Here is a 57,065-nt window from a genome sequence, read left to right as displayed (position 1 = left end):
TTTCCCAGTTCAACGGCCCTGTCTCCGGTCCACGCGGTCGGGCGTGTCGTGCCCGACGCACAGACGGATCCCGTGGGATCTTCGTCTTCCTGGTCTTCCTCATGTGAGGAGGCAGTGATCCGGCCGTGCCGTCTCAACCGCCACGCCCGCTGGCCTCACCCGAAGGAAGAGCTCCACGGACCATGGCTGCTCATACCAGGGCGGCCGGAACCCCGAAGGATTCGGCCGCCCCAGGACGAGCAACCTGAATAGTGTCGCACACGTGATTTGACGCCCCTTACCCGGGGGTGTAAGCCCCCGGGCGGGGCGTCTAAATCACTTGGTGATCTTGGTGACCTGGCCGGCGCCGACGGTCCGTCCACCCTCACGGATGGCGAAACGCAGGCCCTCGTCCATGGCGATCGGCTGGATCAGCACGACGCTGATGTCCGTGTTGTCGCCCGGCATGACCATCTCGGTGCCCTCCTTGAGGGTCACCACGCCGGTCACGTCCGTCGTGCGGAAGTAGAACTGCGGGCGGTAGTTGTTGAAGAACGGGGTGTGACGGCCACCCTCGTCCTTCGACAGGATGTAGACCGAGCCCTCGAACTCCGTGTGCGGGGTGGTGGTGCCCGGCTTCACGACGACCTGGCCGCGCTCGACGTCCTCGCGCTTGATGCCGCGGACCAGCAGACCGACGTTGTCGCCGGCCTCACCCTGGTCGAGCAGCTTGCGGAACATCTCGACACCGGTGACGGTGGTCTTGGTCGACTTTTCCTTGATGCCGACGATCTCGACCTCTTCGTTCACGTTGACGCGGCCACGCTCGATACGGCCGGTCACGACCGTGCCACGGCCGGTGATCGTGAAGACGTCTTCGATCGGCATCAGGAACGGCTTGTCGAGCTCACGCACCGGGTCCGGCACGTTCTCGTCGACGGCCGCCATGAGCTCGAGAACACTCTCGCCCCACTTGGCGTCGCCCTCGAGGGCCTTCAGGCCGGAGACCTTGACGACCGGAGCGTCGTCACCCGGGAAGTCCTGGGAGGACAGCAGCTCGCGGACCTCGAGCTCGACGAGCTCCAGGATCTCTTCGTCGTCGACCATGTCGGCCTTGTTCAGCGCGACCACGATGTAGGGCACGCCGACCTGCTTCGCGAGCAGCACGTGCTCACGGGTCTGCGGCATCGGGCCGTCGGTCGCCGCGACCACGAGGATCGCGCCGTCCATCTGCGCCGCACCGGTGATCATGTTCTTGATGTAGTCCGCGTGACCGGGGGCGTCCACGTGGGCGTAGTGACGCTTCTCGGTCTGGTACTCGACGTGCGAGATGTTGATCGTGATGCCGCGCTGCTTCTCTTCCGGCGCGTTGTCGATCTGGTCGAACGCCGACGCCGTGTTCAGCTCGGGGTACTTGTCGTGCAGAACCTTGGTGATCGCCGCGGTCAGAGTGGTCTTACCGTGGTCGACGTGACCGATGGTCCCGATGTTGACGTGCGGCTTGGTCCGCTCGAATTTCGCCTTCGCCACTGGAATGTCCTCCTGGACTGTTTTGCTTACTCACCGGCCGACGTGGCTGTCGTCGGACGGAGATTCGTTTCTCGGTGGGTGGTGCGGACGTTCAGGAGTTTTCCTTATGCCCGCGAGCGAGAGGGAACTACTCCCCTGTCGCCTTCGCGATGATTTCCTTCGCGACGTTCGCGGGAACCTCGGCGTAGGAGTCGAACACCATGGAGTAGTTGGCCCGCCCCTGGGTACGCGACCGCAGGTCACCGACGTAACCGAACATCTCCGACAGCGGGACCAGTGCCTTGACGACACGGGTACCGGCGCGCTCCTCCATGGCCTGGATCTGGCCACGGCGGGAGTTGAGGTCACCGATCACATCGCCCATGTAGTCCTCGGGCGTGGTGACCTCGACGGCCATCAACGGCTCGAGGATGACCGGGTTGGCCTTCCTCGCGGCTTCCTTCATCGCGATGGAACCGGCGATCTTGAAGGCCATTTCCGAAGAGTCGACCTCGTGGTACGCGCCGTCCAACAAGGTGAACTTCAACCCGACGAGCGGGTAGCCGGCCAGCACGCCGTACTGCATGGCGTCCTGCGCGCCCGCGTCGACCGACGGGATGTACTCCCGCGGCACGCGGCCACCGGTGACCTTGTTGGAGAACTCGTAGAGGGCACCGTCGGTGGACTCGAGCGGCTCGAGCTTGACGATGACCTTCGCGAACTGACCGGAACCACCGGTCTGCTTCTTGTGCACGTAGTCGAGCTTCTCGACCGTCTTGCGCACCGTCTCACGGTAGGCGACCTGCGGCTTACCGATGTTCGCCTCGACCTTGTAGTCGGACTTCATCCGGTTCACCAGCACCTCGAGGTGCAGCTCGCCCATACCCGCGATGATCGTCTGGCCGGTGTCCTCGTCCAGGTTGACCTGGAACGTCGGGTCCTCTTCGGCCAGCTTCTGGATCGCCAGGGAGAGCTTCTCCTGGTCGGCCTTCGTCTTCGGCTCGATCGCGACGCGGATAACCGGCGCCGGGAACGTCATCGACTCGAGGACGACCGGGTTCTGCGGGTCGGCGAGGGTGTCACCGGTGGTGGTGTCCTTCAGGCCGATGACCGCGTAGATGTGGCCGGCCTGAGCCTCTTCGACCGGGTTCTCCTTGTTGGAGTGCATCTGGAAGAGCTTCCCGATGCGCTCCTTGCGCTCCTTGGTCGCGTTGATCAGCTGCGCGCCGGAGGAGACCTTGCCCGAGTACACCCGGATGTAGGTCAGCTTGCCGAAGAACGGGTGCGCGGCGATCTTGAACGCCAGAGCGGCGAAGGGTTCGTCGACGGACGGCTTCCGCAGCACCGGGGTCTCACCGTCGGGCAGCGTGCCCTCGACGGCGGGGACGTCCAGCGGCGACGGCAGGTAGTCGATGACCGCGTCGAGCATGGGCTGAACGCCCTTGTTCTTGAAGGCGGAACCGGTGAGCACCGGGTACGCCTCGCGGTTCACGGTGAGCTTGCGGATACCGGCCTTCAGCTCGGCCTCCGTCAGCTCCTCGCCCTCGAGGAACTTCTCCATCAGGGAGTCTTCGGTCTCGGCGATGGCCTCGACCAGCTTCTCCCGGTACTCGGCCGCCTTGTCGGCGAGCTCGGCCGGGATCTCCTCGACGGCGTAGTCCTCGCCCTTCTGGACCTCGCCGCGCCAGGTCAGCGCCTTCATGCGGACCAGGTCGATGACGCCTTCGAACTCGTTCTCGGCGCCGATCGGCAGCTGGATGACCAGCGGGCGGGCGCCGAGGCGCTCCTCGATGGTGCGGACGGTGAAGTAGAAGTCCGCGCCGAGCTTGTCCATCTTGTTGACGAAGCAGATACGAGGAACCTCGTACTTGTCCGCCTGACGCCAGACCTGCTCGGACTGCGGCTCGACACCTTCCTTGCCGTCGAACACGGCGACGGCACCATCGAGCACGCGGAGCGAACGCTCCACCTCGACGGTGAAGTCGACGTGACCCGGGGTGTCGATGATGTTGATCTGGTGATCGGCCCAGAAGGTGGTGGTGGCAGCCGAGGTGATGGTGATACCCCGCTTCTGCTCCTCCTCCATCCAGTCCATGGTGGCGGCGCCATCGTGGACTTCACCGATCTTGTAGTTGACCCCGGTGTAGAACAGGATCCGCTCGGTGGTGGTGGTCTTACCGGCGTCGATGTGGGCCATGATGCCGATGTTGCGGACCTGGTTCAGGTCGGTCAGCACTTCACGTGCCACGAGAGTGTTCCCCTGTCTCAAAATTGGGGCCCGGCAAGGCTTTGATCGGCAGCCGGGCGGTCATCACCAGCGGTAGTGCGCGAAGGCCTTGTTGGACTCGGCCATCTTGTGCGTGTCCTCGCGCCGCTTCACGCTGGCGCCGAGGCCGTTGCTCGCGTCGAGGAGCTCGTTCTGCAGGCGCTCGATCATGGTCTTCTCGCGGCGGGCCGCGGAGAAGGAGACCAGCCAACGCAGGGCGAGGGTGGTCGAACGGCCCGGCTTGACCTCGATCGGCACCTGGTAGGTGGCACCACCGACGCGGCGGCTCTTCACCTCGATGGTGGGCTTCACGTTGTCGAGGGCGCGCTTCAGCGTGACGACCGGGTCGGTGCCGGTCTTCTCGCGAGCACCTTCGAGGGCGCCGTAGACGATGCGCTCGGCCAGGGACCGCTTGCCGTCCTTCAGCACCTTGTTCACCAGCTGGGTGACCAGCGGGGATGCGTAGACGGGGTCAGAGATCAGCGGCCGCTTCGGGGCCGGACCCTTGCGGGGCATTAGCTCTTCTCCTTCTTCGCGCCGTACCGGCTGCGCGCCTGCTTACGGTTCTTGACACCCTGGGTGTCGAGCGAACCGCGGATGATCTTGTAACGGACACCCGGAAGGTCCTTCACACGACCACCACGCACGAGCACCATCGAGTGCTCCTGCAGGTTGTGGCCCTCACCGGGAATGTAGGCGGTGACCTCGATGCCGCTGGTCAACTTCACACGAGCGACCTTGCGAAGCGCCGAGTTCGGCTTCTTGGGGGTTGTGGTGTACACGCGAGTGCACACGCCACGCCGCTGCGGGCTCCCCTTGAGGGCCGCGGTCTTCTGCTTGGCAGCCTTGTCCTGGCGGCCCTTACGGACCAGCTGCTGGATCGTGGGCAATGGACCAGCTTTCTGTTCGCGATCTTGCTACTACGTGTCTGTCTCCGGCCCCCGCGGTCGGGCGTGTCGGCCCGCGTCACGGTCTTTCGACCGGTAACTTCCCGTAGGGATTTTCCGTCGGATCCCGTGTTGGCGAAGCCTTGGAACCGGATGCCTGAGCATCCCGTTCATGCCGCACGGCACACGGGACGGCCCGACGCCTGCCGGGCACGGTCTCCAAAGATACCCGCCCACTGAGAGGGCGACCAAATCGGGGGGTCGATAACTATATCGTGCCGGGCGTCACGCCGCGGCCACCCTGATGGAACGGCGTTTCGGGTGCTTTCATTCCTCGTCGGGCTTGGCGTGGTCCGCCCTGCCCGGGTGCGGATCCCGGTTGAGGTCGATCAACGGATGCACGGGAGCCCCCTCCGGCGCCGCATGACTCCCCCTCCGAGGTTCCTCGGTGCTTTCCTGCTGCTCGGCGTCCACGACGCCCTCCCCTCGCTGTACTGATACCGCCTTACTCGGCGAACAACGCTACCTATTCCTCCAACGGGTGAGCCGGATGGATCCGGAAAGCACACCATCGCGTCCAAGCGGCGAATGGGTCACGATGACACCGGTCACAGTGATGGCCGGTTGACGCAGCGCAAGCACGGGAGGGTCGATGTCGGCCGAGTTCGAACAGTTGGTCGCGGAATTCGAGAAGTTCCAGTCCAAGATCAAGAAGGCCGAAACGCAGTTCGCGAAGGTCGGCGAGATGCAGGCGGAACTGGCGGAACTGGAGTCGGTCGCGGCGTCACCGGACCGTTCGGTCACCGTCGTCGCGGGACCCGGCGGGTCCGTGAAGGACATCCGCCTGTCCCCGGAAGCCCTTAGGCAGCAACCACAACAGCTCGCCGCGGCCATTCTGTCCACTTTGCACACCGCGGTGGCCGACGCGGCGCGGAAGCAGGCGGGGATCGTCGACGAGCAGTTCGGCGGGACCTTCCATCTGAACGTCGAAGAGCAGGTACTCGAAGCCCAAGCGGAAGCGTTGGGAACCACAGCCGACGATCTGCGGTCTCAGATGTCGGAGGAGCCACCACCGGAGGCCGCCCGCCCCGCCCGCCGCCCTCGGAACGAGGACGACTTCAGCGAGGAGACGGTGCTCCGGCGGTCGGACGAAGCGACTCCCGGCCAGCCGCCGGCGGGCGGGAACTCGGCGGGTGACCAGTTCCTCAAGAACCTGTTCGACGAGGAGGACCACTGATGACCGGACCAGGCGCCGGCGGGCACGCGGTCAAGACGCAGGCCTTGACCGACTACGCGAACAACCTCGGTTACTACAAGGACGAGGCGGGCAAGTTCGGCGGTCTAGTCGACCAGGCCGACGTCACGGACAAGTCGTGGGGCCTGATCGGGCTCGCGGTGAAGCAGACCTACACGGGCAAGCTCTCCGACCTGCGTGAACTGCTCGAACTGATGAAGACCGGGGTCGACGCCTTCTCCGGGAAGCTCAACCAGGCGGCGTCGATCTACAACGGCTTCGAAAACGACGCGACGATCACCCTGGGGAAGTACGAAGCCAAGATCGACGGACCGAAGTGAGCTGGGGGACGGCATGACCGACGAGAAGGCGAGCATCGCCGGCGGCGTCAAGATCACGGGTGACGACAGTTTCGGCAAGAACGCGCTCGACGCGGTGAAGAAGGTGCCGGTCGCGGGCAAGGGCGTCACCACCGTGGCCAACGCCTACGAGAAGTTCAGCACCGCGCAGGGCCCCGGCGACCTCGCGGCCGCGGGCGGGCAGCTGGTGCAGGACGGCGCCGGGTTCATCGCGGGCGCGGGCGCGGACCTCGCGAGTTTCGTGCTCGACCCGGTGGGCTGGCTCGTCAGCAACGGCCTGAACATTCTGATCGAGCTGATCCAGCCGCTGCAGGACGCGCTGCACTTCGTCACCGGGGACGGTCCGGCGCTCAAGACCGCGGCGGGCAACTTCGGCAACATCGCCAAGGGTTTCGTCACACTGGCCGACGACTTCGTCAAGACCGGCGACGAGTCGCTGAAGGACTGGGTGGGCGACGCGGGCGACGCCGCTCGCAACGCGCTCGGCGACTTCGCCGTCGGCATCAAGGGCATCGGCAACAGCGCCGGGACGGTGGCCGAGACGCTGCAGATGTGGTCGATGGTGATGACCGTCATCGAAGAGGTCGTCAAATCGATCATCTCCGAGCTGGTCACCTGGGCGATCTACATCTGGCTGCCCGCGCTGGCCGCGTCCATCGTCAGCCTCGGCTCCTCGGTGGCCGCCGCGATGACCGCGACGATCGCCAAGGCCGCGAGCGCGATGGGCAAGATCACCAAGCACCTCGGGAAGCTCGGCAAGCTGCTCGACAAGTTCATGGGCTTCATGCTCAAGTGGACCGATGACCTGGTCAAACAGGGTTCGAAGCTGACGAAGGCCGGCAAGATCGGGATGACGCCCGGTCAGGAGAAGTCGATCGTCGGCGCGATCGCCAAGGGCTCCAAGACGCAGCTGGGCACGTTCGGCGATGCCGCGGTGGACGTCCTCAAGGGCGTGCCGAACCAGGCGATCAAGCAGGTGGTCGGGGTCAATCCGGCCGACATCTCGAAGGGGTCGGCGTACGCGGGCAAGGCCGGCTTCGACTTCGTGAACAAGACCATCGACAACTCGAGGACCACCATCGCCGGGCAGGAGTACGGCCGCACCGGCGGGCATCACAGCGAAGAGGAGACCCGCGAGAACCTCGACATGGACCAGTAGGGTCGCCCGATGGACGATCAGGCCGGGCCGTGGCTCGTCGCCGGTGGGTACGCCCTGGCTCTGGCGCTGCTGTTGCTCGGCGGGCGGTTCGACGGACGGCGGCCGACCGCCGCGGCCGTCAGCTACGCGTTCTGCGGGATTCTCGTCTCCGAGACGTCGCTGTACTGGCTCTCGGCGGGGTCCGGCAGCGCGGTGCCCGGCTGGCTGTGGTTCGCGTTCCCGCTCGTCATCGCGGCTCTGGCGGCGTGGCGGGGCTACCGGCAGAAGACGTGGATCCGCAGGCTCGACGGGTCCGGCGAGCCGAGTTTCGGCGTCCTCCCCCAGCGCGGCATCGCCGTCACCCACGCGTCCTCCGAGTCCGTGGTGACGGCGGTCGAGTTCGTGCACAACGGGCATCGGCTGCTGGGCGTCGAGTACCGGCTCGGTGGGTCGGAAGGCTTTCCGGAGCTGGCCAGGACAGCTGACCTGATGGACGGGACGTACGCCCTGATCCAGCTGCGGACGCCCGTCGTGCCGTCGGTCGTCATCACTCCCGTCACCGGTGCTTTCGAGCCGGAGCGGTTCACGCCGCTGGAGGACGCCCGCATCACGCGGAACACCGTCGGGGCGCCGAAGCCGGATGCGCTGCTGCAACGGTTCGAGACCGGCACGGAGTTCGACCGCCGGTTCACCGTGACGACGTCCGATCCGGAGTTCGCGCGCACTCTGCTCACCTCGGCTGTCCGTGAACTGCTGGACGGCGATCCGTGGTTCCGGGTCCGCGAAGTGGCTTTCCACGGCGGCTCGCTGTGGGTCTCCGAAGCCGGGACGCTGACCGAAGAAATGATGTTCGCCGACTCCCGCCGTCTCGCCGTCCTGGCGTCCACAGTGGAGTGGCAGGATGCGGATTTCCGCGCTGTCGCAGCGGCTTCCGACACGAGCGATGCCGGATGGCTCGGCGGACGACGGGGTCCGCTCACCGGGCTCCGCGGTCCGCTCAACCGGCGACGGGAAGCGGCCGGCCGTCAGCCGCTGTCCTCACTGTCGCTGGTGGCGCGCTCTGTCGTCGCGCTCGCCCTGGTGCTGCCGGGGCTGGCGCTCGCGGTGAACTCGCTGACCGCGTTGACCGGGCTCGCTCCCGAGGCGCGGCTCACCGTGACCGCGACCCTGCGGGCGGAGGCGGGCACGTCGAGCTGCACCAGCTGCGGCAACAGCAACCTGGTGGACGGCACCTACGAACTCGACGGCGAGACGCACGAGGTCAAGGACCTGTGGTGGATGTCGTTCGGGACGTTCCCGGAGCGGGGTGACGTCGTCGACATCGCCGTGACGCCGCTGTGGTGGCATCCGCTGATCGAGGGCAAGGACACGGGCGTCTTCCTGCTGCTGATCGGCCTGACCCCCGTCCTCGCCGGCTCGCTCCTCGCGAAGGCGACCTATGCCCCGCGCCCGCGTCGGTCCGCGTCGCGTTTAGCGGGCTAAACGCGATCCGACAGAGCCTGGGCCAGGGGCTTCGCGAAGTAGTAGTGGGCGTAGGGGTCGTCGTTGAAGGGCTCGACCTCGTCGTAGCCGAGGCGCGCGTACAGGGCCCTCGCCTCGACGAGGTCGCTGCGGGTGTCCAGGCGGATGGTCGTGGCCCCCAGGCCACGGGCGACGTCCTCGGCGGCGGCCACGAGCAGCGCCGCGCCGCCCTTGCCGCGCTCGGACCGTCGGAGGAAGACTCGCTTGAGTTCGGTGATCTCGGGCGTCATGACCCGGAGCCCGGCACAGCCGGCGAGCACCCCGTCGCGCCACGCGAGGAGGAAGGCGCCCTCCGGCGGAACCAGGTACCTGCTGTGGTTCTTCTCGAGCAGGTCGTCGAGCTCGTCCTCGTCGACCTGGCGCTCGTAGTAGCGGGACGCGATCTCGTCCAGGTACTCGCGCAGCAGCTGGGCGGCGTCCGGGTGATCGACGGGGGTGACTTCGAAGGTCCAGCTCATGCCCCCATTCTGCCCAACCCGGCCACCGATTTTCCCCGCCCGCCGGATCGCGATTAGGGGGCTGAAGTCGCCGCGCGGGGCCGGGCCCCGGATCGCACTTTGCCCGCTAAAGTCGCCGCGCGGCGCTGGTCAGGAGGGGGCCAGGCGGCCGGCGCAGGTGGCGACCTCACCGGGGGTGGACTTCTCCGACGTGACGACGGCACCGCCCACGGCCACCCGGCATTCGACGGCCCCTTCGCCCTGCCCCATCAGCTGGACGGTCGGCGGCGTGCCGGTGTTCTTCCACGTGAGCTCCTTGCGCCACGGCAGCGTCACCTGCAACTCCTGATGCACCAGCCCCAGCCCGTTCGAGTCGTAGACCACGGTCGCGGTCCCCGTCCCGACGAGCTCGTAGGCGATCTGCCAGTCGTTCGACACCGGCTGCGGCTGCGCCTGGCTCAGCGTCCGGGTGATCGTGCGGTCCGGCTCCCGCGACGGCGCGGCCCCGGTCGGCTCCCCGACCACGGCCACACCCTCGGCCTGCGGTTCCTCACCGCCGTTGAGCAGCACCACACACGTCGCGAGCGCGGCCACCACGATGCCCGCGATGGCGATGCGCCCGATCAGTTGTCTGTCGGCCATCGGTTCTCCTCACCGAAAGCGGCGGCGCGGCCCGAGAGCCGCGCCGCCACGGAAGTCAGGACGGGAGCAGCCGGCCGGGGACGCCGTTGAGGGACTGGATGAGGCCCAGCACCGGGACGCCGAGCGGCGCGAACGTCCAGATGTTGTTGAGGTCGCTCGTGTCGGGTTCGTCGACGACCACGACATCGCTCGGGGCAGCCTGCACGGCGAGTGCCGGAGCGGCCGAGCCGAGGACGACGAGACCGGCGAGCGCCGCGCCGGTGACCGCGCGGACGAAGGTCTTCTTCATGAGATTCTCCTTTACTGGTAACGGTTTTACGAAATCGGCGTGATGATCCCGTAGATCGGGGCGAGCAGGTCGGTGGGCACGGGGACGGTCGGGCCGAGCAGGCCACCGAGGTCGAGGCCGGGGATCAGCCACACCGCGGGGTTGCCGCCACCGGTCGGCAGACCCGGCAGCGGGTCGGCCGAGGCGACCCCGCCGGCGAGTCCGGACAGCGCGCCCGCGACGGCGAGCGGCAGCAGCACACGGGCCGCGATTCGCTTCATCTCTTCTCCCTTTTTCCTTACCGCTGCTGGAATCGAGCGGAATCCTTCATCGGAGTACCGAGCTGATCGGCACGATCGTGCCGTCGGGGATCCATTGCCCCGCGTAGTTCCGGTCGGCGATCATCCCGACGGCGTGCGGTTCGCCCGGGTACATCGGCATGGCGTTGACCTGTGCCGCCGCGAAGATCTGGACGTCGCCGTTCAGCGACTTCCACTGGTCGCCCAGCCAGTTCCGGAATCCGCCGAGCGTGGGGCTTTCGCCGCCGAAGGCGTTGCCCGCGGCGACGGCGAAGCTCACGGCGACCTGCTCGCGCGGGTCGAACCTCAGCGGGAGCGAGGAACTCGCGACGGAGTTGACGATCGGCCCGTTGAGCAGCCAGGGCGCCAGGTACAGGCCGTACTGGTGGGTCGGCTTGAGCCGCTGGGACTCGGCCGCGCGCGTCATCGCCGTGTAGCCGCCCGCCCAGCCGGACACCACGACCAGCGCGGTGTTCGGGCCCGCCTCGGCCTGCACCGGGAGCCCGGAGCGCGCGGCGGTCTCACGGACCAGCTTCCCGGCCGCCACACTGCGCGGCGAAGTGTCCTCGACGAGGGTGAGCGCGGATGGCTTGCGTGCGGCGAGGAATTCGACGAGTTTGACGAGCGAACCGCTGTCCTCTCCCGAAAGCGCGTCCGCAGGACACGAGGTGAGGGCTTCGCGGCGGTCGGCGATCAGGCCGCCCAGCGCGGCCGAAGCGCACTCGGGCGCGTCGACGTCTTCGATCGCGTGGCCCTGCTCTTCACCCGCGTCGACCTCGATCGTCGTCTTCTCCCCGCCGCGGCTGATGATCAGGTCACTGCGGCCCTTCGGCAGGTCGACCTCGGCCCAGGTCCCTTCGGCCCCGGGACGCACGATGGCCTTGCCGATCAGGCCGCCTTCGATTCCGGCGGACAGCTCGTCACCCGCGCTCGCGGGGAAATGGACGAGGTTCTTGCCTGGCCGCTGCGGGCTCACCAGCACCGGGAACTGACGCTCGCCGACGGACGCCTCGGCGAGCAGGGCGACGCCGGGAATCGGCAGGGCGGCCGGTTTCGGGATGGCCGCGAGGGCGCTCCACGCGACGAAACCGATGGCCACGGCGGCCGCGCCGAAGCGGTAGGCACGCGTGGATTCCTTACCGGAGAAGGAAAATCCGGCGACAATGGTGGCGACGACCGGCAGTACGGCGATCACCAGCAGCGTGACGCCGAAGAGCGTTTCGTAGATCCGGCGGTCCAAACCGAGTCCCGAGGAGAACAGCTGGACCGCACCCGCGACGACGAGAAGTCCGCCCAGTGTCAGGGAAAGCGGGGCGAGCCGGAAGTTCGTCTGTCGCCACTGATCGGCGGGTACCCACCCGGAAAGAACGGTGACGCCGAACCACAAGGCCGCCGCGGCGACGTAAACGGTGTCGATGGCGAATTCGACGCCTGTCCGCCCCAACGAGGTTTCGAGCACCACCAGCGCGGCCAGCGCGAGGGAGGCCCAGCGGCCTGCGGACGGCCACCGGACGAGGACCGGGATGGCCAGCGCGAGCACGAGATGCACGATCAGCGCGATGACGTTGACGTCGGTCGCGAAGGCGGAAACCGCCGCGAGGACCGCGGAAACCCCGCCGAGCACGGCGATGGTGAGGTTCAGGCGCTTCGGCAGTTCGCCCACGAGCGGGCGCAGAATCCCGGTACCGGCGAGGAAAGCGGTCGCCAGCAGGAGGCCGAGCCGAAGCAGGACGAGGGCGATGTCGGCTCCGGCGGAACCCGAACTCGCCGGTATGACGTGGTGATCCATGGGGGCCTTCTCCGAACATGTCGGCGGGGTCGTGGGTGGCGGAGCGTGCCCACCACCCACGACCTTCCGCGCCGAGCAGGGTTACTTGAGATCCGCGTCAGCCACGACGAAGAGTTCCGAGTGCGGCTTGGCGTTGCCGAAGGACCCGTGCGGCCAGGTCTTCCGGTTGAAGTTGATCCCGACCTGTCCGGTGAACTCGTCCCGGAAGTTCTGGTCGACAGCGAGCTTCCCGTCCTGGGCGAGGTTCAGCAGGTTGACCTTGTGGTCACCGTCCAAACCGGACCGTGCGACGAAGTAGTTCGACACCGCGAGGTGCTGCGGCTTGTCGGTCTCGTGGTAGAAGCCGTCGTCACCGAGCACGAAGTTGTCGTACGCGCCCCAGTGCGGTCCGCCACCCGAGGTACCCGGGTTGATCGCGGCCGCGCCGACGACGGTCGGCAGATCTCCGCCACCGCCCTGCTGGGACTTTTCCTTCGTGTCGATCCGGCCGTTGATGTTCTCGACCTTGTCACCCGCGGCGAGCAGCTTCTGGATGTCGAGGATGTACACGCCACCGGTGGTGCCGGGGTCATCCGGGCCGAGCGCGCCCTTGGACCGTCCGGTGATCGCGCGGTAGAGGTACTTGTCGTCGGGGCTGGTCTGGATCCAGCCGCCGTTCGACCCGCCGCCGTTGGAATCGTTGTTCGGGTGGATCGCCTTGTTCGCGGCACCGTCGTCGAACACCTGGATCCAGTGCGGCTCCTTGGCGGTGATGTCCGGCGTGTAGAACACCGCGCCACCCTGCATGGTCTGGGCGAACGCGCCCTTGTGACCGGGCAGGTTGGTCACCGTGGTCTCCATGACCGCGCGGCTTTCGGCGTGCAGCGGGTCCGCGGGATCGGCCCGCGGACCGTCCGGCAGGTACGAGACCGCCTTGAGCTTCGGCTTGTTGCGGTCGGAGATGTCCCACGTGCGGACGGTCGGCCGCCGCAGGTAGGGCGACGGCTGCTTCACCGGGTCGAGAATGATGTTGCGCGGCTCGGCGTAGTCACTGGTGACCAGGGTGTTGAGGTCCTCGCGCGCCTGGATGCCGTGCGGGTTGGCGCAGGTCGGCTTGTCCAGCTGCGGGAGGTTGTCGCACAGCTTCTTGTTGTCGCCCTGCGGCGTGGCCGCCGGGGACTCGGAAAGCACCTGTGCGTTCTGGTCGAAGCGGACGACCTCGCCAGGGCTGCCGGCGAAACCGTTGCCCACCACGGTGGAACCGTTGGCGTAGGTGTGCGGGCCGGGCACGACCGGGCCGCCCATGTACGTGCCGTACGCGGTGCCGTCCTTGAGCACCCAGTACGCGTCCGGCACGGAACCGCCGAGGGTCTGGGTCGGGAGGCTGACGCCCTTGAGCTTCAGTTTCGGCAACGCGGAGACGTCGAAGGCGTACGTCGCGGCGGCGAACAGCGCGCCGGCGTAGATCGTGTCGCCCTTGTGCCACACGTATTGCATGTGGTGCGGCTCGTTCTCGACGAGCGGCCCGACGGTGGCGGTGTTGACGACCTTGCCGTAGGTCGGCGAGCCCTGCGTCGCGTCGATCACGGCGAGGAAGTCCGGGCCGGGCAACGCGTTCTTGATCTTATTCAGGCCGCCGCCGAGTGAACCCGGCAGGTTCTTGATGTCCTTGACCAGGGTGTCGGCGATGTTCTCGTCACCGGCCCAGACCAGCAGCCACTTCTTGCGCTGGCCGTCGGCGCTCCGGGACGCCGCGACATCCTTGGACACCAGGTGGTTCTGGACCCAGTACTCCTTGCCGTCGGCCGCCTTCTTCGCGTCCTTGACGACCTGGACGTCGGCGTACGCGCTCGTCGCGGAACCGGTATAGGTCACCGTGCCCACGGCGAGCGCCGCCGCCATGGCGCCAATCACCACTTTTCGCCACTTGGGCGAGTTGGATAGCATTCTTTCTCCCTGTTTTCGCTACCGAAGCGCCAGACAATCGGCACACCTCTCCCCTCTTTCGCGCAGGCGTCACCGGCACGGATCAGGGGAAAGCAATCAACCGCCGGTTCGAGCAGGGAACCGTTGCGGCACAGCGGAAAGCGTCAGCGCACGAAGAACGGGCGCATCCGTTTCGGATACGCGAATTCATTGACGACGCGACGAGCCGGAATAGGTCAGGAATCCATACACAGCGCGCTTGCTTGCTGCCGCAAGTCAACGTGCCGGCGCCACACCAAGGCGACTGGGGATTGCATGGGCGAAATACTCGTGTGAAGCCGCCCGAGTGTCAATCTCGTGATCAAAGAATGGGACATGCCACGGTCGAGTGAATTTCCCACGATGCGGATACGTCATTAGGCCGGATGGGTGGCGATATTCCGAGCACTGGGAATTAGGCCACCTGGCGGCACTACTACAGGTCACAACGGCCCAGTAACCTGCGTCCGGCGAACACTGGGCCGTTATGAGGTCGTTACGCAATCCGGGGAACTCTGGTGGATCCGCAGGTCCACGAGGCCCTTGGAGGCTCGCCGGTGTCGCGCCGACGATCCTGCACGAGATCCGGTACCGCGGGCAGCGCAACTTCGTCGGCCGGAAGATCGACGGGTACGTACGGCCGTTGTGTCTCCTGACCCGGCAGGCCGCGGAGGGGCTGCGCACGGCGCAACGGCGGCTGCTGCTGCAGGGCTACACGCTCAAGGTGTACGACTGCTACCGGCCGCAGCGCGCCGTCGACCATTTCGTCCGGTGGGCCAAGGACCTGTCCGACGAGAGAATGAAGGCGGAGTTCTATCCGAACGTGGCGAAGGGCCGTCTGTTCGCCGACGGGTACATCGCGGAGAAGTCCGGGCACAGCCGCGGGAGCACGGTGGACCTGACGATCGTGAGGCTGCCGCCTCTGCCGCAGCGCCCCTTTCGGCCGGGCGAGGTGCTGAAGCCCTGCTTCGCGCCGGTCCGGTTCCCCGACAACATGGTCGACATGGGGACCGGGTACGACTGCTTCGACACGCTCTCGCACACCGACGACCCGCGGATCACCGGCGAGGCCCGGACGAACCGGCGGCTGCTCAAGGGCACGCTCGCGGCGGCCGGGTTACGGAACCTCGCCGAGGAGTGGTGGCACTACACGTTCAACGGGGAGCCCTTCCCGGACACCTACTTCGACTTCCCCGCCTCCCGGCACTCCCTGACCTGCGCTTCTCCCACCCCGGATCGCGATTAGCCCGCGAAACGCAAGTCGCGCCTCCCCACCGGCCGGATCGCGATTAGGGGGCTAAACGCAAGTCGGCGGTGGGGTCAGGCGGGCCCCACAGGGCTTGCAGCTTGAGAGCGGCCAGGGCGTCGTCGATGGGGTGCGGCGTTCCCTCGGCGTCCGGCTTGGCCCACCTCACCAGGTTCATCGCGGCGGAGAACTGCCGTCCGCCGTCGGGGCGGGTCCAGGCCATCGTCAAGGCTCCCCAGACCGTGCCGTCGTGGCCCCAGAAGGTGCCGTGACCGGGGATCTCGGTCTTGTACAGGCCGAGGCCGTAGTCGAGCAGCCGCCCGTCCTGCGCGATGACCGGGACCGTGCACTGCATCTGCGCCAGCGATGACGGGCTGACGATCTCACCGCCGAGCAGCTTGCCGTAGAAGCGGTTGAGATCCTCGACGGTCGAGATCAGGCCCGCGCCGGTCATCACCCAGGACATCTCGTAGACGCTGTAGTCGCGCGGCGGATCGATCGCCCCGAACAGCGCCTCGTATATCCGCGAATGTGGCTCCTCGATCCTCGGACCGACGGGAAACCCGGTGTGCGCGAGCCCCGCCGGCTCGATGACGGAGCCAGCGATGTGCTTCTCGACCGGGGTGCCGGTCACGTGCTCCAGGAGCTCACCCAGGAGCAGGTAGTTCGTGTTGGAGTACACCCCGGGAGTGCTTCCCGGCTCGCCGGTGGCGGGTGCGCCGACACCCAGCTCGATCAGCTCGGCCGGGCGGAACTGCCGGAACCGGTTGTCGTCGAGGCTCCCGGGAGCGAGTTCCTTGAGCGACGGGAACGCGTACGGCAGGTATTCGGCGAGGCCACTGGTGTGGTTGAGCAGCATGCGGACCGTGATCCGGCGGCCGCGCTCACCGGGGACCAGCCGTGGCAGGTAGTCACCGATCGGGGCGTCGAGGCCGATCCGCCCGCTCTCGACTTCCAGCAGAACCGCGGCCGAGACGAAGGTCTTGGTGATGCTGCCGACGCGCTGCCGCATACCGGTCTCGACAGGGCGGCCGGTTTCGAGGTCGGCGACTCCGGAGGCGCCGCGCCAGACCTGCTCGCCCCCGCGTACTTCGGCGAACACACCCGGCACGCCCGCGCGGTGGACACCGTCCAAAGCGGACCGCAGCTCCGCCGGATCGAGGCCCGTGTTCTTGTCTGTCACTAGAGGTTCCATGTCGACCATCCTGTCGATCGACACTCCCGGGATCGCCCGCCATCCGTCGCGCATCCAGGCGGATACCGCACCGATCGTCGCCCCTGCCTCCGGATCGCGATTTGCCCGCGAAACGCAGGTCGCGCTCCCCCACCACCGGATCGCGATTAGGGGTCTAAACGCACGTCATGCCTCCCACGGCCGGATCGCGATTTGCCCGCGAAACGCAAGTGACGCTCCCCCGCCGCCAGATCGCGATTAGGGGGCTAAACGCAAGTCGTGCGGGAGGGAGGAGCGGAGCGTGGGGAAAGCAAAGCGCCCCCGGCCGGAGGCCAGGGGCGCTTTGGTGGAGCGTGGGTGGATCAGCGGAAGTCGCGGCCGAAGTCGTAATCGTCCAGCGGAACCGCGGCACCCGGGGTGGAGCCGAAGACATCCGGGGTGTAGTAGCCGTCGTCGTAGGACGGGATCGCGTAAGCGGCGACCCGCGCCTCCTCGGTCGGCTGCACCTGGATGTTGCGGTACTTGTTGATCCCGGTACCGGCCGGGATCAGCTTACCGATGATCACGTTCTCCTTGAGGCCCACGAGCCTGTCCGAACGGCCGTTGATGGCCGCGTCGGTCAGGACACGCGTGGTCTCCTGGAACGAGGCCGCCGACAGCCACGAGTCCGTGGTCAGCGAGGCCTTCGTGATCCCCATCAGCACCGGGCGACCCGAAGCCGGCTCGCCGCCCTCGGCGACCGACGCACGGTTCTTCGCCTCGAACTTGGTCCGCTCGGGCAGCTCGCCCGGCAGGAAGTCCGTGGCACCGGAGTCGATGATCGTCACGCGGCGCAGCATCTGCCGCACGATGACCTCGATGTGCTTGTCGTGGATCGACACACCCTGCGCCCGGTACACCTTCTGGACCTCGTCCACCAGGTGCATCTGCGCCTCGCGCGGCCCCATGACCCGCAGGACCTCGTGCGGGTCCGGCGTGCCTTCGAGCAGCTGCTGACCGACGTTGACGCGGTCACCGTCGCCCAGCGGGCCGTTCGGGGTGTTCGCGAGCCGCTGACGCTTGGACAGCTTGTCGAAGACGATCTCTTCGCTGCCGTCGTCCGGGATCAGCGTGATCTTCCAGAACCGCTCGCTCTCCTCGATGCGCACACGGCCATCGACGTCGGCGATCGGCGCCTTGCCCTTCGGGACCCGGGCCTCGAACAGCTCCTGGACACGGGGCAGACCGGTCGTGATGTCGTCACCGGCGACACCACCCTGGTGGAACGTACGCATCGTCAGCTGCGTACCCGGCTCACCGATCGACTGGGCCGCGACGATACCCACGGCCTCGCCGACGTCGACGAGCTGACCGGTCGCCATGGACCGGCCGTAGCAGGTGGCGCAGATACCGACGGCCGACTCGCAGGTCAGCACCGAACGCACCTTGACCTTGGAGATCCCGCTCGAGATGAGCTTGTCCAGGGCCGGGTCGCCGATGTCGTCACCGGCGTTGAGCACGACGTTGCCCTTGGCGTCGACCGCGTCGGTCGCCAGGTTCCGCGCGTACACGCTGGTCTCGACGTGCTGGTCACGCAGGACCTTGCCGTCGCCGATGTCCTCACCGATCGGCATGTTGATGCCGCGGGTGGTGCCACAGTCGACCTCGCGGACGATGACGTCCTGCGACACGTCCACCAGACGACGGGTCAGGTAACCCGAGTCGGCGGTACGGAGCGCCGTGTCCGCCAGACCCTTACGGGCACCGTGCGTCGCGATGAAGTACTCCGCCACCGACAGGCCTTCACGGAAGTTGGCCTTGATCGGACGCGGGATGTACTCACCCTTCGGGTTCGACACCAGACCACGCATACCGGCCAGCGACCGGACCTGCGTCATGTTGCCCGCCGCGCCCGACTTCACGATCATCGCGATCGGGTTGTCGTCCGGCAGCGCCGTCTCCATGATCTTGTGGACCTCTTCGGTGGCCTGCGTCCACACCTTGACGAGCTCGTTGTTGCGCTCGGTGTGCGACAGCTGACCACGCTGGTACCGCTTCTCGACCTGGTCGGCCTTGCCTTCGTACTCGTCCAGAATGGCTTTCTTGCCCGTCGGGACCAGCACGTCGGAGATCGCGACCGTGACACCCGAACGGGTCGCCCAGTAGAAACCGGCGTCCTTCAGGCGGTCCAGGGTCTGCGCGACCTGCGTCATCGAGTACCGCTCGGCGAGGTCGTTCACGATCAGGGCCTGACGCTTCTTCGGCATCGGCTCGTTGATGAACGGGTAGTCCGCCGGCAGCAGCTCGTTGAACAGCACACGACCCAGGGTGGTCTCGGCCAGCCAAGCCTTGCCCGGCTCCCAGCCCTTCTCCGCGAGCGCCGCTTCGTCGGCCTTGGCGGGCTGACGGTCGATGATGCGGATCTTGACCGGGGCGTGCAGGCTCAGCGCCTTGAGGTCGTACGCCATGATCGCTTCGGCGGGCGAGGAGTACGCGTTGCCGGCACCCTCGGCCTTCTCGGTGAGACGGGTCAGGTGGAACAGACCGGTCACCATGTCCAGACGCGGCATGGCGAGCGGGCGGCCCGACGCCGGCGAAAGGATGTTGTTCGCCGACAGCATCAGGATGCGGGCCTCGGCCTGCGCCTCCGCGGAAAGCGGGAGGTGCACGGCCATCTGGTCACCGTCGAAGTCCGCGTTGAACGCTTCACAGACCAGCGGGTGCAACTGGATGGCCTTGCCTTCGACCAGCTGCGGCTCGAAGGCCTGGATGCCGAGGCGGTGCAGGGTCGGCGCACGGTTCAGCATCACCGGGTGACCGGTGATGACCTCTTCGAGCACGTCCCACACCTGCGGGCGCGAACGCTCCACCATCCGCTTGGCGGACTTGATGTTCTGCGCGTGGTTCAGGTCGACCAGCCGCTTCATGACGAACGGCTTGAACAGCTCGAGCGCCATGTCCTTCGGCAGACCGCACTGGTGGAGCTTCAGCTGCGGGCCGACGATGATGACGGAACGGCCGGAGTAGTCGACACGCTTGCCGAGCAGGTTCTGACGGAACCGGCCCTGCTTGCCCTTGAGCAGATCGGACAGCGACTTCAGCGGGCGGTTACCGGGACCGGTGACCGGGCGGCCGCGGCGGCCGTTGTCGAACAGCGCGTCGACGGCCTCCTGCAGCATCCGCTTCTCGTTGTTGACGATGATCTCGGGCGCGCCGAGGTCGATCAGCCGCTTCAACCGGTTGTTCCGGTTGATGACCCGGCGGTAGAGGTCGTTCAGGTCGGAGGTGGCGAACCGGCCACCGTCGAGCTGGACCATCGGGCGCAGGTCCGGCGGGATCACCGGGACGGCGTCGAGCACCATGCCGCGCGGGTCGTTTCCGGTCATCTGGAAGGCCGCGACGACCTTGAGCCGCTTCAGCGCGCGGAGCTTCTTCTGCCCCTTGCCGTTGCGGATGGTGTCGCGCAGGTTGTCGGCCTCCGCCGAGACGTCGAACTCGGCGGCCAGCTTCTGGATGGCCTCCGCGCCCATGCCGCCGGTGAAGTACTCGCCGTAGCGGTCGATGAGCTCGCGGTAGAGCAGCTCGTCGGCGATCAGCTGACGGACGTCGAGCTTGGTGAAGGTCGTCCAGACCTCCTCGAGACGGTCCAGCTCGCGACCGGCGCGGTCACGCAGCTGACGCATCTCGCGCTCGCCGCCTTCCTTGACCTTGCGGCGGACGTCGGACTTGGCGCCCTCCGCCTCCAGCTCGGCCAGGTCGGCTTCCAGCTTCTGCGCCCGTGCCTCGATGTCCGCGTCACGCTTGGTCTCGAGGTTCTTGCGCTCGACGCCGATCTCGTTCTCGAGGGTCGGCAGGTCGTTGTGCCGCAGCTCGGTGTTCACACCGGTGATCACGTAGGCCGCGAAGTAGATGATCTTCTCGAGATCCTTCGGCGCCAGGTCCAGCAGGTAGCCGAGGCGGGAAGGAACACCCTTGAAGTACCAGATGTGGGTGACGGGGGCGGCCAGCTCGATGTGGCCCATCCGCTCACGGCGCACCTTGGCGCGGGTGACCTCGACGCCACAGCGCTCGCAGATGATGCCCTTGAAGCGGACCCGCTTGTACTTACCGCAGTAGCACTCCCAGTCCCGGGTCGGGCCGAAGATCTTCTCGCAGAAGAGGCCGTCCTTCTCGGGCTTGAGCGTCCGGTAGTTGATGGTCTCCGGCTTCTTGACCTCACCGAAGGACCACTGACGAATGTCGTCGGCGGTGGCGAGACCGATGCGGAGCTCATCGAAGAAGTTGACGTCCAGCACGTCTTTGCATCCCCTTGGGGTTGAGTCGACTAGAGGGGTTGGCGGTCGAGGCGGGACCCACGGGAGGCAGGCCCCGCCTCGGACAGCCGTCAGTGCACGACGTCGTCCACCGAGGGCGACTCGTTGCGGGACAGGTTGATGCCGAGGTTGGCGGCAGCGCGCTCGAGGTCCTCGTCGTCGGAGTCGCGCATCTCGATCGCGGCGCCGTCGCTGGACAGCACCTCGACGTTGAGGCAGAGCGACTGGAGCTCCTTCAGGAGCACCTTGAACGACTCGGGGATACCCGGCTCGGGGATGTTCTCCCCCTTGACGATCGCCTCGTACACCTTCACGCGGCCGACCACGTCGTCCGACTTGATGGTGAGGAGCTCCTGCAGGGTGTATGCGGCGCCGTACGCCTGCATCGCCCAGCACTCCATCTCACCGAAGCGCTGGCCACCGAACTGCGCCTTACCACCCAGCGGCTGCTGCGTGATCATCGAGTACGGACCGGTGGACCGGGCGTGGATCTTGTCGTCGACGAGGTGGTGCAGCTTCAGGATGTACATGTAGCCGACCGCGACCGGGTACGGGTACGGCTCGCCGGAGCGGCCGTCCAGCAGCGTGGCCTTGCCGTTCTGCTTCACCATGCGCTCACCGTCGCGGTTCGGCTTGGTGGCACCGAGCAGGCCGGTCAGCTCGTCTTCCTTGGCACCGTCGAACACCGGGGTGGCGGTGTTCGTGCCGGGGTCGACGTCGTACAGCTCCTCGTTGAGGTTCTTCGCCCAGTCGGGGTTGCCCTCGATCTTCCAGCCCTGCGACGCCAGCCAGCCCAGGTGGAGTTCCAGGACCTGGCCGATGTTCATACGACGCGGGACACCGTGGGTGTTCAGGATGATGTCGACGGGCGTGCCGTCTTCCATGAACGGCATGTCCTCGGCGGGGAGGATCTTGCCGATGACGCCCTTGTTCCCGTGGCGGCCGGCGAGCTTGTCGCCCGGCTGGATCTTCCGCTTCTGGGCCACGTAGACGCGGACCAGTTCGTTGACGCCCGGGGGCAGCTCGTCGTCGTCCTCGCGCGAGAACACGCGGATGCCGATGACCTTGCCGGTCTCGCCGTGCGGCACCTTCAGCGAGGTGTCGCGGACTTCACGGGCCTTCTCACCGAAGATCGCGCGGAGCAGGCGCTCTTCCGGGGTCAGCTCGGTCTCACCCTTGGGCGTGACCTTTCCGACCAGGATGTCGCCGTCGCGGACCTCGGCACCGATGCGGATGATGCCGCGCTCGTCGAGGTCGGCGAGGACCTCCTCGGAGACGTTCGGGATGTCCCGGGTGATCTCCTCGGCGCCCAGCTTGGTGTCGCGGGCGTCGATCTCGTGCTCCTCGATGTGGATCGACGTGAGCACGTCGTCCTGCACCAGGCGCTCCGAGAGGATGATCGCGTCCTCGTAGTTGTGGCCCTCCCACGGCATGACCGCGACGAGCAGGTTCTTGCCGAGCGCCATCTCACCGTTCTCGGTGGACGGGCCGTCGGCGATGACCTGACCCTGCTCGACCCGGTCGCCCTCGTTGACGATCGGGCGGTGGTTGAAGCAGGTGCCGTGGTTGGAGCGACGGAACTTGTACAGTCCGTAGCTCTTCCGCGTGCCGTCGTCGTGCATGATCGTGATCAGGTCGGCCGAAAGCTCCTCGACGACACCGGACTGCTCGGCGACGAGCACGTCACCGGCGTCGACCGCGGCGCGCAGCTCCACACCGGTGCCGACGTACGGCGCCTGGTTGCGGAGCAGCGGCACGGCCTGACGCTGCATGTTCGCGCCCATCAGCGCGCGGTTCGCGTCGTCGTGCTCGAGGAACGGGATCATCGCCGTCGCGACCGAGACCATCTGTCGCGGCGAGACGTCCATGTAGTCCACGTCGAGCGGGTCGATCAGCTCGACCTCGCCGCCCTTCTTACGGACCAGGACGCGGTCTTCGACGAAGGTGCCGTCGTCCGAGATCGGCGCGTTGGCCTGCGCCTTCACGAACCGGTCTTCCTCGTCCGCGGTGAGGTAGTCGACCTGGTCGGTGACACGGCCCTCGACGACCTTGCGGTACGGGGTCTCGATGAAACCGAACGGGTTGACCCGCGCGTACGAGCAGAGCGAACCGATCAGGCCGATGTTCGGACCTTCCGGCGTCTCGATCGGGCACATGCGGCCGTAGTGCGACGGGTGGACGTCACGGACCTCCATGCCGGCGCGCTCACGCGACAGACCACCGGGGCCGAGGGCGGACAGACGACGCTTGTGCGTCAGCCCCGACAGCGGGTTGTTCTGGTCCATGAACTGCGACAGCTGCGAAGTACCGAAGAACTCCTTGATCGCCGCCACGACGGGACGGATGTTGATCAGGGTCTGCGGCGTGATCGCCTCGACGTCCTGCGTGGTCATCCGCTCACGGACGACGCGCTCCATCCGGGACAGACCCACGCGGATCTGGTTCTGGATGAGCTCGCCGACGGTGCGGAGACGACGGTTGCCGAAGTGGTCGATGTCGTCGGTCTCGACCGGGATGGTCTGGTCGCCGATGGTGACCTTGTCCTCGCCGGCGTGCAGCCGGACCAGGTACTCGATCGTCGAGACGATGTCCTCTTCGGTCAGCGTCCCGGTGTCGTACGGCGTGGTGAGGGCGAGCTTCTTGTTGACCTTGTACCGGCCGACCTTGGCGAGGTCGTAGCGCTTCGGCTTGAAGAACAGGTTCTCCAGCAGCGTCTGCGCGCTTTCCTTGGTGGGGGGTTCGCCCGGGCGCAGCTTGCGGTAGATGTCGAGCAGCGCCTCGTCGGTGCCGGCGGTGTGGTCCTTCTCGAGGGTGGCGAGCAGCGTCTCCGAGAAGGAGAAACGCTCGCGGATCGCCTCGGTGGTCCAGCCCAGCGCCTTCAGCAACACGGTCACCGGCTGGCGGCGCTTGCGGTCGATGCGGACACCGACGGTGTCGCGCTTGTCGACGTCGAACTCGAGCCAGGCACCCCGGCTCGGGATCACGCGGACGTTGAAGACGTCCTTGTCGGTGGTCTTGTCGACACTGCTGTCGAAGTACACACCGGGCGAACGGACCAGCTGGGACACGACGACACGCTCGGTGCCGTTGATGACGAAGGTGCCCTTGTCGGTCATCACCGGGAAGTCACCCATGAAGACCGTCTGGCTCTTGATCTCGCCGGTGTTGTTGTTCACGAACTCGGCGGTCACGAACAGCGGGGCCGCGTACGTCATGTCCTTGTCCTTGCACTCCTCGACGGAGGCCTTGACCTCGTCGAAGCGCGGGTCGGAGAAGGACAGCGACATGGATCCGGAGAAGTCTTCGATCGGCGAGATCTCGTTGAGGACCTCTTCCAGGCCGCCGACCGGGTTTTCTTCACCTTCTTCGACGCGGCGTTCGAACCACGCCTCGTCGCCGGTGAACCATTCGAAAGACCTGATCTGCACGTCGAGCAGGTTCGGGGTGCTGAGCGGCTCGCGAATCTTTGCGAAGGAGACCCGTTTGGGGGCTCCCGGGATTCCCGTGGACTCCGAGCGAGATACAGCCGAGGTGGTCGCAGCAGTGGCCTGGTTCGCGGGAGAGACTGCCAAGATGCGTCCTTCCGGGGACAATGAGCGGTGAGCAGCCGCGTCAGCAACAGCTGATGCGGACTGTCAAGGGTGCCGTGTGCCCACTATCCTAACTACCGGCTCCGGGCAGCCTGAAAGAGGGCAGCGCAAAGAAGCAGTCTAGCCCGAACGTCACGGTATGTCCAGGGGGCGCTCCTGACGGGGCCCAGCCTGCGTCGCAACGTCTTCAGGTATGCCTCTCCTCGGTCTCCCCGTGGCCGTCCCTCCCGCAAGGGCGCCGCCGGTTCTCACCGTTGGCAGTAAGCGTGACCCCACAGGGGCTCTGAGTCAAGATGCCGCGCGGTGGTCCCGCCGGTTGGCGCAGCGTGGAAGAGGTTCCGCGCGGGGGCCTTCACAGGACGATCATCCTGGTTACCGACCGGTACCCGCAGGTGACGGCGTTGGGGCGCCGACCTGCGTTTAGCGGGCAAATCGCGACCTGTCCGGCGGGGTGTACCGGAGAGTCACCGGGTCGGGCGGGGGCGCTCTGGGGCCCGCAGGGGCCTGTGGCGGCTGTGGCCGGTGGGTTCGTTGGTGCGGCACACAGGGAGGGGCTCAGATCGCGATTAGGGGGCTAAACGCGACGCGTCCTGAGGGCCGCAGGTGGGTGGGCGGGCTGTGTGGAAACAGAGACGTTGAGCGTCCCTATTTCCACACAGCCGTCCTCACAGCTCGCCTTGGCTCCACCCTGCTCTTCGGAACGCGTTTAGCAGGCTAATCGCGCTCCGCCCCCGTCGCTGCCAGACTGTCCGCGTGTGCGAGATGTGCGAACTGGAGTCCGAGAGCGACCTGATGCCGGTGATGACCCCGGTCCACCTGCGGCCGGAAGCCGAGCTGTGGGCCGCTGCGGAACGTAGTCTCCTCCTCGACGAGCTCCGTGGATATGTCGCCGGGTTGGACGAGAGCAGCAAGCCGAGCGACAGGCTGATCCCCCGCTTGGCGGAGGCTGCCGGACTGGTCCGGGTGTTCAAGGGCAAGCACGTACCCGTCAAGAAGAACGCGAAGCTCCTCGAGAATCCTCTAGCGCTCTGGGAGCGGGTGTACACGGCGATCGGCGAGGCCGGGTCCGGCATCGCTTCCGAAGACGACGCCGTGCCGCTGGTCTTCGGAATGTTGTTTCCCGAGCTGATCGCGTCGATCTCCCTCACGCTCTACCAATCGGCCCCGGTCCCGATACCCGTCGAGCTCCTGTCAGAGGTTTCGGCTTCGGTACTCGACCTCGGGCAAACGCCGAGTGAGTCGACGCGGTACGCGACGCGCGTCACGTTGGACCTTCTGGAACGGCTGGGCGCGATCGAGCTGGGCACCGCGGATCCGGCCGAACTCGCGAGGATCGCCGAGATCGCCGACCTACCCGATCCTTCCCCGGTCATCGTCAGCCTCACACCGATCGCCGTCTGGGCGATCAATCGGGAACTCCGCGACTCCGGAGTCTCCGCGCCGGTCATCGGTGAAGCCGCGGAAATGCGCCTCGACGAGCTGAGTCCACACCTCCTCGACGCCGCTCCGGAGATCATCGACGCCGAGCTGAACGCCTGGGTACAGCACCGGTCACCGTCCGACGCGGCGGCCGAGGCCGGCGAATTCCTCCTTGCGGCGACCTATCCCGAAGAGCGGCTATTCGCCTTGATCGCGCTCGGGGAAACCAGCGAGATCGGTCTTCGGACCGCTGCGAAGATCCGCACCGAAGGCGGACTGATCGGCGCGGTCGCGGCGATGTGGCTGTCCGAACGTGGGGCGATCGAGCCGGAAACGGTCACCCGCGACGAAGTCGTTCTCGGGATGACCGACCATTTCGCGGCGATGCACGCGCTCGGCGCGTTCGTCCATCAACTCGTCGACATGGACGACGGCTTCGACGTCGTCGACCTGCTGACGTCGTCCGATCACCCGGACAGGCTCGAACTCCTGGAGGTCGTCGGCGCGAACCACCCGGACCAAAAGATGGCCAAGAAGGCGCGAAAGGCGATCTTCAAGCTCCGGTCGAGCGCGCGGGCGCGTCACGTTTAGCCCGCTAAACGCAGGTCGGCGCGACGGGACGGCCGGAAAGCCGTGAAGGCCTCCTTGAGGGACTCAGGGTCCCTCAAGGAGGCCTTCACGGACCGGACCGAGCGGGGGTGACCGGATCGCGATTAGGGGGCTAAACGCAGGTCGCTACTTGGAGGGGGCCGGGGAGGCGGGAGGGGCCGAGGAGGCGGCCGGGTTGGGCGGAGCGGCGTAGGTGTTCATCGCCGTGATCTTCCACTTGTCGCCCTGCAGCTCCGCGTTCAAATGCAGCTGCGCGCTCCCGGCGGTGGTCTTGTTCGTGTCGGCCCGCGTCGAGCTCTGGTCGACGAACACCATCACGTCGGCCCGTTCGCCCTCCAGCCGGATGACGGCACTGCGGGTGACCTTGCAGGTCACGACCATCTTCTGCTGCGGAGCCAGCCGCTTGACCTCGCCCATCAGCAGGTTGTACTTCGCCCGCACGTCTTCGTTGACCAGCAGATCGGCCGCCGCGGTCTCGGTCTTCGCGATGTTGTTGTAGTCGTACGAGAACAGCGCCTCGGTCGCCTTCGCGACCTGGTCCTTGACCTGCGCGGTCTTCGCGACGTCCAGCAGCGCCGTGTTGTCCGTCGAGCTGGACACCTCGTCGGCCTGGATCTTGAAGAGCACCGCGGTCGCGGCCAGCAGCAGCCCGACGACGACCAGCGCGCCCGCCAGGATCAGCTGGCGAGAGCCCGGCTTCTTCTCGGACTCGGAGGACTCAGAAGACTCGGACTCCTCGGAAGCGACCTCGGCTTCGGCCTCTTCGATGTCGTCCGGCTTCGCCTCGGCGGCCGCGCGGGTCTTCGCCCGCGGGCTCGGCTTCGCGACGACCTCGTCCTCAGGAGCCTCTTCAGGCGCCTCTTCGGGAGCCTCGACAGCCGCCACCTCAGGCTCAGCCCCGGGCTCAACAGCGACCTCAGCGTCAACAGCGTCCTCAGCAACCTCGACAGGCTCAGGCGCAGGACGCGGAGCAGGCCGCGGCGACGGACGGCGAACCGGTGCCGGCTTCGTCACCGGCGTTTCGTCGACCTCGACCTCCACCTCGGCGGCGGAAGCGGGAGCCTCGTCGGCGGGAGACGCGCCGGGCCGGCGCAGACCGGCCACCCGGGGGCGGCGCACCGGCGGGGTGCTGCGAGGGGGCTGGCGGCGGGAGGGTGGCACTACGAGGCTCCGTTCTAGGTGACGCTCTTACTGACCGGCCGCGACGAGGGGCACGTTGTCGATCCCGGACAACTTCCACTCATCGCCGACCCGGGTCATCGAGACCTCCAGGCGCAGCGCCTTCGAGCTCGCCTTGTCGCCCTGGGTGACCTGGGTGGTGATGGCGGCGAGGAAGCTCGCCTTGCCCTCGTGGTCGTCGAGTTCCTCGACGGCGATGTCCTGGATCGTGGTCGCGACCTTGGTCTTCGCGTCGCCGAGCGCCTTGCGGTAAGTCGGCTCCAGCTGGGCCAACTGCTGGCCCATCTTGTCGTCGGAGACAGCCTTCTGCCGGTTGAAGAACTCGTCGAGCTTCTCGAAGTCGACCTCGGTGTACGCCTTGATCGCGGTGCCGCCCGCCTTGACGACGTCGTCCCGCGAGCGCGCCAGGTCGGCGTTGTCGTCCGAAGCGGCTACCGCCCACTGGACACCGAAGATCGCCGCGGCGACGAAGGCGGCCAGCGCGAAGGCCGCCGCGCCCAGGACCAGGGTCCGCGATCGAGAAGAACTCATGACACTCCAGGATAGGTATTCGGTCTCGGGCTCAGCCGGGCAGGCCCAGCAGCGAACCGAGGCTGGCCAGGCTGACGCCCGGGCTCTGCAGGACGCTGGGCATGCCCTGCGCCGCCCGCAGCGCGGCCAGTTCCTCGGCCGACCGGCCCGCGTTCGCGGCGACTTCGCCCTGCGACGGGATCTGCGGGACCCCGTTGTACGGCACGTTCTGCGAACCGCGCACGTTGATCGGGCTGCCCTTCGGCTCGGCGCAGTACGCGTCGTCCTTCGGCGGCCGAACCGACGTGTCGGTGCCTTCGCGGTACTTGTCGAGGCCGATGTAGCCCTTGGTGCACGAAGGCGGGTTGAACAGGTTGAGCGCGAGGCCCAGGTGCGCGGTGCCGTCCTTGGCGACGCTGTTCGCGCCGGCGGCCAGCAGCGGATAGGTCACCAGGCCCTGCTCCAACCCGTCGAGCCGGGTCACCAGCAGGTTGGACGTGGTGAGCAGGTTCGCGGTCAGCGCGCCCAGCCCCGGCCCCGCTTCCGCCAGCACCTCGCTGATCTGGGTCGCCACCTGCGGGGTGATCCCGATCAGCTTCCGGATGTCGGCGTCGGAGTTCTTCAGCGTGCCGGACAGCTTGTTCAGATCGGCGCTGAACGACTTCATCGAACTCGCCATGTCGTTCTGCGTGTCGAGGACCTGCCCGCCCTTTTCCAGCAGCTGGATGGTCTGCGGCAGGTACTCCTGCGCGGTCGCGGTGAAGCTGCGCGCGGTGTCGAGCAGCGTCTGCAGGTCCGGACCGGTGCCGTTGAAGGCGTTGTACGACTCGTCGACGACCTTGCGCAGCGAGTCCGTCGGCACCGAAGCCGCGAGGCTGTCGAGGTCACCGATGAGCTGCTCGGTGGGCACCGGCGTCTTGACCTTGTCCGCGGGGATGACCGAACCCGGCTTCAGGAACGGCCCCTTCTCGCTCTTGGGCCGCAGGTCGACGAACTGCTCGCCGACCGCGGACCGGTTCGCGACCACGGCGTCCAGATCGGCGGGCACCTGCGGGGCGTCCGGCGCGAGGTTGAGGTCGGCTTCCAGCCCGGCCTTGGTGAGGCGCAGTTCGCCGACGCGGCCGATGTTGAAGCCGCGGTAGGTGACCTCGGCGTTCTGGAAGATGCCGCCCGACTGCTTGAGTTCGAGCTTCACCGTGTAGCCCTCGTTGCCGAAGACCTGGCCGAGCCCGGCGAACCGGATCAGCGCGTACACGATGGCGACCACGGAGATGATCGCGAAGGCGACCAACTGGAGTTTCGTCCTACGGACCAGCATCAGCCCGCACCTCCCGAGAGCAGGCCGAAGATCCCGGCGGGTCCGGTCTGTTGCGGCCGTCCGCCGCCCTGCGTCGTACCCGCCTGGCCGCTCACGGGCGAGGAGCCGACGCTGTCGGGGATCGGCAGCGGCGGGTTCACGCCCGGCCCCTCGGTCCCGCCGGTCAGCCCCGGCACCGGGATGACGTCCTGGAGCGGGTTCTGCCGACTGCGTCCGAGGTTCGCGAGGATCTCCTTGAGGTTCAGATCGACCTTCGCGAACAGGTTGAAGTAGTCGCCCTTGACGCCCTCGTAGGACGCGTCGCTGAACGGGAAAGTCAGCAGGATCTCGAGCGCCTTGGGGAGATCCGCCCCGGTTTCGCCGAGCTTCTGCAGCGTCGGCTGCAGTGCCTTGAGGTCCGCGACGAGGTCTTCCTTGCTCTTGTTCACCGTGTCGATGGCGACGCCGGAGAGGCTGTTGAGCGCGTTGAGCATGGTCACCAGCTGACCCCGCTGCTGCTCCAGCACGCCGAGGCCGGGACCGAGGTTGTCGACCGCGCCGACCAGCTTGTCCTTCTGGCCGTTCAAGGTCGAGGAGAGCCGGTTCAGCCCGTCGAGCGCCCGCGTGATGTTCGCGGACTGCTTGTCCAGGTTCGTCACCAGCTGGTTCGTGTTGTTCAGCAGCGCCTTGAGTTCCGGCGACCGGCCGCTCGTGGCGTTGTTGAGTTCCTTGGTGATGGTGTTGAGCTGTTCCACGCCACCGCCGTTGAGCAGCAGCGAAAGAGCACCGAGGAGCTCCTCGACCTCGACGCTGCGGTTCGTGCGGGCCAGCGGGATCACCGCGTTGTCGGCGAGCTTGCCCTGGCCGTCGGCGGGAGCGGCCAGTTCGACGTACTTCTCACCGAGAAGGCTCGATTGCCGCACGTTGGCCAGCGCGTTCGCCGGCAGCTTCACGTCCCCGTTGACCCGCAGGGTGACCTCGGCGTTCCAGCCGTCCTGCGTCAGCCCGATCGCCTCGACGCGGCCGATGGACACCTCGTTGACCTTGACCCCGGCCTGCGGGGTCAAGTCCAGGACGTCCCGGAACTGCACCTTGACCGTGTACGGGTGGTCGCCGAGTTCCGCGCCACCGGGCAGCGGGATGTCGTAGATGCCGCTGAACCCGCAGCCGCTCAACGTCAGCGCGGCGACGGTTCCACAGGCCACCAGAGCAAGTTTCCGCATCACTTCGCCGCCGATCCGTAGAGCTGACCCGCGATGGGAAGCGGAAGCGGCGGCAGCTGGCCCGCCTGTGCGGACTGGATCACCTGCGCGATCGACGGCAGCGGCACCAGCCCGTCGACGAGCCCGGCGATCCCCTTGCACGCGTCGCCCAGCGCGTCGAGCGCCTCCGGGGTCTGCTTGAGCAGGTTGCACACCATCACCAGCGGCGGCTGGGTGAGCTCGTTCAGGTTCGCCCGCGCGTCGAGCGTGCCCGACGAGGCGTTGTAGGTGTTGACCAGGTTCCCGAGGCCGACCGGGGCGACGTCGAGGATCTCGGCGAGCGCGCCGCGCTGGTCCACGAGCACCTTGGTCACACTGGCCAGCTTGTCCACATTGGACTTGAGCCGGTCGCGGTTCTTCTCGATGAACCCCTGCACCGCGGTGAGCGTGTCGGACAGCTGCTTCACCGTGGCCGCGAGGTTCTCCCGCTCCCCCGCGAGGAACCCGCTGACGTCGGCGAGCTGCCGCTCGAAGTCGCGGACCTGCGAGTCGCTGTTCACCAGCGTCTGGGAGAAGGAGCCGAGGTTCTCGACGGTCTTGAACAGGTCGTCCTTGTTACCGGACAACGTGCCCGCGGCCTGGCCGAGTTTGGTGATCGTGTCGTGCAGTGCCTGCCCGTTGCCGTCGAAGTTCTTCGCGGCGGTGTCGAGCAGGTTCGACAGCGAACCGTTCTTGTTGGCGCCGTTGGGGCCGAGCGATTTGCTGACCCGCGAAAGGCTGGCGGCGAGTTCGTCGACTTCGAGGGGGACCTCGGTGCGGTCGAGGCCGATGACGGCGCCGTCCTCGATCCGCGGACCGCCCTTGTAGGCCGGGGCGAGCTGGACGTAGCGGTCGCTGACCAGCGACGGCGACACGATGATCGCCTTCGCGTCCGCGGGCACCGCCACCGAACGGTCGTATTCGAGATCGACGCGGACCTGGTTGCCCTGCGGCTGGATCTTGGTGATGGTGCCCATGTCGACACCGAGCATGCGGACGCTGTTGCCCTCGTAAAGGCCGACGGCACCGGCGAAGTAAGCGGTCAGGTGGTTGCGGCCGGCGTCCTTGAGCGTCCACCACAGCGCGCCGGCGACGACCAGCGCGAGCACGATCGCGATGGTGAAGCCGCGGGCGAGGCCTTCTCCGAGACGGGTACTCATTTGTCGTAGCACCCCTTCTCGTTGATCGGCCCGAACGACGGGAGGACCAGGCCGCAGATGTAGTTGTCGAACCAGCGGCCGTTGCCGATCGTGTTGGTGAACACCCGGATGAACGGCGCGAACCGCGCGACGCCCTGGCCGAGTGCGTCCTGGTTGCGCTGCAGCATCGAGGTCAGCTGGTCGAGCTGGGTGAGCACCGGGTCGAGCTGCGCGTCGTTGTCGTCGACCAGGCCCTTGAGCTGGGTGGCCAGATTGCGCGAACCGTCCAGCAGCGCGGAGATCGCGTCCTTGCGGCGCGACACCTCCCCGAGCAGCTTGTTGCCGTCGGCGAGCAGCTTCTGGAATTCGGCATCCCGGTCGACCAGCGTCTGCGAGACCTGCCGAGTGTTCGCGAGCAGGGTCGACAGCTGCGAGTCGCGCGAAGCGATCGTGTCCGAGAGGCGTGAAAGGCCGCTCAGTGCGCCCTTCACGTCGGCCGGGGTGTCGGCGAAGGTCTCCGAGATGACGTCGAAGCTCTTCGCCAGCTGCGTGGTGTCGATGTCGTCGACGGTCCGAGACAGTCCGCGGAACGCGTCGATGACGTCGAACGGCGACATCGTCCGATCACGAGGGATGGTCACGCCCGGGTCCAGCGTGCGTTGCCCCTGCGGGTCCAGCGCCAGGTACTTCTGGCCGAGCACGGTCTTGATCTTGATCGCCGCGCTGGTCTTGTCGCCCAGCCAGGCGTCCTTGACCTTGAAGGAGATCCGGACCTTGTCTCCGTCGAGCTTGATCTCGGAGACCTTGCCGACCTTCACCCCGGCGACGCGGACGTCGTTGTCCTCCTGCAGGCCCGAAGTCTCGGAGAAGTCCGCGCTGTAGGTCGTCCCGCCGCCGATCACGGGCAGGTCCTCGGAGTTGAGCGCGGCGAGGAAACCGAGCAGCAGTACCGAAATGCCGACCAGCGCGATCGGGATCGGATTGCGTTTCTGGAACGACTTCATGCCGTGCACCTCGCCCGGTTGACCGGCAGCAGCGGCAGGTTGATCGGCTCGTTGATCAGCGGAGGCAGGGCGACGGCTCCTGTCAGTTCACAGGCGAAGAAGTTGAACCAGGAGCCGTAGTCGGCGGTGCGGGTCAGCGCGGTCACCTTCTGCGGCAGGAACTGGATGAAGTGCTCGATGATCGGCTGGCTGTCGTTGAGGTTCTTCGTCAGCGTGCCGAGCGCCGCGATGTCCTGCTTGAGTGGCTCGCGGGCTTCGCCGAGCAGCCCGGACGTCGTCTGCGCCAGATTCCCGAGCGAGTCGATGGCGTCGCCGATCGGCTCGCGGTCCGCGGCCAGCCCGGAAACCAGCTGCTGCAGCTTGACGATCAGGTCGTTCAGCTGGGGCGTGTGCGCGTTGACCGTGTCGAGCACCGAGTTCAGGTTGTCGATGACCTCACCGATCACCTGGTCCTTGTCGGAGATCGTGGTCGCCAGCGACGCGGTGTGCTGCAGCAGGCTTTCGATCGTGCCGCCTTCACCCTGCAGGACCTGGATGACCTCGTAGGACAGCTTGTTGATGTCGTCCGGGTTGAGCGCGGTGAACAGCGGCTTGAACCCGTTGAACAGCTGCGTCAGGTCGAGCGCCGGCGTGGTCCGCTCCAGCGGGATGTTCCCGCCCGGTGCCAGCGTCTTGCCGGAGGAGTCGGTGCCCTGCCCGAGCGAGAGATAGCGCTGGCCGACCAGGTTCCGGAACTTGATCTGCGCGGTCACCCCGGCGGGCAGTTTGCGGCCGGCGTCCACCTCGAACTCGATCTCGGCCTGGCGCCGGTCGACGATGCGGACCTCCTTGACCTGCCCGACCCGGACGCCGGCGATGCGGACGTCGTCGTTGGGCAGCACCAGGGTCGCGTCGCTGAAGCGCGCCTTGTAGGCGGTGGTGCTGGTGGTGTTGATGTTGGCGATGCTGATCCCGAGGATCGTCGTGAACAGCACGGTGACCACGACGAAGACGCAGAGCTTGATCAGCGGTGCGAGCAAACCCCTCATTTGACGTGCACCTCCGCCCCGCGATAGAGCGGACCGACGAGCAGCGAGCCCCAGCCGGGCACGTCCGAGGCGGACATGCCGACCTGCGGGGCGACCAGCTGCGCGAGGAAATCCGATTCCGACGTGCTGTAGGTCGGGTTACCGGCGGGCGCGCCACCGCCGTTGCCGTTGTAACCGCCGTAGTTCGCGAAGTTGTTGGACGGCGAGAGACCGTCGTTGGTCGACCGGGCGGGCGCCTTGTGCGTGGTGCCGTCCTGGATCGGGCCGTCCGGCGGGTCCTGCGGGAACGGGTCCGGGAACTGCTTGAGGTCGTAGCAGCGCGGGCCGCGTTTGTCCTCGAACTTCGGCTCGTCCTTGCCGGGCAGGTACGGGCCACGGTTGACGGTGATCTCGATGGTCGCGTGCAGGCCTGGCCGGTTGGTGCCCTTGCCCAGCGCCTGGTCGATCTTCGGCAGGACGTCGGCCATCTGCCCGATCACGCACGGGTACTCCGGCGCGTACTTCGCCAGCAGTTCCGCCGTCGGGCGGGCGCTGTCGGCGAGGCGGATGAGGTTGTCGCCGTTGTTCTGCAGGAAGGTCTGCAGGTCGACCGAAGCCTGGGTGACGCTGCCGTAGAGGTTCTGCAGGTTCAGCTTCTGGTCCACCACGGTGCGCGTGGTGGTGCTCAGGTTGTCCAAGGTCTGCACCAGATCCGGGGCGACGGCGTTGAGGTTGTCCGAGAACTCCGCCAGCTCCTTGAGGTTCCGCTGGAGCTGGGGCTCGTGCGGGTTCAGGTCGCCGACGTACGTGCCGAGCTGAGCGAGGGTGTCGCCGAGCTGGTCACCGCGGCCGTTGAGCGCGGCGGAGATCGCCGAGAGCGTGCTCGAAAGCTTCTGCGGCTGGACGGCCTGGAGCACCGGCATCAGATGGGCGAAGGCCTGCTCCAGTTCGACCGCGCTGGAAGTGCGGTCCTGGGTGATCACGTCGCCCTCGGCGATCGTCTTCACCGAAGGGGCGTCCGGGATTTCGAGGGAAACGAAGCGCTCACCGAACAACGTCTTCGGCAGGAATCGCGCGGAAACGTTCTGGGGGATCAGTTTCGCCGACTCCGGATTCAGCGCGAGCGTGAGTTCGGCGCCGTCCGGCGTCGCGGCGATTTCCTTCACCGAACCGACGATGAGACCGCGGACCTTCACGTCGGACTGCTTCAGCAACTGGTTCCCGATGCTGCTCGACTGGAGCTTCACACTCACCACGGGGGTGAACGCCTTTTCGTACAGCGCGATGCTCAGCGCCACTCCGCCGATGAGCACGGCGACAAGCAGCAGGCCCAGCAGCCTGCGCCGGACTGTCGCGATCATCCTGCGATCCTCACCGTGACGTCGGTTCCCCAGATCGCGAAACCGATGAAGAAGTTCATGACGGACACCGTGACGATGCTCAGCCGGACCGCCTTGCCGACGGCCACCCCGACACCGGCGGGGCCACCGGAGGCCCGGTAACCGAAATAGCAATGGGACAGGATGATCAAGACGCTGAACAACAGCACCTTGATGAACGAATAGAGCACATCCTGTGGAGGTAAGAAGAGGTCGAAGTAATGGTCGTAGGTTCCCGCTGACTGGTTGTAGATGTAGATAACGACCAACCGGGACGCCAGATACGAACTCAGCAGGCCGATGACGTACAGCGGGATGACCGCGACGAAACCGGCGATGATCCGCGTGGTCACCAGGTACGGCAGGCTCGGCACGCCCATCACCTCGAGCGCGTCGATCTCCTCGGAGATCCGCATCGCGCCCAGCTGGGCGGTGAACCCGGCACCGACCGTCGCCGACAGCGCGAGGCCCGCGACCAGCGGCGCGATCTCACGGGTGTTGAAGAACGCGGTCAGGAAGCCGGTGAAGGCCGAGGTGCCGATCGAGTTCAGCGCCGAGTAGCCCTGAAGGCCGACGAGGACACCGGTGAACAGCGTCAGGCCGACCATCACGCCGACCGTGCCGCCGATGACCGCGAGCGAGCCGGAACCGAAGCTCACCTCGGCCAGCAGCCGCAGGACCTCTTTCATGTAGCGGCGCAACGTCCGCGGCGTCCACAGCAAAGCGCGGCCGTAGAAGGACATCTGGTCGCCGAGGTTGTCCAGTGTCTGCAAAGGACGGTTGGCGATCCGCTTGGCGCCCTGGAGGAAGGTCATGCGTCAGTCCAGCTTTCCGGGCACGATCTGCAGGTAGATCAGCGTGATCACGAAGTTCACCACGAACAGCATGAGGAACGTGATGACCACAGCCTGGTTCACCGCGTCCCCGACGCCCTTCGGGCCGCCGGACGGATTCAGTCCCCGGTAGGAGGCGACGACCGCGGCGATGAAGCCGAAGATCAGCGCCTTCAGCTCGCCGACCCAGAGGTCGGGAAGCTGGGCCAGTGCGGAGAAGCTCGCCAGGTACGCGCCCGGCGTCCCGCCCTGGAGGACGACGTTGAAGAAGTAGCCGCCGAGCACGCCGATGACGCTGACCATGCCGTTCAGCAGGAGCGCCACCAGCATCATCGCGAGTACGCGCGGCACGATCAGCCGCTGCACCGCGGAGACGCCGAGCACCTCCATGGCGTCGATCTCTTCACGGATCGTCCGCGCGCCGATGTCGGCGCAGACGGCGCTACCGCCGGCGCCCGCGACCAGCAGCGCGGTGACCAGCGGACTAGCCTGCTGCACGGTGGCGAGCACCGACCCGGCGCCCGTGTAGGACTGGGCGCCGAGCTGGCGGGCGAGCGAACCGAACTGCAGCGAGATGACCGCGCCGAACGGGATCGCGACGAGCGCCGTCGGCAGGATCGTGACGCTCGCGATGAACCAGGCCTGCTGGATGAACTCCCGCAGCTGGAACGGGCGCTGGAAGATGCCACGAACGATGTCGAGGCCGAGAGCGAACAGGTTCCCGGTCTCGCGCAACATGCCGATGCCGGGAATCTTCGCCGATGAAGCGGGAGAGCTCACGCGCCACCTGACCCCGGATCATGTGGCCGCATGCGGTGGTTGCCCGGTCTCCCCGGATGCGGGATGGAGGCGACCTGGTCGTCGGGCAGCTGCCCCTGGTGGTGGTTCGGCATGGAGCCGTCGCTCTGCTGCGAACGGTGCCCCGCGGCGGCGAGGCGCTGCGGGCGGACGCCGTAGCGCTGCTGCTCCTCCGGGGAAAGCGACTCGATGATGCTCTGCTGGGCTTCGTGCGGGAGACCGCTGAGGATCTCCATGACGCGGTCCTTGCGGCGGACCGCACCCATCCGCGTCGGCACGCCGGGCGTGGGCTGCATCTGCGGCGGCACCCCGCTGACGTCCTCGACACCGCCCGAGTGGTGACCGGCCTCGAACATGGCGCGCTCGGCGGCGAGCTGGGCCGAGTCCTTCTCCTCGCTCATGCCGATGGGGCCGTCCATCTTGCCGTTGAGGAACTGCTTGACGACCGGCTCCTCGCTGGTCAGCAGCACCTCGCGCGGACCGAACATGACCAGTTCCTTGCGGAAGAGCATGCCCAGGTTGTCCGGGACGGTGCGGGCGAGGTTGATGTTGTGCGTGACGATCAGGAACGTCGCGTCGATCTGCGCGTTGACGTCCAGGAAGAGCTGGGAGATGTAGGTGGTGCGGACCGGGTCGAGGCCGGAGTCCGGCTCGTCGACCAGGATGATCTGCGGGTCCAGCACCAGGGCGCGGGCGAGGCCGGCGCGCTTGCGCATACCGCCGGAGATCTCGCCGGGGAGCTTCTTGTCGGCACCGTTGAGACCGGTCATCTCGAGCTTCTCGAGCACGATCCGGCGGACCTCGGTCTCCGACTTCTTCGTGTGCTCCCGCAAGGGGAACGCCACGTTGTCGTAGAGGTTCATCGAGCCGAAGAGGGCGCCGTCCTGGAAAAGGACACCGAAGAGCTTGCGCACCTCGTAGAGCTGGTGTTCGGAGCACGTCACGATGTCGACGCCGTTGATCATGCACCGGCCCTTGTCGGGCTTGAGCAGACCGATCATCGACTTCAAGAAGACGGACTTACCGGTTCCGGACGGACCGAGCATCGCCGAAACCTCGCCCGGAGGCAGGGTCAGCGTGACGTCCCGCCAGATGGCCTGCTTACCGAAGGACTTGCTCAGACCTTCGATGACCACCTCGGCACCCATCGCACCTCCAGGAGCTGTTCCGCGTCGTCGCGCACTGCCTTCCCGTCCCACTGGCTCGGGAGGGCGCATGCGTCCGCGCAGCGATACCCGCGTCAACCAGGTGCAACGAGCTGAGTGCGAACAGGTTACTCACCAGTTTTCTTTTCTGGCCAGACCCGCGGGTAACTTTTCGCGCAGCCCGCTCCGGCCCGTGCACCGCTAGCGGCACCGTAGTGCACGTCACCCCTCGGCGCAGATCCACAACTCGGCTCCGTTCCCAGGTCGGGGCGGTTTCGCGTCGCGATTAGGGGGCTAAACGCAGGTCAACCCCCTCGCGTCCGCACACCCCCGGCCCCCTCTGCCCCGGCCTCCCGAAGCGCCTTTAGCGGGCTAAACGCGATCCGGCGCCCTTAGGGCGCTCAGGTGCTTAGCGTGGCTACGCGTCGCGATTAGGGGGCTAAACGCACTCCGGCCGGCTGGGGTACGGACAGCGAAGGGGCGGGCATCCGTGGTGGATGCCCGCCCCTTCGACGGTGCTGCGGTAGGCGCTGACGCGCCCGAGATCACTTGATGGCGATCTTGGCGCCCGCGGCCTCGAGCTTCTCCTTGGCGGCCTCGGCGGCCTCCTTGTCGACCTTCTCCAGGAGGGCCTTGGGAGCGGCCTCGACCAGCTCCTTGGCCTCCTTCAGGCCCAGGCCCGAGACGACCTCACGGACGACCTTGATGACCTGGATCTTCTTCTCACCAGCGGACTCGAGGACGACGTCGAACTCGTCCTGCTCCTCGACCGGCGCGGCAGCGGCGGCACCCGGGCCAGCGGCGACGACGGCAGCCGGGGCGGCCGCGGTCACGTCGAAGGTGGTCTCGAATTCCTTCACGAACTCGGACAGCTCAAGAAGGGTGAGCTCCTTGAAGGCGTCGATCAGCTCGGTGGTGCTCAGCTTCGCCATGGTGGCTTTCCTCTCTGAAACGAACTAAAAGTTCGGGGTGGGGGGTGTTCAGCTCTCGGCGGGTGCTTCGGCTGCTTCGGTACCGGCGTTGCGCTGCTTGTCCTCCAGCGCGGCAGCCAGGCGAGCGACCTGGGACGCCGGCGCCTGGAACAGCGCGGCGGCCTGGGACAGCTTCGCCTTGAACGCGCCCGCCGCCTTGGCGAGCAGGACCTCACGGCTGTCGAGATCGGCGATCTTGTTGATCTCGTCCACGGACAGCGTCTTGCCGTCCATGAAGCCGCCCTTGATCACAAGCGCGTTGTTGTCCTTCGCGAAGTCGCGAAGCGCCTTCGCGGCGTCAACAGCTTCACCTTCGACGAAGGCGATGGCGGTCGGGCCGACGAACAGGTCTTCAAGGCCCTCGATGCCCGCGTCCGTGGCGGCACGCTTGACGAGGGTGTTCTTCGCGACCCGGTACTTGGCACTGGTGCCGAGAGCGCGGCGCAGCTGGGACAGCTGGGACACGGAGAGGCCGGTGTACTGGGTAACGACTGTGGCCGAGCTGCTGCGGAAGCTCTCCGCGATCTCGGCGACGGCCGCCTCCTTGTCGGGCTTCGCCATGGTCGCCTCCTCTCTTGGCTAGTGGTCCACTGGCCTTGAGAGCCCTGAAACGACGAAACGCCCCAGCGCAGACAGGCGCGGGGCGTCAGGGCACGCGACGGGATACGTCGCGGGCGAGCCTCGTTCCTCCTGCGCGGGTCGCCCGCCCTAGCGGGGCCTTCGTTCTCCAGGCCAGATGACCAGGAGAAGACCAGCGGTCTTCGGTAGAACCTTGACAAGAGTACGCGACCCCTTTTCACCTCCGGCGGCACCCCCTCCCAACTCGCGTTTAGCGGGCTAAACGCGATCGACGGGGGCATGGATGGAGAGCTAAACGCGACCGGCGGAGTGCATCGGGGGGTTCGCGGGGCATCATGGTGACGTGGCGGAGCAGCGTGATGACGGAAAGCCGGGCAGCGAGCCCGGCACGGACATCGAGCCCAAGGCGGGAGGTCAGCCCGCGCCTCAGCTGAACGACGAGCAACTGCGCCAGTTCCAGCAGTTTCAGCAGTTCCAGGACTATCTGAAGTTCACCGAGGCGCAGCAGCAGGGCCTCGTGCCGTCACAGCCCACTCAGCCCGTGACCCAGCACTACGCCGCACAGCCGCCGGCGCCTCCGGGACCGCCTCCCGGTGAGCTAGTCCCGGCTCCTCGACCGCGAGTGCCGCGCTGGCTGCGACGCATGGGCGGGAAGCTCCTGGCCTGGGTGATCGTGATCGTGCTGATCTGTGTCGGAGCCACCATCGTCTACCGGCAGTTCTTTCCCAGCGACGCCGGGCAGACCACCGCGGAGTTCGTTCAGGGCGGCGGCGGCAAACACCACACCAACCAGGTGCTTTCGACCAATCCCTGGGAAGCCGTGCGGGCCATCTACGACACGATCGGCAAGCCGTACCCGCCCGCCACCCGGGTCGAGAAGGTCTGCCTGTCGATGAGCGAACAGGCGCAGGCCCAGTTCGCCAGGGATCTCGGCTATCCGGATTGCGCCACCGCCGTCCCGGCCTTGAACGCCAAGGTCACCGACATCACGCCGTACATCTACGCCGTGCGCCCGATGTCGAGCGTGGTCCCGCGGCAGAACCTGACGATCCACTCGTGCTGGTACAGCATCCGCGGAGGTCCCCTGCTGGGCAGCTTCACCCTGCAGGAAGTCGAGATGGGCCAGTGGCTGATCACCGGGCACGCGAACTCCCCCGAGCCCTGCCCGGCCCCGCCCACCGGCAACTGACCTGGGCCTTCCTACCGCCGGATCGCGATTAGGGGGCGAAACGCACGTGCCCACCAGATCGCGATTAGGGGGCTAAAGTCGACTCGGGTCAGAGGTCGTGCGCGGTGAGGAAGGCCGCCAGCGTGGAGCCGAAGGCGGGGTGCGTGACGGCCGTCAGGTGATCGCCGGGGACGCGGACGAGGCGTGCGCCGGCGATGGCGGCGGCCAGGCGTTCGGGTTCGGCGGCCAGCGGATCGGTGTCCCCGGCCAGGATCAGGGTCGGCACGGAGATCGCCGTCAGGTCCAGTTTCGGGTTCGCGGTCCCGCGCGCGACGGCGGCCAGCGCGACCCGGTCGGCGCGCAGGGCGTCCGCCAGAACCCGGAAAGGCGCCGAAGACGGCGGAAGCGTCGCCGGATCCTCCGAAAGCAGCGCTTCGCTGATCGCGTCCGGCGTGACCACTCGCGTGTCCACGCCCCCGAAGTCGACGATCCCCGAGCCGACCCCGCCGATCGCGAGGCACCGGATCCGCGGGTCGGCGGCCACCGCGCCGAGCGCGATCATCGCGCCCATCGAGTAACCGACCATCGACACCTCGTCGAGGCCCAGCTCGTCCAGCAGCGCCGACACGTCGCGGACCATCGCGTCGTCGGCATAGCTCGCCTCGTCGTGCGGCTTCGCCGACCGACCGTGCCCGCGCGCGTCGAGGCTGATCACGGGCAGTCCCGCGTCCTGGAGGGTGTCGACGACGCCGGGTGCGATCCAGTTGGCGTTCGTGTCCGCGGCGAAGCCGTGCTGCAGCAGCACGGGGCGCCCTTCGCCTTCCCAAGCGGTGTACCTCAACTGGAGCCCGTCGAACGACGCGAAGGTAGGCATCCCTCCAGCAAACACGAAGAAGGGGCGGCCCCGCCGTAGCGGGACCGCCCCTTTCTCAGTGATGTCTAACTCAGACTCACGCGTCCTCGGAAAGGAGGTTGCGGGTCCGGGCGGGGTCGACCGGGATACCCGGGCCCATCGTCGTGGAGACGACGACCTTGCGCAGGTAGCGCCCCTTCGCCGACGACGGCTTGGCACGCAGGATCTCGTCCAGCGCGGCCGCGTAGTTCTCCACCAGCTTCTCGGTGTCGAACGAGGCCTTGCCGATCACGAAGTGCAGGTTGGCCTGCTTGTCGACGCGGAAGTTGATCTTACCGCCCTTGATGTCCGCCACGGCCTTCGCGACCGCGGGGGTCACGGTGCCGGTCTTCGGGTTCGGCATCAGGCCACGCGGGCCGAGGATGCGGGCGATGCGGCCGACCTTGGCCATCTGGTCCGGCGTCGCGATCGCGGCGTCGAAGTCGAGCCAGCCACCCTGGATGCGCTCGATCAGTTCGTCCGTGCCGACCACGTCCGCGCCGGCGGCCTCGGCCTCGGCGGCCTTGTCACCAACGGCGAAGACGATGACGCGGGCGGTCTTACCGGTGCCGTGCGGCAGGTTCACGGTGCCGCGGACCATCTGGTCGGCCTTACGAGGGTCGACACCGAGGCGCATGGCGACCTCGACGGTGGCGTCCATCTTCGACTTGGAGGTCTCCTTGGCCAGCTTCGCGGCCTCGAGCGGGGCGTACAGCCGCTCGCGGTCCACCAGCTCGAGGGCCTGACGGTAGGCCTTGCTGTGCTTGGTCATGCTTCTGTCCTCAACTCTTCAAAACGGATCAGTGTGGTGTTGGAGCCGGCACTGGCTCTCCCACGTGGTGCTGGAAAAACAGCGTCAGTCGACGACCGTGATGCCCATCGAGCGGGCGGTGCCCGCGATGATCTTCGCGGCCTGGTCGATGTCGTGCGCGTTCAGGTCGGATTCCTTGGTCTTCGCGATGTCGCGGACCTGGTCCCAAGTGACCTTGGCGACCTTGGTCTTGTGCGGCTCGCCGGAGCCCTTCTCCACGCCCGCGGCCTTCAGCAGCAGCCTCGCGGCCGGCGGCGTCTTGAGCTTGAAGTCGAACGAGCGGTCTTCGTACACGGAGATCTCGACCGGGACGACGTCCCCGCGCTGCGACTCGGTCGCGGCGTTGTAGGCCTTGCAGAACTCCATGATGTTGACGCCGTGCTGACCCAGCGCGGGGCCGACCGGCGGCGCGGGGTTGGCCGCACCCGCCTTGATCTGCAGCTTGATGATCGCCGCAAGCTTCTTCTTCTTGGGTGGCATTTCGTTTGTTCCTTCTTACTGACTTGAGTCCCCCGCACACCTGCCAGTACGCGGGGACTGCCGGCCGTCTGGCGGCCGTCAGATCTTGGAGACCTGGTTGAACGACAGCTCGACCGGGGTCTCCCGGCCGAAGATCGACACCAGGACCTTCAGCTTCTGCCCGTCCACGTTGACCTCGGAGATCGTCGCGGGGAGCGTCGCGAACGGACCGTCCATGACGGTGACCGACTCGCCGATCTCGAAGTCGACCTCGACCGCGGGGCCGCCCAGCTGCGACTCCGACGCGGCGGCCTCGCCCTTGCCGGACTTGGCGGGCGTGGCGGCCTCGACCTTGGGCGCGAGGAACTTCAGTACCTCTTCGACCGTCAGCGGCGAGGGACGCGACGTGGCACCGACGAACCCGGTGACGCCCGGCGTGTTGCGCACCGCGCTCCACGAGGCGTCGTTCAGGTCCATCCGGACCAGGATGTAGCCGGGCAGCACCTTGCGCTGCACCTGCTTGCGCTGGCCGTTCTTGATCTCGGTGACCTCTTCGGTCGGGACCTCGATCTGGAAGATGTAGTCCTCGACGTCCAGTGTCTGAGTACGGGTCTCGAGGTTGGTCTTCACCTTGTTCTCGTAACCCGCGTACGAGTGCACGACGTACCACTCACCGGGAGCGGCGTTGAGTTCCGCGCGCAGCTTCTCGACCGGGTCGAGGTTCTCGTCGACCTCGGGCTCGGCGGCGGCGGTGTCGTCGGCTGCGTTGTCGTCGGTCTCGTCGGACGCCTCTTCGGCCTCCGCGACATCTCCGGCTTCGTCGACCTCGTCGCCTGCGGCGGGCACCTCGACGGAGTCCAGGTGCTCGGACTGCTCGTCGCCGAGTGCCGCGTGCACCTGCTCGTCGGAAAGCTCGGTCAGCTCATGACCGGCTGCTGTGCCGTTGTCGGAGGTCACGTTCCGTCCTCTCAGTTGATCGGTTGCCGTGGCGCAGGCCACCGTGCGGTGCGCTCAAGCACCGCGACCGGCTGCCTCAGCTGCCGAAGACGGCACCGACGACCTCTTTGAAGGCCAGGTCGAGGCCGCTCACCAGCGCCACCATGAACACCACGAAGACCAGCACCACCGCGGTGTAGGTGACCATCTGCTTGCGGTTCGGCCAGATGACCTTGCGCAGCTCGGCCCAGACTTCGCGGATGAAGCGCATCAGCCGGGCGAAGATCGACGCCTGCTTCGGCTTGCGGTCGCGCTTCGGAGTCGCCGTGCCCTTGGCGTCCTTGGACTTCTCGGTCTTGTCCCCGGCCTTCGCCTTGCCGGCGGGGCGGGTCTTGTCGTCCGACTTGGCGTCGGCCTTCCCGGACGGGCGCGCGGACGCACGGCGCTCACGCCGGGCAGCGGCGGTCACCGGGCGGGACTGTTCGTCGGGCTTCTGCCCGGCGTCGTCCTTCGCCTTATCACCGCTGGCGTCGCTGTCGCTCACGACCACTCCTCCGCCTTCACCAGTTCGCTTACGCAGGGGTGACAGGACTTGAACCTGCAACCTGCGGTTTTGGAGACCGCTGCTCTGCCAATTGAGCTACACCCCTTTGGAGCTCCGATGGTCTGGAGCTCCCGAGGACGCATTCCATCGTCCCCACCGCCGTGGCGGGGATGACCGTAGTGCGTTCCGAGACCAGAAGTCTACGGCAACCCCCGAACAGCTTCGCAACCGCGCCCCTCAAAGGCGGCGCGGAGCAGCCTTCCGTGAGGAAACTCCCCCACGGCCGACCCCATGATCGTGCCACGATGTCGCCATGAGCGCTCCCGCACCCTCGCCTTCGCCGGCTTCACGCGTCTCTGCCCGCATCGGCGGCATCACGCCGTCGGCCACGCTGGCCGTCGACGCGAAGGCCCGGGAGCTCAAGGCGCAGGGCCGTCCGGTGATCGGGTTCGGCGCCGGGCAGCCGGACTTCCCGACCCCGGCCAACGTGCTCGAAGCCGCCGAGGCGGCCGTCCGGGACAGGGTGAATCACGGCTACACGGCCGCGGGCGGGCTGCCGGAGCTTCGCGAGGCGATCGCGGCGAAGACCGTCCGCGACTCCGGGTTCGAGGTGGACCCCGGCCGCGTCCTGGTGACCAACGGCGGCAAGCAGGCGGTTTACTCGGCGTTCGCGACGCTGCTCGACCCGGGCGACGAGGTGCTGCTCCCCGCGCCGTACTGGACGACCTACCCCGAGTCGATCGTCCTCGCCGGCGGCGTCCCGGTGCAGGTGACCGCGGACGAGACGACGGGCTACCTGGTCACCGTCGAGCAGCTCGAAGCCGCCAGGACGCCGCGCACGAAGGTGCTGCTGTTCGTCTCGCCGTCGAACCCGACAGGCGCGGTGTACCCACGCGAACAGGTCGAAGCGATCGGGCGCTGGGCGCACGAGAACGGCCTCTGGGTCATCACCGACGAGATCTACGAGCACCTGGTCTACGACGGCGCCGAAGCGCCTTCGATGCCCGTCCTGGTCCCGGAACTCGCCGACCGGACGATCGTCCTCAACGGGGTCGCGAAAACGTACTCGATGACCGGCTGGCGAGTGGGCTGGCTGCTCGGCCCGCAGGACGTGGTCAAGGCGGCGACGGCGTACCAGTCGCACTTGTGCGGCAACGTTTCGAACGTCGCGCAGCGGGCCGCGCTGGCGGCCGTGAGCGGTCCGCTCGACGCCGTTTTCGCGATGCGCGACGCGTTCGATTCACGGCGCAAGGCGGCACTTTCGCTGCTTTCCGGGATCGAGGGAGTGGAAACTCCGGTGCCGCTCGGCGCCTTCTACCTCTACCCGTCGATGAAAGCCTTGCTGGGCAAGGAGATCCGCGGTGAGCGACCGGCCGACACGGTGGCGCTGGCCGATCTGATCCTGCGCGAGGCCGAAGTCGCCGTGGTACCCGGCGAAGCGTTCGGGACACCCGGGTACTTCCGGATTTCCTATGCCCTGGCCGAAAAAGATCTCACCGAGGGAATCACCCGGATGGGCCGTCTGCTCGCGGAAGCACGGTGACCGTGATGCGCCTGGGAATCACCCTTCCGCAGTACGGCCCCCTGGCGTCCATGGACGCCGTCACCGGCTTCGCGACGGCCGCCGAAGAACTCGGGTACGAGTCCTTGTGGGTCGGGGATCGGGTGCTGGCCCCGGTTTCGCCGTCGGACTTCTACCCCGGCGGCACCCCGGAACGGCCGTATCCGCCCGAATTCGTCACCTTCGCCGATCCGCTGATCCTGCTGACGGTGGCCGCGAGCGTCACGAAGAAGGTCCGGCTCGGCACCAGCACGCTCACCGGAACGGTGTATCCGGCCGTGGTGCTCGCCCGGATGCTCACTTCGCTGGATCAGGTGAGCGGCGGACGTCTGGACGTCGGGCTGGGCACCGGCTGGCTACGCGACGAGTACACCGCGACAGGCACCCCGTGGAAGGGCCGCGGCGCGCAGCTGGAGGAGCTTCTCGAAATCCTACGAAAGTTCTGGACCGAGGACCCTTTCGAGCACGAAGGCGAACGCTGGCGGATCCCCGCGTCGAAGGTGGGGCTGCGGCCGGCACAGAGCCCGCATCCGCCGGTGCTGCTGGGCGGAGGGTCGGAGGCGGCGCTGGACCGCGTCGGACGTCGCGCGGACGGCTGGCTGCCCGCCGGTCTGCCCGCGCCCTACCTCGCGAAGCTCTGGGCGACCGTGGTGACTTCGGCCGAGAAAGCGGGCCGAGACCCCGGCGCGCTGCGGCGGGTGCTGCGGATCAATCCGAAGCCGGGCACCGGCCTCAAGGAGGTCGCGGCGAAGCTGGAAGAGGCCGCCGAAACCGGGATCACCGAGGCCTTCGTCGACCCGCATTACCTCGCGCGGGACGTCGGCCACGCCCTCGACCTCGCCGCTGAGCTGCGCGAACTCGTCCCGAAAGACTGAAAGCCCTCCCCCGGAGGGAAGGGCCTTCAGTGATGGCAGCAGGGGTCAGGATTCGCCGTCGGCGAGCTGAACGAGTGCGTGGGCCTTCGCGGCGTACTTCCAGTTGCCGAGGTCCCGGACGGTCTTGATCTTGAGTTCCGCGAGGAGCTCGTCGTGCTTCTTGGTCAAGCCCTCGAGCGCGGACGGCGGGGCGTCCAGCAGCTCGTTGATGCCTTTGTCCTCCCACGCCTTGTCGACCAGCTTGTTCAAGTTCAGGCTCACGTCTTCGCCTTTCCTCGGGTCTGGGTACGTGCCCACCTTGAACGTGATCCACGTCTCAGGCAACCGGCGATCACCCGTTCACGCGTAATTCACCGACGGTCGGACCAATGACAAGAGTGACCCGGGTCGCGTACAACGAACGGGTGACGCAGCGGAGAACTGGCGGCGGCTGTCTGTTCCTGGTGATCGTGTTGTCCGTCCTGGGGATCGCTTACCACCTGTGGGAGCGAGGGACGTCGGTGACACCGACGGGGGTCACCACTTCGGATGGCGCGGGCCGATATGTGGCTCTGGGTGACTCCTACACGGCGTCGCCGGGCACTGGACGGCCTGTGGGCGCGCCGGTGGGCTGCGACCGTTCGGACAACAACTACCCGAGCCTGCTCGCCGCGGCTCTGCGTCCGGCCGAGTTCGCCGACGTCAGCTGTGGCGGCGCCACGACCGAGCACCTCACCGGCGAGCAGAAGACCCGGGACGGCACGAACGCTCCGCAACTCGACGCGATCAATGGCGACACGACGCTGGTGACCGTCGGAATCGGCGGCAACGACGTGGGCTTCGTCGGCTTCGCGAGCCAGTGCGCGACGCAGCACCAGACCGCTTCGCCTTGCAAGACCCAGCTGACCGCGGGCGGACGCGACCAGCTCGCCGAGCGGATCACCGCCGCGGCGGACCGGCTCGGCGGAGTTCTGGACCAGATCCGCTCGAAGGCCCCCGAAGCGCGCGTCGTGGTCGTCGGATACCCGACAGCGCTTCCGGACGACGACGCCGGCTGCTGGCCGGTCCTGCCGGTCGGCGCTGGAGACGTCGCCTACTTCCGCGACTCGCTGGAGCTGCTGAACAGCACGCTGGAGAAGACGGCGAAGAAGCACGACGCGGGCTTCGCCGACATGTCGACCGCGAGCAAAGGTCGTGGCATGTGCAGTGCCGCGAACCGGCGATGGGTCGAGGGCCCCGCGCCCGCGGTCCCCGCGGCGCCGCTGCATCCGAATGCCCGGGGCGAGGAAGGCATGGCGGAGGTCATCGGGAAGCTGCTCAAGCTCGCTTAACAGGTCCGGCCTCGTGAGTGGTAAGGACGGTTAGAACAGTCCTTACCACTCACGAGCGTCAGGCGCGGACGACCGCTTGGGCCTTCCCGAGGACGGCCTTGCCGTCGAACTTGGCGGTGATGTCGATCCGCGCGGTGCCGTCGTCGTTGACCACGGCAACCTTCCCGGTGAACTCGATCGTCGCCGCGCCGTCGTTCGGCACGACCACGGGGCGCGTGAAGCGCGCGAAGTAGTCGATGAGGCGGCCGGGGTCGCCGAGCCAGTCCGTGACGAGCCTCGCCCCGAGCGCCATGGTCAGCATCCCGTGCGCGATGACGTCCGGCAGGCCGACCTCCTTGGCGAAGGCCTCGTTCCAGTGGATGGGGTTGAAGTCCAGCGAAGCGCCCGCGTAGCGCACCAGCTGGTCCCTGGTGACGTCGATGGTCAGCGGCGCCAGTTCTTCTCCGGCGGTGAACGTGCTCACGCGCCCTCCCCTCGGACCACGAGCTGGGCGTACGTGGTGGCGATCGGGCCGCCGTCGGCGCCGGAGATCTCGGCGCGCAGGTTGATGAAGTCGTTCCCGGCGCGGGTCATGATGTTGTCGATGTACGTGGTGAGCGACAGGACGTCGCCCGCGTGCACCGGCCGCGTGTAGGTGAACCGCTGGTCGCCGTGGACCATCCGCGAATAGTCGAGCCCCAGCTCGGGGTCGGAGACGATCGCGTTGATCGAAGCGAGATTGATGATCGTGAGGAACGTCGGCGGTGCGATGACGTCGGGGTGCCCGGCCGCCTTCGCCGCTTCGGTGTCGCGGTAGAGCGGGTTCGCGTCGCCGAGCGCGTCGGCGAACTCCCGGATCTTCTCGCGACTCACTTCATAGGTACTGGTCGGCGGGTATGCCCGCCCGGTGAACGACTGGTCCAAGGCCACCCGAGCAGGCTACCTAACCCGGAAATGCCCGAAGCCGCCCTGGTGACCAGGACGGCTTCGGGTGAGACTTGTAGAACCGCTAGACGCTCAGCGGGTCTCTTTGTGAGTCCGGTGCGTACCGCAGTTCGGGCAGAACTTCTTCATCTCCAGGCGATCCGGGTTGTTGCGCCGGTTCTTCTTGGTGATGTAGTTGCGGTGCTTGCACTCCTCACACGCGAGCGTGATCTTCGGTCGCACGTCAGTGGCAGCCACAGCATTTCCTTCTCTACTAGGCCTGGGATACCCAGGATTACCGCGTAGCGGTGGCCGGACTTGAACCGGCGACACAGCGATTATGAGCCGCTTGCTCTGCCAGCTGAGCTACACCGCCCTTACATAACCCTAACCGCGACACGCTAGCGTGACGCGGTTGAGGTTGCGAGCCCCTTTACGGAATCGAACCGTAGACCTTTTCCTTACCATGGAAACGCTCTACCGACTGAGCTAAAGGGGCCTTGCCCTCTCGCGAGGACTTGGAAAGATTAGCAGGCCGGTCGAGGGGCCTTGACCGGGGGGCAGGTTACCGCAAAACCTCAGGTCAGCAGGGTCAAGACGGTCTCGGAGTGTCGTCCCGGCGAGCGCGCCGTGCGGGCCTGCAGCCACGCCTCCAGGCGGTCCTCCGGCAGTGGCCGCGAGATGAGGTAGCCCTGTGCCACGTCACAGCCCATCGCCTCGAGCTGATCCCGCGCGACGTCCTCCTCGACACCCTCGGCGACGACCGTGAGGCCGAGCGAGTGGCCCAGTTCGACGATGGAGCGCACGACGGCGAGGTCTCCGAGGTCGGTGCCCATGCCGAGGACGAAGCTCTTGTCGATCTTGACCTGGTCGACCGGGAGCTGCCGCAGGTACGCCAGCGACGAGTAGCCGGTGCCGAAGTCGTCGACGGCGAGCACGATGCCCAGCGAGTGCAGTTCCCGCAGGATCGGCAGTGCCTTCTGCGGGTCGGACATCACACCGGACTCGGTCAGCTCGAAGGTGAGCAGCTCGGGCGGGATGCCGAAGCGGTCGAGTTCGCGCGCGACCTTCGTCGGGAAGTCCTCGTCGGCCAGGTTCCGCACCGACAGGTTCACCGCTGCGGAGATGCGCAGTCCTTCGTCGAGCCACTTCCGTACGCGCTTCAACGACTCTTCGAGCACGAAGGACGTCAGGACGCCGATGAGGCCGGCCGCTTCGATCGCCGGGACGAACTCGTCCGGGCCGAGCCTGCCGAACTCCGGATGCACCCAGCGCACCAGCGCCTCGACACCCTGGATCTGCCGGTTCGGCAAGGTGATCTTCGGCTGGTAGTGGACGCTCAGCTGGCCTTCTTCGAGCGACTGCCGGAACTGCGTGACCATCTGGAACCGGCGCATGAAGATCTGGCCCATGCTGGCCATGTAGCCGCGGACCTCTTCGCCGCCCTTGGTCGCGCGGACGGCGACGTCGGCGCGCTGCAGGAGCCCGTCGACGTCGACCTGGTCGTCGTCTTCCGCCGACGAGGTGGCGTAGCCGATCATCGCGTTGGCTTCGACGGAGAGCCGGTCCACCGGGTACGGGGCGACGAGTTCCGCGCGGAGCAGTTCCGCCGCGGCCTGGGCGCGTCCCGGCGCGCAGCCGACGAGGAGCGCCGCGAAGGACGCGCCTTCGAGCCTGGCGAGCGGGACGTCGGGGCCGAGCGCGTCGCGGATCCGGCGGCCCGCGGCGATGACCATCCGATCGGCCCACACGTAACCGAGGGCGTCGCTGACGGTGGAGAAGACGTCGAGATCGACCCTCAGGACGACCGCGTCGACCTGTTCGCGCAACGGTTCCTTGGCGACCTGACGGAAGCCCGGCCGGTTGAGCAGGCCGGTCAGCGGGTCGTGGTAGGCGTCGTGGCGCAGGGTCGCGAGGAGGCGCCGGTTGTCCAGCGACGTCGCGAGGTGGCTGGCCATCGTGCCGAGGAGCTGGATGTCGTACTTGCCGAAACCACGCCAGCGGGACAGCCTGTCGTGCGCTTCGACGACGCCGAGGAGCTGGTTCGCGCTGCGGAGCGGGACGACCAGTGCCTCTTGGGCGCCGCGGTCGAGCAACGCGGAGCGGACGTCGGGATTGGCCTCGGTGATCCGGAAGTGCCGGACGTGCGCGCCGGGAAGGCGCAGCAACGGGTCGTCGGCGGCCGGGTCGACGGGTGGCAGTTCGTCGCCCGCGACGACCATCCGCATGGTGTCCTTGGGTTCCAGCCGCAGCCTGAGCACGACACGGCCGGCGGCCAGCTGGTCCTTGATGCGTTCGGCGATGGTCGCCCACTCGCGGACGTCAACGCCGCCCACGAGTTCGTCGGCCCGCCCGGCGGGACGCGCGGCGGCCTGCTGACCGGATCGGGCGACCATCAGGCTGACGTCGGACAGCGCTTCCATGTCGCGCTGTTCGCGGAGCAGGTCGGAGTACGCCCAGTACAGCGCGGTGAGCCCGAGGAAGACGGCCAGCACGAGCGGCCAGGCCTTCGGCGTCCCGGAAATGACCAAATAGCCGGAAAGACCGACCGAGGCGTTGACGAATCCGACGACGAGGATGCGGCCGGTCAGCCGGATCGCGGTGCTGACCCGCATGCGGCGGCGCAGGACGCGGACGGCGGCGAGCGCGAGCAGCGTGCTGACCAGCGGCGCGGTCAAAGTGCCTGCCAGCGCGGCGATCCAGGTCATGTCCTGGGCGCCGGAGGCCTGTTTCACCAGTCCTGCCACGGCGAACGCGCCGGTGATCTCCAGCAGGAACGCACCGGCGTTGTAAAGCACCCGGCCCGCGACCTTGCGGGCCAGCAGGGTTCCGATGCCCGCCGCGAGATGCGCGGCGAGGACGACTTCGAAGGGTGCGACGAAGAATCCGATGACCAGGGGAATCTCGGTGAACGAGATCGTCCAGGAGATACCGCTGCGGACGTCGACGTTGATGCCGAGCTGTTCGGCGAGCAGGAACGCGAGCGCGAGGATCGGCCCGATCCACAACAGGTCGTCCGAGGCCTCGAAGTCCAGCCAGAGGCTGACCGCGGCCGCGGCGGCGATGCCCATGGTGAGTACCGCGAAGGTGTAGACGCGGAACCTTCGCTCGTCGGTACGAGCCTCCGTAACGGCGCCTCCCTTGCCCGGTGCTGCCTGTGCGGCGCTCACGGGCCTGCCGTTCGTGTCCGGCATCCGACCTTCCTTCCCGGCTGCCCAACCGGTCTTGTCCTACCGCGACCTCGGGGACGAGGGCAATACAGTACCCCGGAGGGCGTACCCAAGTCCCATTCGAGACAGTATGAGATCACCCCAGGGTTAACAATGGGCGCGTCGCGCTGACCTGCGTGGACCAAGGGGTGAAATGGGAGCGTTATTCGCGTTCCTTCCGACTACCGGAAGTCACCTGGCGCCACGGCCGAGCCAATGTCGTGAAGTTCCCTGCGGACCCGTCAGTAGGGGCTTGAATAGTCCTATGAATAGCCACGCCATCGCCGCCGGGCATGCCGAGCGGCTCGCCACCGTGGACGCCCTGCTCCCGGAAATGCCTGCACTGGAGCCTGTCGAGGGCTCCGTGTCACTCTCCGCGACAGAAGGCGACTCGGCCGCCGCCGGATTGTCGGTACGGACTGAGGCGGGCCCGGATTCTGTTGACTCTCCGTGGCGAGCGCTCGTCGAACATCGCCTCGAAGCGCGTCTCACCGGACCCCGCCCGGAAGCGGCCTTTGACGCATTACTCACCCGATGGGATGAACATCTGAAGGCGGTCGTCCCAGCCGGGGATGTCGAAACGGCGGCGACCGTGGTGCGGCCCAGCCGCGATTCGCCCGGCTCGGCCGAATTGCTGCGCCGCGGATTCGCTCCGGTGCTGGTGATCGCGGTCCGCCCGGCCGACCGGCTGGCCGTGACGGGACCGCCCGCCACTCCCGGAGTGCACATCCGGCCCGCCGAAGCCGATGATCTCGAAACCGCCGTCGGACTCGAGCTGGAATTGCAGCGCTATGACGCGCAGTTCGGTTCGGTCACTTTGCGCGAGGGCGCGGAGGAAGCGATCACCGCGGACCTGTCGAAACAGCTGGAGCGGGAGAACCCGACGCTGTGGATCGCGGAGTTGTACGGGCGCGCGCTGGGCATGGTGCGGGTGCAGTTCCCCGACGAGACCTCATGGATCGGGAACCGGGTCGCGGCCGAGCGGGTCGGCTACCTGTCTTCGCTGGCGGTGGCCGAGCCGGCGCGTTCGAGCGGGGTGGGGTCGGCGCTCGCGGCGCACGCGCACCAGATCTTCGACGAATGCGGGACCGAAGCCGTGCTGCTGCACCACGCGCTGGCCAATCCGCGCTCGACGCCGTTCTGGTACGCGCAGGGCTATCGGCCGCTCTGGACGTACTGGCAGCGGCGACCGGCGGTTCCCTGATCCCGATAGGCTGATCTTCGACGATCAGGGGGTTTTCCGTGACCAGGGAAGATGACGCGGCCCCGGTGGCGCCGACCGGGGTCGACACCGAAAAGCCGTCCGCGGCGAGGATCTACGACTGGTATCTCGGCGGGACCCACAACTGGGCCGTCGACCGCGAGTTCGCCCGCGGGCTGGAACGCCAGTGGCGGTGGGTCAAACCGGGCGCGCGGCACAACCGCGAGTTCATGAACCGTGTCGTGCGCGCGGCGCTGAACGCGGGGATCCGGCAGTTCGTCGATCTGGGTTCCGGTGTCCCGACCGCCGGGAACGTGCACGAGATCGTCGAAGAAGAGCTGGAGCCCGGCGATACGGCGAAGGTCGTGTACGTCGACTACGAGCCGGTGGCGGTGGCGCACGCGGAGCTGATCCTCGAGCGGCACGAGGCGACCGACTGGGCCGGGATCGTGCACGCCGACATGCGGCGGCCGAAGGACGTCCTGCGGCATCCGGAGACGTTGCGGCTGATCGATTTCTCGCAGCCGGTGTGCCTGATGATGATGGCCGTGCTGCATTTCGCCGGACCGCACGACGATCCGCCCGCGCTGGTCGCGACCTACCGGAACGCGCTGGCGCCGGGCAGCTGGCTGGGGCTTTCGCACATGAGCTTCGGCGGCCAGACCGGCGAGGACGCGGACGGGCTGCGCTGGATGGTCGAGCAGTACCGGAAGACGAGCAACCCGGTGTGGATGCGGGACCGCGAGGAGATCGAACCACTCTTCGGGGAGTGGCCACTGCTGGAGCCCGGCCTCGTCCACCTGCCCGACTGGCGGCCGGTGCGGGAGCTGCGGCGGGACGAGCTGGGCGCCCGGCCGTTCGCCTGGTGCGGCGTCTCGGTCCACCCCTGACGTCCGACCTTTGCGCCGTGCGCGTCGCGTTTAGCGGGCTAAACGTGACGCTTTGAGGCACAAAGATCTGAGGATTCGGTTCGAGTGGGGGTCGGGTGTTGCGAAAGCCACTTTCGGGACACCGGACGTCCCGAAAGTGGCTTTCGCGACGTCCGGACCCCGCCTAACACATCCGATGTTTACCGCGTCCACGTCGCGTTTCGCGGGCTAACCGTGACGCGTTGGGGCGCGGAGGTCGGAGGGGTGGGGTGATCGCTGACGGCGAACAGCTGGAGGAAACAAACGGGTCGATCGGAGAGTTGAGCTAGGCAGACTCAACTAACCGAGGAGTGCACAGATGACCGACAACCGCCTCCTGCCCGTCCTCCCGCTCGATGACGACGTCGTGCTGCCGGGCATGATCGTCCCGCTCGACCTCGCCGACACGGAGACGCGCGCCGCGGTGGAGTCCGCCCAGGCCAACACGCCTGCCCAGGCTTCCTTCCCGGGGATCCGCTCCGGCACCACCGCCAAGGCCGAGGTGCTGATCGTTCCCCGCGTCCACGGCGAGTACGCCGGACTCGGCACCATCGCGACGGTCGAGCGCATCGGCCGCGTGCCCGGCGGCAAGACCGCGGTGCTGCTGCGCGGCACCCGCCGCGCCGTCGTCGGCCGCATCGCCGACGGTCCCGGCGCCGCCCGCTGGGTCCACGCCGAGCTCGCCACCGAGACCACCGACGACAACTCCGCGAAGCTCGCGACCGAGTACAAGAGCGTCGTCCTCGCGATCCTCCAGCAGCGGGGCGGCTGGCAGATGATCGACGCCGTCCAGGAGGTCGAGGATCCGTCCGCGCTCGCCGACCTCGCGGGCAACTCGTCGTACCTGAACACCGAGCAGAAGCTCGAACTGCTATCCGCGCTCGATGTTTCGGCTCGCCTCGAAAAGGCTCTGGAATGGAGCCGCGAGCAGCTGGCCGAACTCGAGGTCACCGACACCATCCGCAAGGACGTCCAGGAGGGCATGGAGAAGCAGCAGAAGGAATTCCTGCTGCGCCGCCAGCTCGAAGCGATCCGCAAGGAGCTGGGCGAACTCGACGGCACCGCCAACGACGACGACTACCGCGCCCGCGTCGAGGCCGCCGAGCTGCCGGACGCGGTCAAGAAGGCCGCACTATCCGAAGTGGACAAACTGGAGCGGACGTCGGACCAGTCCCCCGAGGGCGGCTGGATCCGCACCTGGCTGGACACCGTCCTCGAACTGCCGTGGAACAACCGCACCACCGACGTCCACGACATCGCCGCCGCGCGCGAAATCCTCGACGCGGATCACGCCGGTCTCGACGACGTGAAGGAACGCATCATCGAGTACTTGGCCGTGCGCAAGCGCCGCGCGGAGTCGGGTCTCGGGCCGGTCGGCGGACGTCGTTCGGGCGCGGTGCTCGCGCTCGCCGGTCCTCCCGGGGTCGGCAAGACCTCGCTCGGTGAGTCCGTGGCGAAGGCGATGGGCCGTGAGTTCGTCCGCGTCGCGCTCGGCGGCATCCGCGACGAGGCCGAGATCCGCGGTCACCGCCGCACCTACGTCGGCGCGCTGCCCGGCCGGATCGTCCGCGCCATCAAGGAAGCGGGCTCGATGAACCCGGTCGTGCTGCTCGACGAGATCGACAAGGTCGGCGCCGACTACCGCGGCGACCCGACGGCGGCGCTGCTGGAGGTGCTGGACCCGGAGCAGAACCACACGTTCCGCGACCACTACCTCGAGGTCGAGCTGGACCTGTCCGACGTCGTGTTCCTCGCGACGGCGAACGCGCTCGAGACCATCCCCGGCCCGCTGCTGGACCGGATGGAGCTGGTCACCCTCGACGGCTACACCGAGCACGAGAAGGTCACCATCGCCCGCGACCACCTGCTCCCCCGCGAGCTGGACCGCGCGGGCCTCGGCAAGGACGACGTCACGCTGACCGACGACGCGTTCAGCCGCATCGCCGCCGAGTACACGCGGGAAGCCGGGGTGCGCAACGCGAACCGGACCATCGCGAAGGTGCTGCGGAAGGTGGCCACCAAGGTCGCGCTGGACGAGGCCGAGTTGCCGCTGACGATCGACGCCGACGGGCTCGAGACCTACCTCGGCCGCCCTCGGCACCTTCCGGAGTCTTCGCTGCCCGCGTCGACGCAACGCACGTCGACCCCCGGCGTGGCGACCGGACTGGCGGTGACCGGCGCCGGCGGTGACGTCCTCTACATCGAGGCGTCGCTGGCGGATCCGGAATCCGGCTCGACCGGGCTGTCGCTGACCGGCCAGCTGGGCGACGTGATGAAGGAGTCGGTGCAGATCGCGCTGTCGTACCTGCGTTCGCACGGCGCGGAGCTGGAACTTCCGGTCGGCGACCTGAAGGACCGCGGCATCCACGTGCACGTCCCCGCGGGCGCGGTGCCCAAGGACGGCCCGAGCGCGGGCATCACGATGACGACCGCGCTGGCGTCCCTGCTTTCGGGCCGGGTCGTGCGGTCGGACGTCGCGATGACCGGTGAGGTGTCGCTGACCGGGCGTGTGCTGCCGATCGGCGGGGTCAAGCAGAAGCTGCTGGCCGCGCACCGGGCGGGGATGAAGACGGTGATCATCCCGCAGCGCAACGAGCCGGACCT

General features: G+C 67.4%; 49 protein-coding genes and 3 tRNA genes (1 of these 52 cut by a window edge). 13 read left to right on the top strand and 39 right to left on the bottom strand.

Features of this window, described 5'->3' with window-relative positions; genetic code table 11:
* Positions 1-315: 315 nt before the first annotated feature.
* The 4 genes from tuf to rpsL form a co-directional block, all read right to left on the bottom strand.
* Positions 316-1,509 carry an elongation factor Tu gene (gene tuf, locus ACZ5IK_RS08895; protein WP_101612165.1) on the bottom strand — a complete coding sequence of 398 codons (1,194 nt, stop codon included), beginning with the start codon at positions 1,507-1,509 and terminating at the stop codon, positions 316-318.
* 127 nt (positions 1,510-1,636) lie between these two features.
* Positions 1,637-3,736, bottom strand: a complete 2,100-nt coding sequence (fusA, locus tag ACZ5IK_RS08890; protein ID WP_101612164.1) for an elongation factor G — start codon at positions 3,734-3,736, stop codon at positions 1,637-1,639.
* A gap of 63 nt (positions 3,737-3,799) precedes the next feature.
* Positions 3,800-4,270: a 30S ribosomal protein S7 gene (rpsG, locus tag ACZ5IK_RS08885; protein WP_005166770.1), complete on the bottom strand. Its 471-nt coding sequence runs from the start codon at positions 4,268-4,270 to the stop codon at positions 3,800-3,802.
* The gene (gene rpsL / locus ACZ5IK_RS08880; RefSeq protein WP_003102113.1) at positions 4,270-4,644 is read right to left on the bottom strand and encodes a 30S ribosomal protein S12; all 375 of its coding nucleotides are present in this window, start codon (positions 4,642-4,644) and stop codon (positions 4,270-4,272) included. Before rpsL ends, rpsG begins: the two co-directional genes overlap by 1 nt.
* A gap of 649 nt (positions 4,645-5,293) precedes the next feature.
* On the opposite strand from rpsL, the gene ACZ5IK_RS08875 reads away from it, so the two are divergent.
* Genes ACZ5IK_RS08875 through ACZ5IK_RS08860 form a run of 4 tightly spaced genes read left to right on the top strand, consistent with a single transcriptional unit; the run spans position 5,294 to position 8,854 of the window.
* Positions 5,294-5,878 carry a YbaB/EbfC family nucleoid-associated protein gene (locus tag ACZ5IK_RS08875; RefSeq protein WP_465487215.1) on the top strand — a complete coding sequence of 195 codons (585 nt, stop codon included), beginning with the start codon at positions 5,294-5,296 and terminating at the stop codon, positions 5,876-5,878.
* On the top strand, positions 5,878-6,216 hold the full coding sequence (locus ACZ5IK_RS08870; protein WP_465487214.1) for a hypothetical protein: 339 nt from the start codon (positions 5,878-5,880) through the stop codon (positions 6,214-6,216). Before ACZ5IK_RS08875 ends, ACZ5IK_RS08870 begins: the two co-directional genes overlap by 1 nt.
* Before the next feature lie 13 nt (positions 6,217-6,229).
* Complete coding sequence (locus ACZ5IK_RS08865) at positions 6,230-7,393, top strand: hypothetical protein (protein ID WP_465487213.1); 1,164 nt, start codon at positions 6,230-6,232, stop codon at positions 7,391-7,393.
* 9 nt (positions 7,394-7,402) lie between these two features.
* The gene (locus ACZ5IK_RS08860) at positions 7,403-8,854 is read left to right on the top strand and encodes a hypothetical protein (protein WP_465487212.1); all 1,452 of its coding nucleotides are present in this window, start codon (positions 7,403-7,405) and stop codon (positions 8,852-8,854) included.
* Here ACZ5IK_RS08860 and ACZ5IK_RS08855 read toward each other — a convergent pair.
* The 6 genes from ACZ5IK_RS08855 to ACZ5IK_RS08830 form a co-directional block, all read right to left on the bottom strand.
* Positions 8,851-9,351, bottom strand: a complete 501-nt coding sequence (locus ACZ5IK_RS08855; RefSeq protein ID WP_465487211.1) for a GNAT family N-acetyltransferase — start codon at positions 9,349-9,351, stop codon at positions 8,851-8,853. The genes ACZ5IK_RS08860 and ACZ5IK_RS08855 overlap by 4 nt on opposite strands.
* 129 nt (positions 9,352-9,480) lie before the next feature.
* Positions 9,481-9,972: an MmpS family transport accessory protein gene (locus ACZ5IK_RS08850; RefSeq protein ID WP_465487210.1), complete on the bottom strand. Its 492-nt coding sequence runs from the start codon at positions 9,970-9,972 to the stop codon at positions 9,481-9,483.
* A 55-nt stretch (positions 9,973-10,027) separates the two neighbouring features.
* Positions 10,028-10,261 (bottom strand): hypothetical protein, encoded by a 234-nt coding sequence (locus tag ACZ5IK_RS08845; RefSeq protein WP_465487209.1) that lies wholly within the window; start codon positions 10,259-10,261, stop codon positions 10,028-10,030.
* A 26-nt stretch (positions 10,262-10,287) separates the two neighbouring features.
* Positions 10,288-10,521: a hypothetical protein gene (locus ACZ5IK_RS08840; protein WP_076162990.1), complete on the bottom strand. Its 234-nt coding sequence runs from the start codon at positions 10,519-10,521 to the stop codon at positions 10,288-10,290.
* Between the two features lie 46 nt (positions 10,522-10,567).
* Complete coding sequence (locus ACZ5IK_RS08835) at positions 10,568-12,328, bottom strand: hypothetical protein (protein ID WP_465487208.1); 1,761 nt, start codon at positions 12,326-12,328, stop codon at positions 10,568-10,570.
* Between the two features lie 81 nt (positions 12,329-12,409).
* Complete coding sequence (locus ACZ5IK_RS08830) at positions 12,410-14,209, bottom strand: hypothetical protein (RefSeq protein WP_465487254.1); 1,800 nt, start codon at positions 14,207-14,209, stop codon at positions 12,410-12,412.
* A 550-nt stretch (positions 14,210-14,759) separates the two neighbouring features.
* Here ACZ5IK_RS08830 and ACZ5IK_RS08825 point away from each other — a divergent pair.
* On the top strand, positions 14,760-15,518 hold the full coding sequence (locus ACZ5IK_RS08825; RefSeq protein ID WP_465487207.1) for a M15 family metallopeptidase: 759 nt from the start codon (positions 14,760-14,762) through the stop codon (positions 15,516-15,518).
* A 43-nt stretch (positions 15,519-15,561) separates the two neighbouring features.
* Here ACZ5IK_RS08825 and ACZ5IK_RS08820 read toward each other — a convergent pair whose 3' ends face one another.
* The 3 genes from ACZ5IK_RS08820 to rpoB form a co-directional block, all read right to left on the bottom strand.
* The gene (locus tag ACZ5IK_RS08820) at positions 15,562-16,701 is read right to left on the bottom strand and encodes a serine hydrolase domain-containing protein (protein ID WP_465487206.1); all 1,140 of its coding nucleotides are present in this window, start codon (positions 16,699-16,701) and stop codon (positions 15,562-15,564) included.
* Positions 16,702-17,054: 353 nt separating this feature from the next.
* Positions 17,055-20,966 carry a DNA-directed RNA polymerase subunit beta' gene (locus tag ACZ5IK_RS08815; protein WP_101612151.1) on the bottom strand — a complete coding sequence of 1,304 codons (3,912 nt, stop codon included), beginning with the start codon at positions 20,964-20,966 and terminating at the stop codon, positions 17,055-17,057.
* An 89-nt stretch (positions 20,967-21,055) separates the two neighbouring features.
* Entirely contained in the window at positions 21,056-24,556 is a 3,501-nt protein-coding gene (gene rpoB / locus ACZ5IK_RS08810; RefSeq protein ID WP_101612150.1) for a DNA-directed RNA polymerase subunit beta, read from the bottom strand.
* Between the two features lie 780 nt (positions 24,557-25,336).
* Here rpoB and ACZ5IK_RS08805 point away from each other — a divergent pair.
* On the top strand, positions 25,337-26,584 hold the full coding sequence (locus ACZ5IK_RS08805; protein WP_465487253.1) for a hypothetical protein: 1,248 nt from the start codon (positions 25,337-25,339) through the stop codon (positions 26,582-26,584).
* 144 nt (positions 26,585-26,728) lie between these two features.
* Here the strand turns inward: ACZ5IK_RS08805 and ACZ5IK_RS08800 are convergent, their stop codons facing one another.
* From ACZ5IK_RS08800 to rplJ, 13 genes are all read right to left on the bottom strand, one after another.
* Positions 26,729-27,706, bottom strand: coding sequence for a hypothetical protein (locus ACZ5IK_RS08800; protein ID WP_465487252.1), 978 nt, complete (start codon positions 27,704-27,706; stop codon positions 26,729-26,731).
* A gap of 84 nt (positions 27,707-27,790) precedes the next feature.
* Entirely contained in the window at positions 27,791-28,312 is a 522-nt protein-coding gene (locus tag ACZ5IK_RS08795) for a hypothetical protein (RefSeq protein WP_101612148.1), read from the bottom strand.
* Positions 28,313-28,343: 31 nt separating this feature from the next.
* Complete coding sequence (locus tag ACZ5IK_RS08790) at positions 28,344-29,609, bottom strand: MCE family protein (protein ID WP_465487205.1); 1,266 nt, start codon at positions 29,607-29,609, stop codon at positions 28,344-28,346.
* Complete coding sequence (locus tag ACZ5IK_RS08785) at positions 29,609-30,811, bottom strand: MCE family protein (protein ID WP_465487204.1); 1,203 nt, start codon at positions 30,809-30,811, stop codon at positions 29,609-29,611. The genes ACZ5IK_RS08790 and ACZ5IK_RS08785 overlap by 1 nt, the downstream gene beginning before the upstream one ends.
* Entirely contained in the window at positions 30,811-31,989 is a 1,179-nt protein-coding gene (locus ACZ5IK_RS08780; protein WP_101612145.1) for an MCE family protein, read from the bottom strand. The genes ACZ5IK_RS08785 and ACZ5IK_RS08780 overlap by 1 nt, the downstream gene beginning before the upstream one ends.
* Positions 31,986-32,972, bottom strand: a complete 987-nt coding sequence (locus ACZ5IK_RS08775; RefSeq protein WP_465487203.1) for an MCE family protein — start codon at positions 32,970-32,972, stop codon at positions 31,986-31,988. Before ACZ5IK_RS08775 ends, ACZ5IK_RS08780 begins: the two co-directional genes overlap by 4 nt.
* A complete protein-coding gene (locus ACZ5IK_RS08770) occupies positions 32,969-34,000 on the bottom strand; it encodes an MCE family protein (protein ID WP_101612144.1) in 1,032 nt (343 codons plus the stop codon). The genes ACZ5IK_RS08775 and ACZ5IK_RS08770 overlap by 4 nt, the downstream gene beginning before the upstream one ends.
* Positions 33,997-35,340, bottom strand: coding sequence for an MCE family protein (locus tag ACZ5IK_RS08765; RefSeq protein WP_465487202.1), 1,344 nt, complete (start codon positions 35,338-35,340; stop codon positions 33,997-33,999). The genes ACZ5IK_RS08770 and ACZ5IK_RS08765 overlap by 4 nt, the downstream gene beginning before the upstream one ends.
* Positions 35,337-36,173, bottom strand: a complete 837-nt coding sequence (locus ACZ5IK_RS08760) for an MlaE family ABC transporter permease (protein ID WP_465487201.1) — start codon at positions 36,171-36,173, stop codon at positions 35,337-35,339. The genes ACZ5IK_RS08765 and ACZ5IK_RS08760 overlap by 4 nt, the downstream gene beginning before the upstream one ends.
* Before the next feature lie 3 nt (positions 36,174-36,176).
* The gene (locus ACZ5IK_RS08755; protein ID WP_101612142.1) at positions 36,177-36,929 is read right to left on the bottom strand and encodes an MlaE family ABC transporter permease; all 753 of its coding nucleotides are present in this window, start codon (positions 36,927-36,929) and stop codon (positions 36,177-36,179) included.
* Between the two features lie 38 nt (positions 36,930-36,967).
* Positions 36,968-38,137 carry an ABC transporter ATP-binding protein gene (locus ACZ5IK_RS08750; protein WP_465487200.1) on the bottom strand — a complete coding sequence of 390 codons (1,170 nt, stop codon included), beginning with the start codon at positions 38,135-38,137 and terminating at the stop codon, positions 36,968-36,970.
* Between the two features lie 542 nt (positions 38,138-38,679).
* Complete coding sequence (gene rplL / locus ACZ5IK_RS08745; protein WP_101612140.1) at positions 38,680-39,066, bottom strand: 50S ribosomal protein L7/L12; 387 nt, start codon at positions 39,064-39,066, stop codon at positions 38,680-38,682.
* A gap of 48 nt (positions 39,067-39,114) precedes the next feature.
* Positions 39,115-39,666 carry a 50S ribosomal protein L10 gene (gene rplJ / locus ACZ5IK_RS08740; protein ID WP_101612139.1) on the bottom strand — a complete coding sequence of 184 codons (552 nt, stop codon included), beginning with the start codon at positions 39,664-39,666 and terminating at the stop codon, positions 39,115-39,117.
* Positions 39,667-40,027: 361 nt separating this feature from the next.
* Here rplJ and ACZ5IK_RS08735 point away from each other — a divergent pair, with 361 nt between their 5' ends.
* Positions 40,028-40,873: a hypothetical protein gene (locus ACZ5IK_RS08735; RefSeq protein ID WP_465487199.1), complete on the top strand. Its 846-nt coding sequence runs from the start codon at positions 40,028-40,030 to the stop codon at positions 40,871-40,873.
* Between the two features lie 88 nt (positions 40,874-40,961).
* Here ACZ5IK_RS08735 and ACZ5IK_RS08730 read toward each other — a convergent pair whose 3' ends face one another.
* The 6 genes from ACZ5IK_RS08730 to ACZ5IK_RS08705 form a co-directional block, all read right to left on the bottom strand.
* Entirely contained in the window at positions 40,962-41,726 is a 765-nt protein-coding gene (locus ACZ5IK_RS08730; RefSeq protein ID WP_465487198.1) for an alpha/beta fold hydrolase, read from the bottom strand.
* 76 nt (positions 41,727-41,802) lie between these two features.
* Positions 41,803-42,516 carry a 50S ribosomal protein L1 gene (rplA, locus tag ACZ5IK_RS08725; protein WP_101612136.1) on the bottom strand — a complete coding sequence of 238 codons (714 nt, stop codon included), beginning with the start codon at positions 42,514-42,516 and terminating at the stop codon, positions 41,803-41,805.
* A gap of 84 nt (positions 42,517-42,600) precedes the next feature.
* The gene (rplK, locus tag ACZ5IK_RS08720) at positions 42,601-43,035 is read right to left on the bottom strand and encodes a 50S ribosomal protein L11 (protein WP_410606977.1); all 435 of its coding nucleotides are present in this window, start codon (positions 43,033-43,035) and stop codon (positions 42,601-42,603) included.
* Positions 43,036-43,113: 78 nt separating this feature from the next.
* Positions 43,114-43,971, bottom strand: coding sequence for a transcription termination/antitermination protein NusG (nusG, locus tag ACZ5IK_RS08715; RefSeq protein WP_465487197.1), 858 nt, complete (start codon positions 43,969-43,971; stop codon positions 43,114-43,116).
* Positions 43,972-44,047: 76 nt separating this feature from the next.
* Positions 44,048-44,500, bottom strand: a complete 453-nt coding sequence (gene secE / locus ACZ5IK_RS08710) for a preprotein translocase subunit SecE (protein WP_409489825.1) — start codon at positions 44,498-44,500, stop codon at positions 44,048-44,050.
* 27 nt (positions 44,501-44,527) lie between these two features.
* A tRNA-Trp gene (locus ACZ5IK_RS08705) sits at positions 44,528-44,600 on the bottom strand.
* Between the two features lie 207 nt (positions 44,601-44,807).
* Between ACZ5IK_RS08705 and ACZ5IK_RS08700 the strand changes: the two genes are divergently transcribed.
* Together ACZ5IK_RS08700 and ACZ5IK_RS08695 are read left to right on the top strand one after the other, a co-directional pair.
* Positions 44,808-46,037 (top strand): pyridoxal phosphate-dependent aminotransferase, encoded by a 1,230-nt coding sequence (locus ACZ5IK_RS08700; protein ID WP_465487196.1) that lies wholly within the window; start codon positions 44,808-44,810, stop codon positions 46,035-46,037.
* A complete protein-coding gene (locus ACZ5IK_RS08695) occupies positions 46,034-46,930 on the top strand; it encodes a TIGR03619 family F420-dependent LLM class oxidoreductase (protein ID WP_465487195.1) in 897 nt (298 codons plus the stop codon). Before ACZ5IK_RS08700 ends, ACZ5IK_RS08695 begins: the two co-directional genes overlap by 4 nt.
* 45 nt (positions 46,931-46,975) lie before the next feature.
* Here ACZ5IK_RS08695 and ACZ5IK_RS08690 read toward each other — a convergent pair whose 3' ends face one another.
* A complete protein-coding gene (locus ACZ5IK_RS08690; RefSeq protein WP_101612131.1) occupies positions 46,976-47,191 on the bottom strand; it encodes a hypothetical protein in 216 nt (71 codons plus the stop codon).
* Between the two features lie 116 nt (positions 47,192-47,307).
* Between ACZ5IK_RS08690 and ACZ5IK_RS08685 the strand changes: the two genes are divergently transcribed.
* Positions 47,308-48,240 (top strand): SGNH/GDSL hydrolase family protein, encoded by a 933-nt coding sequence (locus ACZ5IK_RS08685; protein ID WP_465487251.1) that lies wholly within the window; start codon positions 47,308-47,310, stop codon positions 48,238-48,240.
* Between the two features lie 58 nt (positions 48,241-48,298).
* Here ACZ5IK_RS08685 and ACZ5IK_RS08680 read toward each other — a convergent pair whose 3' ends face one another.
* The 6 genes from ACZ5IK_RS08680 to ACZ5IK_RS08655 all read right to left on the bottom strand — a co-directional run bounded on the left by ACZ5IK_RS08680 (position 48,299) and on the right by ACZ5IK_RS08655 (position 52,337).
* Positions 48,299-48,703, bottom strand: coding sequence for a MaoC family dehydratase (locus ACZ5IK_RS08680; protein WP_465487194.1), 405 nt, complete (start codon positions 48,701-48,703; stop codon positions 48,299-48,301).
* Positions 48,700-49,149, bottom strand: coding sequence for a MaoC family dehydratase N-terminal domain-containing protein (locus ACZ5IK_RS08675; protein WP_101612128.1), 450 nt, complete (start codon positions 49,147-49,149; stop codon positions 48,700-48,702). The genes ACZ5IK_RS08680 and ACZ5IK_RS08675 overlap by 4 nt, the downstream gene beginning before the upstream one ends.
* 87 nt (positions 49,150-49,236) lie before the next feature.
* Positions 49,237-49,401: a 50S ribosomal protein L33 gene (gene rpmG, locus ACZ5IK_RS08670; protein ID WP_005152047.1), complete on the bottom strand. Its 165-nt coding sequence runs from the start codon at positions 49,399-49,401 to the stop codon at positions 49,237-49,239.
* A gap of 45 nt (positions 49,402-49,446) precedes the next feature.
* Positions 49,447-49,519: transfer RNA gene (locus ACZ5IK_RS08665), tRNA-Met, on the bottom strand.
* A gap of 50 nt (positions 49,520-49,569) precedes the next feature.
* Positions 49,570-49,642 (bottom strand) — tRNA-Thr (locus tag ACZ5IK_RS08660).
* 79 nt (positions 49,643-49,721) lie between these two features.
* The gene (locus ACZ5IK_RS08655; protein ID WP_410604402.1) at positions 49,722-52,337 is read right to left on the bottom strand and encodes a putative bifunctional diguanylate cyclase/phosphodiesterase; all 2,616 of its coding nucleotides are present in this window, start codon (positions 52,335-52,337) and stop codon (positions 49,722-49,724) included.
* Between the two features lie 280 nt (positions 52,338-52,617).
* Between ACZ5IK_RS08655 and ACZ5IK_RS08650 the strand changes: the two genes are divergently transcribed.
* From ACZ5IK_RS08650 to lon, 3 genes are all read left to right on the top strand, one after another.
* A complete protein-coding gene (locus tag ACZ5IK_RS08650) occupies positions 52,618-53,556 on the top strand; it encodes a GNAT family N-acetyltransferase (protein ID WP_465487193.1) in 939 nt (312 codons plus the stop codon).
* A gap of 38 nt (positions 53,557-53,594) precedes the next feature.
* Positions 53,595-54,443 carry an SAM-dependent methyltransferase gene (locus tag ACZ5IK_RS08645; protein WP_101612125.1) on the top strand — a complete coding sequence of 283 codons (849 nt, stop codon included), beginning with the start codon at positions 53,595-53,597 and terminating at the stop codon, positions 54,441-54,443.
* Between the two features lie 337 nt (positions 54,444-54,780).
* Positions 54,781-57,065: the 5' portion of an endopeptidase La gene (gene lon / locus ACZ5IK_RS08640; protein ID WP_465487192.1), read on the top strand. 118 nt of this gene lie beyond the right edge of the window; only the first 2,285 of its 2,403 coding nucleotides appear in the window; it begins with the start codon at positions 54,781-54,783; the stop codon falls past the right edge of the window.

The sequence above is a fragment of the Amycolatopsis sp. NPDC031561 genome, from assembly GCF_055580625.1.
The sequence above is the reverse complement of the archived record's forward strand: the minus strand, read 5'-3'. Positions and strand labels throughout refer to the sequence as shown.

Excerpts from the sequence above, each read along its gene's own strand:
- ACZ5IK_RS08830 (WP_465487254.1), bottom strand. The coding sequence starts at position 14,209 with ATGGCGGCGGCGCTCGCCGTGGGCACGGTGACCTATACCGGTTCCGCG.
- ACZ5IK_RS08775 (WP_465487203.1), bottom strand. The coding sequence starts at position 32,972 with ATGAAGTCGTTCCAGAAACGCAATCCGATCCCGATCGCGCTGGTCGGC.
- ACZ5IK_RS08825 (WP_465487207.1), top strand. The coding sequence starts at position 14,760 with ATGAGGTCGTTACGCAATCCGGGGAACTCTGGTGGATCCGCAGGTCCA.
- ACZ5IK_RS08655 (WP_410604402.1), bottom strand. The coding sequence starts at position 52,337 with ATGCCGGACACGAACGGCAGGCCCGTGAGCGCCGCACAGGCAGCACCG.
- ACZ5IK_RS08795 (WP_101612148.1), bottom strand. The coding sequence starts at position 28,312 with ATGAGTTCTTCTCGATCGCGGACCCTGGTCCTGGGCGCGGCGGCCTTC.
- rplJ (WP_101612139.1), bottom strand. The coding sequence starts at position 39,666 with ATGGCGAAGCCCGACAAGGAGGCGGCCGTCGCCGAGATCGCGGAGAGC.
- ACZ5IK_RS08785 (WP_465487204.1), bottom strand. The coding sequence starts at position 30,811 with ATGCGGAAACTTGCTCTGGTGGCCTGTGGAACCGTCGCCGCGCTGACG.
- ACZ5IK_RS08780 (WP_101612145.1), bottom strand. The coding sequence starts at position 31,989 with ATGAGTACCCGTCTCGGAGAAGGCCTCGCCCGCGGCTTCACCATCGCG.
- ACZ5IK_RS08865 (WP_465487213.1), top strand. The coding sequence starts at position 6,230 with ATGACCGACGAGAAGGCGAGCATCGCCGGCGGCGTCAAGATCACGGGT.
- ACZ5IK_RS08835 (WP_465487208.1), bottom strand. The coding sequence starts at position 12,328 with ATGGATCACCACGTCATACCGGCGAGTTCGGGTTCCGCCGGAGCCGAC.
- ACZ5IK_RS08840 (WP_076162990.1), bottom strand. The coding sequence starts at position 10,521 with ATGAAGCGAATCGCGGCCCGTGTGCTGCTGCCGCTCGCCGTCGCGGGC.
- ACZ5IK_RS08770 (WP_101612144.1), bottom strand. The coding sequence starts at position 34,000 with ATGAGGGGTTTGCTCGCACCGCTGATCAAGCTCTGCGTCTTCGTCGTG.
- ACZ5IK_RS08765 (WP_465487202.1), bottom strand. The coding sequence starts at position 35,340 with ATGATCGCGACAGTCCGGCGCAGGCTGCTGGGCCTGCTGCTTGTCGCC.
- ACZ5IK_RS08790 (WP_465487205.1), bottom strand. The coding sequence starts at position 29,609 with ATGCTGGTCCGTAGGACGAAACTCCAGTTGGTCGCCTTCGCGATCATC.
- rplL (WP_101612140.1), bottom strand. The coding sequence starts at position 39,066 with ATGGCGAAGCTGAGCACCACCGAGCTGATCGACGCCTTCAAGGAGCTC.
- ACZ5IK_RS08860 (WP_465487212.1), top strand. The coding sequence starts at position 7,403 with ATGGACGATCAGGCCGGGCCGTGGCTCGTCGCCGGTGGGTACGCCCTG.
- ACZ5IK_RS08875 (WP_465487215.1), top strand. The coding sequence starts at position 5,294 with ATGTCGGCCGAGTTCGAACAGTTGGTCGCGGAATTCGAGAAGTTCCAG.
- ACZ5IK_RS08845 (WP_465487209.1), bottom strand. The coding sequence starts at position 10,261 with ATGAAGAAGACCTTCGTCCGCGCGGTCACCGGCGCGGCGCTCGCCGGT.
- ACZ5IK_RS08650 (WP_465487193.1), top strand. The coding sequence starts at position 52,618 with ATGAATAGCCACGCCATCGCCGCCGGGCATGCCGAGCGGCTCGCCACC.
- ACZ5IK_RS08850 (WP_465487210.1), bottom strand. The coding sequence starts at position 9,972 with ATGGCCGACAGACAACTGATCGGGCGCATCGCCATCGCGGGCATCGTG.
- ACZ5IK_RS08755 (WP_101612142.1), bottom strand. The coding sequence starts at position 36,929 with ATGTTGCGCGAGACCGGGAACCTGTTCGCTCTCGGCCTCGACATCGTT.
- ACZ5IK_RS08760 (WP_465487201.1), bottom strand. The coding sequence starts at position 36,173 with ATGACCTTCCTCCAGGGCGCCAAGCGGATCGCCAACCGTCCTTTGCAG.
- ACZ5IK_RS08730 (WP_465487198.1), bottom strand. The coding sequence starts at position 41,726 with ATGCCTACCTTCGCGTCGTTCGACGGGCTCCAGTTGAGGTACACCGCT.
- rpsG (WP_005166770.1), bottom strand. The coding sequence starts at position 4,270 with ATGCCCCGCAAGGGTCCGGCCCCGAAGCGGCCGCTGATCTCTGACCCC.
- ACZ5IK_RS08805 (WP_465487253.1), top strand. The coding sequence starts at position 25,337 with ATGTGCGAACTGGAGTCCGAGAGCGACCTGATGCCGGTGATGACCCCG.
- ACZ5IK_RS08855 (WP_465487211.1), bottom strand. The coding sequence starts at position 9,351 with ATGAGCTGGACCTTCGAAGTCACCCCCGTCGATCACCCGGACGCCGCC.
- rplK (WP_410606977.1), bottom strand. The coding sequence starts at position 43,035 with ATGCCACCCAAGAAGAAGAAGCTTGCGGCGATCATCAAGCTGCAGATC.
- ACZ5IK_RS08700 (WP_465487196.1), top strand. The coding sequence starts at position 44,808 with ATGAGCGCTCCCGCACCCTCGCCTTCGCCGGCTTCACGCGTCTCTGCC.
- rplA (WP_101612136.1), bottom strand. The coding sequence starts at position 42,516 with ATGACCAAGCACAGCAAGGCCTACCGTCAGGCCCTCGAGCTGGTGGAC.
- ACZ5IK_RS08750 (WP_465487200.1), bottom strand. The coding sequence starts at position 38,137 with ATGGGTGCCGAGGTGGTCATCGAAGGTCTGAGCAAGTCCTTCGGTAAG.
- ACZ5IK_RS08870 (WP_465487214.1), top strand. The coding sequence starts at position 5,878 with ATGACCGGACCAGGCGCCGGCGGGCACGCGGTCAAGACGCAGGCCTTG.